This window comes from Methanomicrobium sp. W14 (assembly GCF_017875315.1).
In the GTDB taxonomy this organism is placed as follows: domain Archaea; phylum Halobacteriota; class Methanomicrobia; order Methanomicrobiales; family Methanomicrobiaceae; genus Methanomicrobium.
This window is the reverse complement of record NZ_JAGGMM010000003.1, coordinates 115,343-172,769: the sequence shown is the minus strand read 5'-3', so window position 1 is coordinate 172,769 and position 57,427 is coordinate 115,343. Positions and strand designations below refer to the sequence as shown.

57 protein-coding genes and 1 pseudogene are annotated in these 57,427 nt (G+C 46.4%); 23 read left to right on the top strand and 35 right to left on the bottom strand.

Annotated features, from left to right (window positions below; genetic code table 11):
• Window positions 1-103: 103 nt before the first annotated feature.
• Window positions 104-457 (bottom strand): helix-turn-helix domain-containing protein, encoded by a 354-nt coding sequence (locus J2128_RS10115; protein WP_209691205.1) that lies wholly within the window; start codon window positions 455-457, stop codon window positions 104-106.
• Between the two features lie 97 nt (window positions 458-554).
• On the opposite strand from J2128_RS10115, the gene J2128_RS10110 reads away from it, so the two are divergent.
• Window positions 555-1,205 (top strand): DUF1847 domain-containing protein, encoded by a 651-nt coding sequence (locus J2128_RS10110; RefSeq protein WP_209691203.1) that lies wholly within the window; start codon window positions 555-557, stop codon window positions 1,203-1,205.
• 62 nt (window positions 1,206-1,267) lie between these two features.
• Here J2128_RS10110 and pheT read toward each other — a convergent pair whose 3' ends face one another.
• The 5 genes from pheT to J2128_RS10085 form a co-directional block, all read right to left on the bottom strand.
• Window positions 1,268-2,905 carry a phenylalanine--tRNA ligase subunit beta gene (gene pheT / locus J2128_RS10105; protein WP_209691201.1) on the bottom strand — a complete coding sequence of 546 codons (1,638 nt, stop codon included), beginning with the start codon at window positions 2,903-2,905 and terminating at the stop codon, window positions 1,268-1,270.
• Window position 2,906: 1 nt separating this feature from the next.
• Complete coding sequence (locus J2128_RS10100; protein WP_209691708.1) at window positions 2,907-4,553, bottom strand: phenylalanine--tRNA ligase subunit alpha; 1,647 nt, start codon at window positions 4,551-4,553, stop codon at window positions 2,907-2,909.
• A gap of 5 nt (window positions 4,554-4,558) precedes the next feature.
• Window positions 4,559-5,821 (bottom strand): tryptophan--tRNA ligase, encoded by a 1,263-nt coding sequence (locus tag J2128_RS10095; protein ID WP_209691199.1) that lies wholly within the window; start codon window positions 5,819-5,821, stop codon window positions 4,559-4,561.
• Window positions 5,822-5,853: 32 nt separating this feature from the next.
• The gene (endA, locus tag J2128_RS10090) at window positions 5,854-6,858 is read right to left on the bottom strand and encodes a tRNA-intron lyase (protein ID WP_209691197.1); all 1,005 of its coding nucleotides are present in this window, start codon (window positions 6,856-6,858) and stop codon (window positions 5,854-5,856) included.
• 286 nt (window positions 6,859-7,144) lie between these two features.
• A complete protein-coding gene (locus J2128_RS10085) occupies window positions 7,145-7,930 on the bottom strand; it encodes a DUF2202 domain-containing protein (protein WP_209691194.1) in 786 nt (261 codons plus the stop codon).
• A 294-nt stretch (window positions 7,931-8,224) separates the two neighbouring features.
• Here J2128_RS10085 and J2128_RS10080 point away from each other — a divergent pair, with 294 nt between their 5' ends.
• A complete protein-coding gene (locus J2128_RS10080; RefSeq protein WP_209691193.1) occupies window positions 8,225-9,586 on the top strand; it encodes an ammonium transporter in 1,362 nt (453 codons plus the stop codon).
• Between the two features lies 1 nt (window position 9,587).
• Complete coding sequence (locus tag J2128_RS10075) at window positions 9,588-9,926, top strand: P-II family nitrogen regulator (RefSeq protein ID WP_209691190.1); 339 nt, start codon at window positions 9,588-9,590, stop codon at window positions 9,924-9,926.
• A 44-nt stretch (window positions 9,927-9,970) separates the two neighbouring features.
• Here the strand turns inward: J2128_RS10075 and J2128_RS10070 are convergent, their stop codons facing one another.
• From J2128_RS10070 to fhcD, 14 genes are all read right to left on the bottom strand, one after another.
• A complete protein-coding gene (locus tag J2128_RS10070) occupies window positions 9,971-10,114 on the bottom strand; it encodes a hypothetical protein (RefSeq protein WP_209691189.1) in 144 nt (47 codons plus the stop codon).
• A gap of 435 nt (window positions 10,115-10,549) precedes the next feature.
• Window positions 10,550-11,398, bottom strand: a complete 849-nt coding sequence (locus J2128_RS10065; protein ID WP_245323608.1) for a deoxyribonuclease IV — start codon at window positions 11,396-11,398, stop codon at window positions 10,550-10,552.
• A gap of 17 nt (window positions 11,399-11,415) precedes the next feature.
• Window positions 11,416-12,129, bottom strand: coding sequence for an epoxyqueuosine reductase (locus J2128_RS10060; RefSeq protein ID WP_209691187.1), 714 nt, complete (start codon window positions 12,127-12,129; stop codon window positions 11,416-11,418).
• A 60-nt stretch (window positions 12,130-12,189) separates the two neighbouring features.
• Complete coding sequence (locus tag J2128_RS10055; RefSeq protein WP_209691185.1) at window positions 12,190-13,590, bottom strand: aldehyde dehydrogenase; 1,401 nt, start codon at window positions 13,588-13,590, stop codon at window positions 12,190-12,192.
• Between the two features lie 56 nt (window positions 13,591-13,646).
• Window positions 13,647-14,648 carry an isocitrate/isopropylmalate dehydrogenase family protein gene (locus J2128_RS10050; protein ID WP_209691183.1) on the bottom strand — a complete coding sequence of 334 codons (1,002 nt, stop codon included), beginning with the start codon at window positions 14,646-14,648 and terminating at the stop codon, window positions 13,647-13,649.
• 6 nt (window positions 14,649-14,654) lie between these two features.
• Window positions 14,655-15,485: a hypothetical protein gene (locus tag J2128_RS10045; RefSeq protein WP_209691180.1), complete on the bottom strand. Its 831-nt coding sequence runs from the start codon at window positions 15,483-15,485 to the stop codon at window positions 14,655-14,657.
• The gene (locus J2128_RS10040) at window positions 15,482-15,958 is read right to left on the bottom strand and encodes a 3-isopropylmalate dehydratase (RefSeq protein WP_209691178.1); all 477 of its coding nucleotides are present in this window, start codon (window positions 15,956-15,958) and stop codon (window positions 15,482-15,484) included. Before J2128_RS10040 ends, J2128_RS10045 begins: the two co-directional genes overlap by 4 nt.
• A complete protein-coding gene (locus J2128_RS10035) occupies window positions 15,955-17,181 on the bottom strand; it encodes an aconitase/3-isopropylmalate dehydratase large subunit family protein (protein WP_209691706.1) in 1,227 nt (408 codons plus the stop codon). The genes J2128_RS10040 and J2128_RS10035 overlap by 4 nt, the downstream gene beginning before the upstream one ends.
• 5 nt (window positions 17,182-17,186) lie before the next feature.
• Window positions 17,187-18,323, bottom strand: coding sequence for a homocitrate synthase family protein (locus tag J2128_RS10030; protein ID WP_209691176.1), 1,137 nt, complete (start codon window positions 18,321-18,323; stop codon window positions 17,187-17,189).
• Window positions 18,304-19,551, bottom strand: coding sequence for a thiamine pyrophosphate-dependent enzyme (locus tag J2128_RS10025; RefSeq protein WP_209691174.1), 1,248 nt, complete (start codon window positions 19,549-19,551; stop codon window positions 18,304-18,306). Before J2128_RS10025 ends, J2128_RS10030 begins: the two co-directional genes overlap by 20 nt.
• Window positions 19,551-20,585 (bottom strand): radical SAM protein, encoded by a 1,035-nt coding sequence (locus tag J2128_RS10020; RefSeq protein ID WP_209691172.1) that lies wholly within the window; start codon window positions 20,583-20,585, stop codon window positions 19,551-19,553. The genes J2128_RS10025 and J2128_RS10020 overlap by 1 nt, the downstream gene beginning before the upstream one ends.
• Window positions 20,582-21,475 carry a methanogenesis marker protein 11 gene (gene mmp11 / locus J2128_RS10015; protein ID WP_209691705.1) on the bottom strand — a complete coding sequence of 298 codons (894 nt, stop codon included), beginning with the start codon at window positions 21,473-21,475 and terminating at the stop codon, window positions 20,582-20,584. Before mmp11 ends, J2128_RS10020 begins: the two co-directional genes overlap by 4 nt.
• Window positions 21,476-21,512: 37 nt before the next feature.
• On the bottom strand, window positions 21,513-22,466 hold the full coding sequence (locus tag J2128_RS10010) for a tRNA(Ile2) 2-agmatinylcytidine synthetase (RefSeq protein WP_209691170.1): 954 nt from the start codon (window positions 22,464-22,466) through the stop codon (window positions 21,513-21,515).
• 165 nt (window positions 22,467-22,631) lie between these two features.
• Window positions 22,632-23,519 carry a formylmethanofuran--tetrahydromethanopterin N-formyltransferase gene (gene fhcD, locus J2128_RS10005; protein WP_209691168.1) on the bottom strand — a complete coding sequence of 296 codons (888 nt, stop codon included), beginning with the start codon at window positions 23,517-23,519 and terminating at the stop codon, window positions 22,632-22,634.
• Window positions 23,520-24,152: 633 nt separating this feature from the next.
• Between fhcD and J2128_RS12740 the strand changes: the two are divergent.
• The 10 genes and pseudogenes from J2128_RS12740 to J2128_RS09955 all read left to right on the top strand — a co-directional run.
• Window positions 24,153-24,392 (top strand): annotated as a pseudogene (locus J2128_RS12740) (4Fe-4S binding protein); the annotation flags it as partial.
• A gap of 207 nt (window positions 24,393-24,599) precedes the next feature.
• Entirely contained in the window at window positions 24,600-25,769 is a 1,170-nt protein-coding gene (locus J2128_RS09995; protein WP_209691166.1) for a 4Fe-4S binding protein, read from the top strand.
• A gap of 16 nt (window positions 25,770-25,785) precedes the next feature.
• Complete coding sequence (gene hdrC / locus J2128_RS09990; protein WP_209691164.1) at window positions 25,786-26,364, top strand: CoB--CoM heterodisulfide reductase subunit C; 579 nt, start codon at window positions 25,786-25,788, stop codon at window positions 26,362-26,364.
• Between the two features lie 8 nt (window positions 26,365-26,372).
• The gene (hdrB, locus tag J2128_RS09985) at window positions 26,373-27,278 is read left to right on the top strand and encodes a CoB--CoM heterodisulfide reductase subunit B (protein ID WP_209691162.1); all 906 of its coding nucleotides are present in this window, start codon (window positions 26,373-26,375) and stop codon (window positions 27,276-27,278) included.
• 12 nt (window positions 27,279-27,290) lie between these two features.
• The gene (locus J2128_RS09980; protein WP_209691160.1) at window positions 27,291-29,321 is read left to right on the top strand and encodes a CoB--CoM heterodisulfide reductase iron-sulfur subunit A family protein; all 2,031 of its coding nucleotides are present in this window, start codon (window positions 27,291-27,293) and stop codon (window positions 29,319-29,321) included.
• On the top strand, window positions 29,322-29,738 hold the full coding sequence (locus J2128_RS09975; RefSeq protein ID WP_209691158.1) for a hydrogenase iron-sulfur subunit: 417 nt from the start codon (window positions 29,322-29,324) through the stop codon (window positions 29,736-29,738).
• A gap of 7 nt (window positions 29,739-29,745) precedes the next feature.
• Window positions 29,746-30,159, top strand: a complete 414-nt coding sequence (locus tag J2128_RS09970; protein WP_209691137.1) for a molybdopterin dinucleotide binding domain-containing protein — start codon at window positions 29,746-29,748, stop codon at window positions 30,157-30,159.
• Window positions 30,160-31,494, top strand: a complete 1,335-nt coding sequence (locus tag J2128_RS09965) for a formylmethanofuran dehydrogenase subunit B (RefSeq protein ID WP_209691135.1) — start codon at window positions 30,160-30,162, stop codon at window positions 31,492-31,494. It begins immediately after the preceding gene.
• Window positions 31,491-33,200, top strand: coding sequence for a formylmethanofuran dehydrogenase subunit A (locus tag J2128_RS09960; RefSeq protein WP_209691133.1), 1,710 nt, complete (start codon window positions 31,491-31,493; stop codon window positions 33,198-33,200). Before J2128_RS09965 ends, J2128_RS09960 begins: the two co-directional genes overlap by 4 nt.
• A gap of 13 nt (window positions 33,201-33,213) precedes the next feature.
• Window positions 33,214-34,014 carry a formylmethanofuran dehydrogenase subunit C gene (locus tag J2128_RS09955; RefSeq protein ID WP_209691131.1) on the top strand — a complete coding sequence of 267 codons (801 nt, stop codon included), beginning with the start codon at window positions 33,214-33,216 and terminating at the stop codon, window positions 34,012-34,014.
• Between the two features lie 207 nt (window positions 34,015-34,221).
• Here J2128_RS09955 and J2128_RS09950 read toward each other — a convergent pair whose 3' ends face one another.
• The 14 genes from J2128_RS09950 to J2128_RS09885 form a co-directional block, all read right to left on the bottom strand.
• Window positions 34,222-35,334, bottom strand: coding sequence for a cytochrome c biogenesis protein (locus J2128_RS09950; RefSeq protein WP_209691130.1), 1,113 nt, complete (start codon window positions 35,332-35,334; stop codon window positions 34,222-34,224).
• A 310-nt stretch (window positions 35,335-35,644) separates the two neighbouring features.
• A complete protein-coding gene (locus J2128_RS09945) occupies window positions 35,645-36,265 on the bottom strand; it encodes a type IV pilin N-terminal domain-containing protein (RefSeq protein ID WP_209691127.1) in 621 nt (206 codons plus the stop codon).
• Window positions 36,262-37,212 (bottom strand): type IV pilin N-terminal domain-containing protein, encoded by a 951-nt coding sequence (locus J2128_RS09940; protein ID WP_209691126.1) that lies wholly within the window; start codon window positions 37,210-37,212, stop codon window positions 36,262-36,264. Before J2128_RS09940 ends, J2128_RS09945 begins: the two co-directional genes overlap by 4 nt.
• 17 nt (window positions 37,213-37,229) lie before the next feature.
• Complete coding sequence (locus tag J2128_RS09935) at window positions 37,230-37,841, bottom strand: type IV pilin N-terminal domain-containing protein (protein WP_209691124.1); 612 nt, start codon at window positions 37,839-37,841, stop codon at window positions 37,230-37,232.
• A 2-nt stretch (window positions 37,842-37,843) separates the two neighbouring features.
• Window positions 37,844-38,587 carry a type IV pilin gene (locus J2128_RS09930; RefSeq protein ID WP_209691122.1) on the bottom strand — a complete coding sequence of 248 codons (744 nt, stop codon included), beginning with the start codon at window positions 38,585-38,587 and terminating at the stop codon, window positions 37,844-37,846.
• Between the two features lie 17 nt (window positions 38,588-38,604).
• Entirely contained in the window at window positions 38,605-39,219 is a 615-nt protein-coding gene (locus J2128_RS09925; RefSeq protein WP_209691120.1) for a type IV pilin, read from the bottom strand.
• 2 nt (window positions 39,220-39,221) lie between these two features.
• Window positions 39,222-39,977, bottom strand: coding sequence for a type IV pilin (locus J2128_RS09920; RefSeq protein WP_209691118.1), 756 nt, complete (start codon window positions 39,975-39,977; stop codon window positions 39,222-39,224).
• A 325-nt stretch (window positions 39,978-40,302) separates the two neighbouring features.
• On the bottom strand, window positions 40,303-41,460 hold the full coding sequence (locus J2128_RS09915; RefSeq protein WP_209691116.1) for a cytochrome c biogenesis protein: 1,158 nt from the start codon (window positions 41,458-41,460) through the stop codon (window positions 40,303-40,305).
• A gap of 251 nt (window positions 41,461-41,711) precedes the next feature.
• A complete protein-coding gene (locus tag J2128_RS09910; protein ID WP_245323606.1) occupies window positions 41,712-42,350 on the bottom strand; it encodes a type IV pilin in 639 nt (212 codons plus the stop codon).
• An 11-nt stretch (window positions 42,351-42,361) separates the two neighbouring features.
• Window positions 42,362-43,369: a type IV pilin gene (locus tag J2128_RS09905; RefSeq protein WP_245323603.1), complete on the bottom strand. Its 1,008-nt coding sequence runs from the start codon at window positions 43,367-43,369 to the stop codon at window positions 42,362-42,364.
• A gap of 27 nt (window positions 43,370-43,396) precedes the next feature.
• Window positions 43,397-44,017 carry a type IV pilin N-terminal domain-containing protein gene (locus tag J2128_RS09900; RefSeq protein WP_209691112.1) on the bottom strand — a complete coding sequence of 207 codons (621 nt, stop codon included), beginning with the start codon at window positions 44,015-44,017 and terminating at the stop codon, window positions 43,397-43,399.
• 2 nt (window positions 44,018-44,019) lie between these two features.
• Window positions 44,020-44,805, bottom strand: a complete 786-nt coding sequence (locus J2128_RS09895; protein ID WP_209691110.1) for a type IV pilin N-terminal domain-containing protein — start codon at window positions 44,803-44,805, stop codon at window positions 44,020-44,022.
• Between the two features lie 18 nt (window positions 44,806-44,823).
• A complete protein-coding gene (locus tag J2128_RS09890) occupies window positions 44,824-45,426 on the bottom strand; it encodes a type IV pilin N-terminal domain-containing protein (protein WP_209691109.1) in 603 nt (200 codons plus the stop codon).
• Between the two features lie 4 nt (window positions 45,427-45,430).
• Window positions 45,431-46,216, bottom strand: a complete 786-nt coding sequence (locus J2128_RS09885) for a type IV pilin (RefSeq protein ID WP_209691107.1) — start codon at window positions 46,214-46,216, stop codon at window positions 45,431-45,433.
• A gap of 425 nt (window positions 46,217-46,641) precedes the next feature.
• Between J2128_RS09885 and J2128_RS09880 the strand changes: the two genes are divergently transcribed.
• The 6 genes from J2128_RS09880 (at window position 46,642) to J2128_RS09855 (ending at window position 52,015) form a co-directional block, all read left to right on the top strand.
• On the top strand, window positions 46,642-47,259 hold the full coding sequence (locus tag J2128_RS09880) for a hypothetical protein (RefSeq protein WP_209691105.1): 618 nt from the start codon (window positions 46,642-46,644) through the stop codon (window positions 47,257-47,259).
• A 94-nt stretch (window positions 47,260-47,353) separates the two neighbouring features.
• Complete coding sequence (locus J2128_RS09875) at window positions 47,354-48,406, top strand: iron ABC transporter permease (RefSeq protein ID WP_209691104.1); 1,053 nt, start codon at window positions 47,354-47,356, stop codon at window positions 48,404-48,406.
• Window positions 48,403-49,188: an ABC transporter ATP-binding protein gene (locus J2128_RS09870; RefSeq protein WP_209691102.1), complete on the top strand. Its 786-nt coding sequence runs from the start codon at window positions 48,403-48,405 to the stop codon at window positions 49,186-49,188. The genes J2128_RS09875 and J2128_RS09870 overlap by 4 nt, the downstream gene beginning before the upstream one ends.
• Before the next feature lie 219 nt (window positions 49,189-49,407).
• Complete coding sequence (locus J2128_RS09865) at window positions 49,408-50,097, top strand: GTP-binding protein (protein WP_209691100.1); 690 nt, start codon at window positions 49,408-49,410, stop codon at window positions 50,095-50,097.
• The gene (locus tag J2128_RS09860; RefSeq protein WP_209691099.1) at window positions 50,094-51,131 is read left to right on the top strand and encodes an ATP-binding cassette domain-containing protein; all 1,038 of its coding nucleotides are present in this window, start codon (window positions 50,094-50,096) and stop codon (window positions 51,129-51,131) included. The genes J2128_RS09865 and J2128_RS09860 overlap by 4 nt, the downstream gene beginning before the upstream one ends.
• Window positions 51,132-51,244: 113 nt before the next feature.
• Entirely contained in the window at window positions 51,245-52,015 is a 771-nt protein-coding gene (locus J2128_RS09855; protein ID WP_209691097.1) for a DUF364 domain-containing protein, read from the top strand.
• Window positions 52,016-52,066: 51 nt separating this feature from the next.
• Here the strand turns inward: J2128_RS09855 and J2128_RS09850 are convergent, their stop codons facing one another.
• On the bottom strand, window positions 52,067-52,624 hold the full coding sequence (locus J2128_RS09850) for a hypothetical protein (protein WP_209691095.1): 558 nt from the start codon (window positions 52,622-52,624) through the stop codon (window positions 52,067-52,069).
• 323 nt (window positions 52,625-52,947) lie between these two features.
• Here J2128_RS09850 and J2128_RS09845 point away from each other — a divergent pair, with 323 nt between their 5' ends.
• From J2128_RS09845 to J2128_RS09830, 4 genes are all read left to right on the top strand, one after another.
• On the top strand, window positions 52,948-54,186 hold the full coding sequence (locus J2128_RS09845; protein WP_209691093.1) for an ABC transporter substrate-binding protein: 1,239 nt from the start codon (window positions 52,948-52,950) through the stop codon (window positions 54,184-54,186).
• A 24-nt stretch (window positions 54,187-54,210) separates the two neighbouring features.
• Window positions 54,211-55,071, top strand: a complete 861-nt coding sequence (locus J2128_RS09840) for a class I SAM-dependent methyltransferase (RefSeq protein ID WP_209691091.1) — start codon at window positions 54,211-54,213, stop codon at window positions 55,069-55,071.
• A 283-nt stretch (window positions 55,072-55,354) separates the two neighbouring features.
• On the top strand, window positions 55,355-56,059 hold the full coding sequence (locus J2128_RS09835; RefSeq protein WP_209691089.1) for a MarC family protein: 705 nt from the start codon (window positions 55,355-55,357) through the stop codon (window positions 56,057-56,059).
• A gap of 182 nt (window positions 56,060-56,241) precedes the next feature.
• Window positions 56,242-57,426 carry an ABC transporter substrate-binding protein gene (locus J2128_RS09830; RefSeq protein ID WP_209691088.1) on the top strand — a complete coding sequence of 395 codons (1,185 nt, stop codon included), beginning with the start codon at window positions 56,242-56,244 and terminating at the stop codon, window positions 57,424-57,426.
• Window position 57,427 lies beyond the last annotated feature (1 nt).

Here is a 57,427-nt window from a genome sequence, read left to right as displayed (position 1 = left end):
GTTGCCGGTTGAAAATATTCTCATTCCCCGGTTGCGGTCTGCAGGTTTATTTATACCGAAAAATTTCCGGGAGATATATCTTCATTTAACTTAATTATATGAATCAGCAGACGTCCATTTTCATGCCCTCGGATTCCAGGTAATGTGTTCCCCAGATCCTGAGTGCATCAAATACGGGGAAAAGTGCTTTTCCATTTTCAGTCAGTGAATATTCAACGCGGGGCGGAATTTCAGGAAACATTACCCTGGATATTATCTTTTGATCTTCAAGTTCACGGAGATGAGATGTAAGGGTATTTGAATTTACTCCATGCATTTTTTTCTGCAGGTCCGTAAATCGTAGTGCATGATTACGCAGGTGCCAGATTATGAGAATATTCCATTTGTTTCCCAGAATTTCAATAAATAAATCTATGAGGCATTTGGATTTTATATCGGATTTTAACGGAGAATCCATAATAGTTATTTTTTTATAACTATATTAGTTTTGTATTCCTGATTTGTATAAATAACTATAGGGGTAATCATGAATATGTAAAAAACGGAGCATAATTATGGAGAAATTTAGCCCGCATTGTGTAAAATGTAATGTTCTAAGGTGCAGTACCATAGAAAAGAAAGGCAGAGTGCCGTCATCCTGTCCTACAGTTAAGTATAAGGATTTAATTGAGGAAACAAAAGAAAAGTATAATCTGCCTGAAAACCAGGCAGTGATTCAGGGCTGGCAGATTCTGATGAGCAGGATTCTTGATCCTGAAAAGCCGCGGGAAAAATATTCCTGGACAAGGGTTGATGAAATAATTGAGTATGCAAAGATACGTGGAATGAAGAAACTGGGAATTGCCACGTGCTATGCGTTATTGTTTGAATCAAAGTTATTATCCGGGATTCTTGAAGAAAACGGCTTTGAAGTTGTCTCGGTTTGCTGCCTTTGCGGCGAAATCTGCCCGCAGGATGTGGGACTGAAAGGGAATATCTTTTGCAATCCGATACTCCAGGCAGAGGTGCTTAACCGCGAAAAAACAGAGTTAAACATAATGGCAGGACTTTGTGTCGGTCATGATATCCTTTTCCTTCGCCATTGTAAGGGAGAAACAACACCTCTTATAGTCAAAGACCGGGCCCTTGGCCATAATCCTGTTGCAGCGTTGTATATCAGCCAGAATAATTTTTATAAAGACAGGTTCACCGGAAAATCCGCATGAATAATAACCGGTTTTCCTGAAAAAAAGCCAAAAAATATTGATAATGTTCTGAAAAGGATTCTTCACTCTGTGTTCCGGCTGCACTGCCCGTTAAGAATCCTTAAGTCCAGTTCGAATCCCGATACCGGCTGGTCCATTTCGAAGTTTTGTATAACCTGGGGGTGAATTTCCCCGAAAACACCCGCAAGCCTGTCTTTTACAAAGACATCCGCACGTCTTCCGTCAATAAATGCCTGGTCCTCGGATTCCCTGACAGTGTACTCGACACCGAGTTCGTGCATAAAAGCATCGAATATGGCGTAAATCTCCGAAAAATCGGCGTCTGTGTGCATTGTTACACCTGCAACCTTCTGGAATGTCTCCCTTCCGTGGACGACGTCTCCGGTTGCAAACAGCTTCTGGGGAAGCTCCCTGTGCTGGTTTATCTTGAGAGTCTCCATTAAAAGCGGGAGTATGTCTGTCCTTACGAGGGTCTGCTCCTCCGATATGGGGTGGAGGACGAACAGTGCGTAGTCGGGAATGCTTCTCTGCATGTTCTCATACATGATTCTCTCGTTTGAAAGAGTAAAAGGCATCATCTCGATAAAGCCCAGGCCTGCCATGATAGTCCTTGCCGTGCCCATATTTTTCTGGAGAACATGCTCCTTTCCGATTGTGAAAGTGTCGGGCAGCTCTGCTTTTAAGTTGTCGAACCCGTAGGCTATCGCGACGTCCTCGAATATATCCCAGTCATGCATAATGTCGGCACGGTAGCACGGTATAAGGACCCTGACGTTCTCTTCGTCAAGCGGCTCTGCGCCGAAACGCATCTTCTCAAGCATTTCTGTCATGCTTTCGACAGAGAGGTTAAAGCCTATGAGACGGTTGCATTCCGAAACTTTTACGGTTCTTTCCGCCGGCTCAAGAGACGGCATTATCTCTCCGGAAACGTCCACGCTCTCAACCTTTCCGCCTGCCTCGGCAAGGGCGGTGCATATGATGTTTGCCGCAATCATCACCGCTTTTTTGTCGGTCCCGGTGCAGTCGAGGAGGATGTTTCCGGTCTCTGTAGTGACCTTTGTCAGTTCGCCGTTTATTATCGGCGGAAATGACAGGACATTGTCTTCCGAGTCGACTATAAGAGGGAACCTGTCGAATTTGTTGACGAGGTGTGCATAGTCTTTTCCTTTCGGGTGCTCCTTTAGTATCTCGTCCATCGTCATGGAACGGTCGAAGTCGAGGGGGACGAATTTTCTGCTTCTTTCTGAAGCGATATATGAAAATGGTGGCTTCACCCTGTCGAGGTCATGGACTCCTATTGCAACCTTGGCCCTTCCGCGGCCGACAGCCCAGTGCAGCGCTTCCTGGAGTCCCATGAGGCTCTGTATTGATTCTTCGGTGAAGTTCAGCCCTCTTATGACGGCGGATGCTATATAGGGCCTTATCTCTTTGAGGCCTTCGTCCACTGAGAAACTTATTCCAGACGGTCTGACATCGTATTTCTCGAGACCTGTCTCTATTTCCAGGAACCCTCTCATCGCACGGGCCACACCTTCCGTAGAGAACATGTCAGGTCTGTCAGGGAAGAATTCCACGTCGAAGTGGTCGTCCTCGTACCTTTCGATGTCGGCCGCAATCATCGGAAGCCTGTCTATGATGATATCCTTTGAGACACCTGTGAGGCTCTCGAGATATTTGTATGGAAGAGTTATAATCGCCATTTTAGTCCTCCAGTTTTTTGTTGACAGGGCTCTCTCTTATCCATTCGATATCACTCCTGTAGAGCTGCCTTAAGTCCTTCAGGCCCATTTTGAGCATCGCGACACGTGATACCCCAAGCCCCCATGCAAGGACCGGGTATTTTACTCCCCAGGGTGCTGTTACCTCCTCGCGGAATATTCCGGCCCCGCCGAGTTCAACCCACCCGAGGCCGTCGACGTACACCTCGGGTTCCACGGAAGGCTCTGTGTAAGGGAAATACGCCGGGCGGAACCTGACGTTTTCGAATCCCATCCTGTGGTAAAGCTCTTTCAAAAATCCCATAAGGTGCCTGAACGAGACGTTGTCGTCCATGACTATTCCTTCAAGCTGTTCGAACTCCGGCGTATGCGTCGGGTCAATCGCTTCGCGCCTGTATACACGGCCAATGCAGAAGGCCTTCGACGGGCCCTGCGGGTGGTCTTTGAGGTACTGGATTGAAAGGCCTGTCGTGTGCGTCCTTAATACGCACTGCTTTGCCTTTTCCTCTTTCCAGACGCCTCCCCAGCCTGTCGACGAGGTGTCTCCGCCGAATTCGTGGATATCTCTTATCACTTCGTAGTTTTCCGGAAGCTCCTGGTTCATGTCCAAAAAGAACGTGTCCTGCATCTCACGTGCCGGGTGGTCCTGGGGCTGGAAGAGAGCATCGAAATTCCAGAATGAGCCCTGCACAATTCCGCCGTATATTTCGGTGAAACCCATGCTTATCAGGATTTTCCTCATCTCATCTATAAGGCTCTGGTAAGGGTGTTTTTTTCCGGCAAAGATACGTTTTGGAGGAGTTTTTACACTGTACCTGCGGAGTTTGAGATTTGACCATTCCCCGGTTCTTATCTGCTCCGAAGTAAGTGTTCCTGCTTCGATTCTCAGGTCAAGGCCGGTCTCTACAAGTATCTCTCCTTCTGTCGTAAGAGATACCCGAAACTCCGGTGTCTCCTTTTCTTCTACAAGTTTTCTCTTCAGGAGGTCTTTTATCCCGGGGCTTTCGGCGGTGGGGTTTTTAAGTGCAATCTCATCGTCTCCGAACGGGGCATCCGACATCTTCGTTACGATGCCGTCCTTTATCGAGACCCATCTTTTCTTTCTGAGCCACCCGATTCCAAGCTTTGCCTGCGGGTGGGACTGGAGGTCTGTTACCGGTATACTGTCCACGAATGAGTCAAAAAGAACTCTTTCAGGCAGGCCTTCGGCTGCGTATTTTCTGCCTTCTTCCGTGAGGGTGTATTTTACCGATACTTTCTTCCGGAGGTCCACGAGGCCTTTTGTCTGGAGAAGGCCTGCGTACTGGACGACCGCCTCTTCCGTCGTGTCCATTATCTTTGCAAGATAGGCTGCCTCAGGACGGTCAAGGTCTGATACGGGGCCAAGTTTTTCTTCGGCGGCATCCTCAAAGAGTTCAAGGGCCTTTTTTATGGGGTTTATTGCAATGTTTCTGGTCTCTTCCAGAATGTTCAGGACGTCACGCAGGGGGTTTAATTCCGATTTTCTTATATCAGTAACATCCTTTACCGTATCATTAATCGTTCTCTGGGTCTTTTTTCTCGCCTCTTCCGCGTCTTTAAGAGGTTTTAATACGGCAAGCAGCCTTTTTTCGTTGTATGTAAGCTCCACCAAGTCTATTCCTCCACCATATGTGAGACTTCGTCCATCTTTTCATTGAAGTCCTTCAAAAATGTTTTGACCCTTTCAAATGTCTCTTTTTTGCAGGTTCCGCACATAAGTCTTCCCTCCCTGCATGCACACCGCATATCCTTCAGCTCTTCGTCGTCCTCCTGCATATGGAACAGGTTTAAGAGGTACACCGAGCATTTTTCAGGTTCTCCCCCTAGTCTTTTCTGCTCTTCAAGGGTCATTCTTCCCCCGGTGAGAGCGTTCATTATTTTTTTCCTGATATCCTTTTCAGGCTCGTCGAACCTGAAAAGACTCTCGGGAACACTTGACGACATTTTTCCACCCATCAGCCCCTGGAGGAAGGTGTGGTATGTTGCTGAAGGAAGGTAGAATCCGTATCCGCCGCAGTCCAGCTCTGTCTCTCTTACCGTTTTTTCAACTAAGTCCCTGTCTGCACCGTATACGTCAATGTGACCTTCGTATCTTTTGCATCCAGGAAATGCTTTTTCCAGTTTGTCCATCGCTTTAACAGGGGCATTTTTTGAGCGTATGCTTACACCGGGAGATCCGGATTCAAGGTCGATTACGGTAAACATCCTGAGTTTTCCGGCAACGTCCCTTGTAAGTCTTATATGAGGGTCCTGGTCGATTCCTACAGGAACGACTGTCGGTGCAGGCCCTTCTCTCGTCTGCGGGTAGAGGATGTCCGCGACCTGAGTTGCAACGCTCATTGCGTGTGCAAGGGAAGTCTCCTGGGTAAAGCCGTATATTGCCGAAAGCTCCGAGAAATTTATTTTTGTGGCACTTTCGAAGGCAAGGTCCTTTAAGGGGTTGTTTTCGCTCTGGAAGTATGTGTTTCCCCTGTATCCGAGAGCATATATGCATTTGAGATACTCTTTTCCGAATTCCTTACATTTATCCCAGGATATCCCGCGTACCGCGTGTGCCTCCCTGTCTGCAACCGAGATATAGCCTGTACCTCCCATCAGTGTATGCCAGACCACTTCCTTCATGACCATCAGGTGTCCCAGATGGGGGTGCCCCGACGGCATAAAGCCTGTCATAACATAGAATTTTTTGTGGTTTTCTATTGCGTCTGCAACAGCGGCATAGTCTCTCTGGCCTGCAACGATTCCTCTCCTGAAAAAGACAGGGGGATTTTTCAGATCTTTTATAGCCTGTCCTGCGGGTTTTATACCAAAATCACGGAATAGTTTTTCCGTGTCAATATTCTGCCTGCTTGACCACGGATTTATCTCGGACTGCATGTTTTTTCCAACTGCTGGTTCTGTAAATATATTTATAGTTTGATTCTTGCGAATTCGATGTACTCTATATTGTCTTTTTTTACACAGGCAAAAAGCATCTTCTTGCGAACACTGTGAGCAAGTCTTACTGAGCGTGATATAACGCTCATGGGCATTGACTCATTCTCTGGAAGTGAGTGTACCAAAAGTTCCGAGTGCTGCTTTTTTCCGGAATAAACCCTGAAATGGTGGCCGAATTTATATGCCGTCCTCGGGATGTTCTTAAGGTCGCGGAGGTTTGTGTACGTGATGGTCTTCTGGCTGAGTTCGTGATCGTTTTCCTCGGCGCGCCTGTAATATTCATCGTATGTCATTCCTCCGTTCAGCTCCAGAATACCCTTTTTCAGGAGGTACAGGGCCTCAACCGATGACAGCATAATTCTTTCCTGGTCAAATTTTGTCCCAAGCATTGTCTCCTCGAATTCCGAGTCTTCCGGATTTGCAGGGATTATAACCGCGTTTTCGTATGCATTTCCTGTTATGTGACTGCATATGGGCTTTGCAGTGCCTTCCATAGGGCTGCTTATCTTTACCTCGTAGTATGTTATCTCTTCTTCGTCATCTACTACAGCAAGGAGAAACTGTTTGCGCATGTTGTGAGCACTTTTTACCTCTTCTGCAACTTTTGAGAATTCTATGAGATCACGCTCGGAGAGTACACGCATCAGGTAATATGACGAACCTGTTCCCGGTTTCTGTCCTCTCTTAAAAACCCTGAAGTCCTGCGGCCCTGCCTGTATTACAAATCCTCTTTCGCGGATATCGCGGTAGACCAGAAACTTTCGCAGAAAATAGGACTTTTCCATAAATTGTCCGAGAAGCTGTTCAAAACTGTAGCAGCCGACACAGATTCTGCCCCTTGCAGCAAGATATAGAGCTTCTTCAGCAGAGAGAGCAAGTTTATCCCCACCGGGTCTTCCGTATCCGCCCTGTTCATAGAGTGAAAGTCCGTCTTCCCCGAGGACTACCCCGTCACCTTTAAGTTCGCCTTTAATCATAACTATCCACTTTTGCCTGATGCCAGTTCTGGTTTTTTGTCTTTCCTCAATTTCGCGATGAAAATAGGTATTTCTGCGATTTTTTGCATTGTACCCGGTAAAATCCTTCAGGAATCCGGGCAATGTAAGGAGAATAAAGCGGCTTGTCTCGTACCGATATTTATAATTATATGTTCTCTCTCCATTAGCTTATGCTATTTTGCTTTTGACAAAACCGTTTTTTCCATGTATTTGGCAGTTGCCTGTCCGTTTGTCGGGGACGTTTCAGTGAAAAAGAAGTATATTTTTATGTCTGTGTTGTGTTTTGCGGCCCGGTAAGATTTTCTATTTCATCCGGAGGGAGTATAACGGGTCCCGGGCCCATCATGGACTTTAGCCTTAAAAGTTCCAGGTTCTCTTTGAAAGAATCAAGATGCCTTTGCGACCCGTTCAGGAGGTTTCTGTATACAAGCCTGAGGTCCTGTTTGTCAGTACCTGCTATTGCCTCTTCAAGGTCGCTTATGTCAGTTTCCTCTATGTATATTGAGTTGTTCAGGGCCTTTTCCACGGATTCGGAGCCTGAGGATACGAATTTGTCATACATGTTCTGGATGTTTTCATTTGTGAAAACTCCTCTCCTCTCGTTTACAGGGTCTGTAAGACCATACCTGTCTATCAGCATCTCCATTGCATCCATATGGGACTGCTCTGATCCGGCGATGTTCTGGAACACGTTTCTTCCCCAGATATCGAAGTACATAAGGTAAGTGTCACGTGCAAGCTTTTCTTCTTCAGTGATGTACAATATCAATGATTTTTCGTTTTCCGTCAGTTCTCCTGCCGGGAGTGATAAAATCTCGTTTGTAAGATTTTCAGAGAAGTTGTTTCTGTAATAACCCTGCGAGAATGAAGGTCCGGCACCTGCCCCGGGTCCAGGGTTTGTATCATTGTTCATGCCGTTTCCTGCGCTTATGTTTCCTCCGCCGTTGTTGTTCACACCTGATGTTTTGCCTGAATTTTGCATGCATCCGGCAGCAAGAGTTATTGCAAATATCATTAGGAGCAACAGGACTATTTTCTGATATTTTTTCATTAGTCCCACCTGTTCTGATAATTGGCGTAAGGGCTGATATTGGTTACGGGTAATTTTCCCGTATATTAAATGTTATAACTAACAGCGCATGTGAAAGAGGTGGAAATAATATTCCTGCCACTTCCTGTTCAGATACTTTTGTGCACGACTCCTGTTTTGAGTGTTTATACTGGAAATTTTAAATTTTAAAGTCTGTTAATGCCGTATTTATGCGCTGTTCCTCAATTTGTCTAAAAGAAAACATTTAATATCAATAGAAAGAAACTTCCTTCTTGTTGAGGAGGTTATAATCTGATGATAAACAAAGTCAGAGTAATGCAGATCATTTTCTTGATCTTTATTCTTGCGATGATCTCACCTGTAATGGGTGCTGATCCGTCAGGAGCAGACACATACAGTTCCGATCCGGACACAGCAATAAACTTCACCTGGGTTCTTATCTGTGGATTTCTGGTGATGCTTATGCAGGCAGGTTTTGCACTGCTTGAAGCCGGTCTTACAAGAGCTAAAAATTCAGCAAACATCATGATGAAGAACATGGTGGACTTCTGTATCGGTGCTCTTGGGTACTGGGGTATCGGTTTTGCCCTTATGATGGGGACAGCAACCGGAATTACCGGAATGTTCGTAGGTCTCAACGGGTTCTTCCTTATCGGGGACTCTTATGATGTTTCGGTTATAGAACTGTGGTTCTGGCAGATGGTCTTCTGTGCAACGGCTGCAACAATTGTATCCGGGGCAATGGCAGAAAGGACAAAATTCAGTACATACTGTATTGCAAGTCTTCTGGTCACGACAATAATCTACCCGATATACGGGCACTGGATGTGGGGCGGAGGGTGGCTTTCCCAGCTCGGTGCACTTGACTTTGCAGGTTCAGGAGTAGTTCATGCAGTAGGCGGTTTCGTTGCACTTGCAGGTGCCTGGCTTGTCGGTCCCCGTATCGGCAAATTCAAAAAGGACGGGACACCTGTGGGTATTCCGGGACACAGCATTACCCTTGCAATACTCGGTGTCTTTATCCTCTGGTTTGGATGGTTCGGCTTCAACCCGGGCAGCACACTTGCAGCAACTGATCTCAGGATTTCAATAATCGCCGCAAACACTGTGCTTGCCGCAGCTGCCGGCGGAATAATGGCAATGATAGTTACATGGCTTAAATACGGAAAACCTGATGTTCCGATGACAGGAAACGGTGTCGTTGCAGGTCTTGTTGCAATAACTGCCCCCTGTGCATGGGTTAACCCTGTTGCAGCAGTTGTAATCGGTCTTATTGCAGGTGCCCTTGTAATAGGAAGCGTCTGGTTCATCGAGTGGAAACTTAAAATAGACGACCCTGTAGGAGCAATATCGGTTCATGGTGTATGCGGTTTATGGGGTATCCTGTCGTTAGGTCTCCTTGCAGACGGAACCTACGGAGACGTATCCGGTCTCTTATACGGAAACGCCGGATTTATGGTTTCGCAGATCATAAGTGCAGTGACTGTATTCGTCTGGGCATTCGGTGTGGGAACAATAATGTTCTATATACTGAAGAAGACCGTCGGACTGCGTGTATCCGAGCGTGAGGAAATAGAAGGCCTTGATATCGGTGAACATGGAATGAGTGGATATCCGGACTTTATGCAGACAGAGCCTGTTGTAAAGGGTGAGTGATATGATAAAAATTGAAGCGATAATACGTGCACAGAAAGTGGACAGTGTAAAAGAAGCCCTGGACTCGGTTGGTGCAGGTTCAATGACCGTTTCAGAGGTTCGCGGAAGAGGTCAGCAGAAAGGTATAACCCAGAACTGGAGAGGTGCTGAGTATGTAGTCGATTTTATCCCGAAGATTAAGGTTGAAGTCGTCGTTTCAGACGATCTGGCTGAGAAAGTCGTGGATTTGATCTGCGATGCGGCGAATACCGGCAACATTGGTGACGGGAAAATTTTCATGAGCCCGGTATCCGATGCTATCCGCGTAAGGACAAAGGAGCGTGGCGATAAGGTACTGTAAGGGCTCATATTAAAACGGTTACACACCAATCATTGCGCCCGGTATCAGCCGGTGAGAGCTGAATTTTTCAGGAAAGACAGCAGTTTTTTCTGATAAATTCTTCTCTCATTTGTCTGTTCTGCCGGGTCGTGCGAGAGATATGAAAAGGCTTCATCTCGAACTGAAGGCTTTTCATTAAAGATCTTCACTTCATTAAAAATAATCCGTCTATCAGAAATCTCTGTGATCTAACATAGACCACCATGTGATAGGTTAGATGAAAAAAGAAGGGAAAAAGTGATTCAGGACTTTAGTTTAAGAGAAGAGCTGTCAGGGATGTGTTCCACGATGCATCTGCAGATCTGCAAATTCAAATCTCCATTACGAATTTGCAGGTAATCTCCTTCTTACCCTCTCTCAAAAGCCTGGATGATTTTCCCTCTATTTTTTATAGCGTTTAACACGTATTTAATGTTTAGATCTTATTTTGAATAGTTCCGAAATGAAAAGTGCCGTGATAGCATGCATTCATTTATTAAAAATGTGGATTTTTATGTATTTACTCCGGTGTGCAAAAAAACACTGTAACCGGTTAGTACACGCATAATGTAGATGCTCATACTGCAAATCCCTTAAAAAGTCCTTTATTCGTCAAAGAGTTCTCTTGCATGTGATACGTTTTCAATGTCCCCCCGTTTTTTGTCAACGGGTGTTTCAAGGATAAACGCAAGTTCTCTTAACTTCGGGTGGTTTACTACTCTTTTTAAGCCTTCGTCGCCTATTTTTCCAAGCCCTATATGCTCGTGTCTGTCCAGCCTGCTGTTGCACTCGCCTTTTGCGTCGTTTAAGTGGACAACTTTGAGCCTGTCAAGACCTATACAGGTGTCGTATCCTGAAATGGTTTCATTAAAGCCTTTTTCTGTAGACAGGTCGTAGCCTGCGGCAAAGGCATGGCATGTGTCAAAGCATGTTCCAATCCTCTTTGTTTTTCCGGCAGTGTCCAGTATTTCACCAATATCCTCTAAAGTTCCGCCGATGGAGTTTTTTGTCCCTGCTGTGTTTTCAAGAAGAATCATGACGTCGCTTTTCACGGATTCCACCGCACCTGAAAGGGCTTCCACGGTTCTCTGGACACCTTCATCCCTTCCTTTTCCAAGGTGACTCCCGAGGTGCGTTACAAGGTACGGGACTTTGAGAAGACTGCACCTTTCAATCTCTCTTATCAGTACATCGCATGATTTTTTGTAGAGATCGGGCTTCGGGGTCGCAAGGTTAGGAAGGTAGGGCATATGTGCGACGACTGGTGAAATGTGCGAGTTTTCAAGTTTTCCGGTAAAATCACCTACATCTTTTTCGGAAATATCTTTTGCATTCCACCCGCGTGGGTTTCCGGTGAATATCTGGAATGTCGTGCAGCCTATGTTTTCGGCCCTTTCCACAGATTTTTCAAGAGATCCTGCTATCGATACATGACATCCTACTTTAAAAATCATTTTACCCCGACGAAATTTCAGATAATTTCTTCTCTTTTAATATATTTTTTTGTCCATGGGCATGCAGCTATGCATAAGCCGCATACGGGGTGCTCCGAACCTGCTGCACCGCCTTTATTCCTGCTGTATTCAAAACAAAGTCCGGCGTTCCAGAACTCGTCCCTGTAAAGTTCCGGTGACCACTCTTTTCCCGATACAGCGCCTGCCGGGCAGATGTCCATGCACTCCGTGCACCTGCCACAGTATGACTTTGATACCGGTTCTGCGAAGGGAAGGGGTGCATTCGTGAAGACGGTCGTAATCCTGAGAGCAGAACCAAACTTTTTTGTTATGAGAAGTGCACATTTCCCAATCCATCCGAGTCCTGATGCTGTCGCCGCTGTTTTGTGCGGGAATTCCGCATAGAGGACTTTAGGGTCGTCTACCTGTTTTGTAGGCGGAATGAATGAGGCATCATACCCGTTTTCCTTTAAAAATTCTGCAATAATTTCCGATGACCTGTAAAGCCTTTTGTTGACTGACGCATATTCGGCGACGTATCTGTCGTCAGGACCCTTTTCAAGGTTTTTCACGATTTCCGGGTTCAGGGATATTCCGATTGATATACCGTTTTTAAGGTTGGGAAAGGGGAGAGGTGAGACCTTGGAGAGGTCGCAGTAACCGAATATATCAACGTCTTTTTTTGTAAGAAGGTCCGAGAGGCCTTCTGAAATATCGCTGTCTGGTTTCATACTATCGCCTGTTTATATCTTTTCAGCCATTATCATGTTTGTCAGCATAAATTGTGAAAATTACGGAGAAATAATTACTGTCTTTTCACGCATGTACCTGTCAAGTGCGGACAGTCCGTTCTCTCTTCCGGTCCCGCTTGCCTTTTCGCCGCCGAACGGGACTTCGGGAGGGATTTTGAGGTGTTTGTTTACCCAGACAATTCCGGCGTCGACACTGTCGGAGAAGGAATACGCGTTTTTCAGGCTTTTTGTCCATACAGATGCACCAAGCCCGAATTTTGTTTTATTTGCATATTCAACGGCTTCGTCCATCCCGCCGACTACAACAACAGGGAGTACAGGCCCGAATATCTCTTCGTTTAAGAGGTTGCTCTTTTCGTAGGGATTTTTTATAATCGTCGGCTCAAAGAAGTTTCCTGATTCAAACTCCGCTCCCGTTAATCTGTTTCCGCCCGAAAGGATTTCATCTCCTCCTCTTTTAGATTCGTCAATTATTCTTTCTATATCAGAAAGCCCTTTTTGGCTGTTCATGGGCCCCATTCTGACTCCCTTTAAATGGCCGTTTCCAACACGTATGGCAGCTGTTTTTGTCTTTAGCTTCTCAATGAATTCATCCGCTATATCCTCGAACAAAAAAAGTCTTTTAACTGCTGTACAGGTCTGGCCGCAGTTGTAAAAACGCCCTGATGCAGCACCTGAAACGGCCATGTCAATGTCAGCGTCGCTGCATACGACCATCGGGTCGCTTCCCCCTAGTTCAAGGGTGAGCCTCTTTTTAGTCCCGCAGGACTTCTTTTCAATCTCATCTCCGGTCCTGACGGAGCCCGTAAACGAAAGGGCTGAAATCTTTCTGTTTTCTGCAACGGCTCTTCCTGTTGTCTCCCCTCTTCCGGTGACAATTTCAAGGACACCTTCAGGAAGTCCGGCTTTCTTCATTATTTTAGAAATTTCGATTGCAGTAAGGGGTGTTTTCCCGGAAGGTTTCAGGACAAGCGAGTTTCCTGCGGCAAGAGCGGGACCCACTTTCCAGGCCATAATCAGGACCGGCATATTCCAGGGGATTATCGCGCCGCAGACCCCCAAAGGCTCTTTTTTTGTAAAGGCGTAGCCGTAGTCCGACTTTGGAAACGCGTCTCCCGCAACTGTTCCCGATATGGAGGCGTAGTATTCGAGGACATTTGCAAATCCCTGCACTTCGTTTTTTGCTTCAGGCAGAATTTTTCCCTGCTCGGATGTAAGAAGCTCTGAAAGTCTTCCCTGCTCTTCTCTTACAAGTTCTGCGGCCCGAAACAAAACAACGCTTCTAAAACGTACACTTTTTTCGGACCACTCAAAAAATCCTCCCTCGGCCCTGTCGACAGCACCGCTGACATCTTCTGTAGTGTATTCAGGGACACTTCCGACAGTCTCTCCTGTTGCAGGATTTATGACATCCAGGTACCTTTTTTCGCCTTCAGTCATCTTTTCGGTTCACCTTTATTGTTTATTTCATTATATTTTTTCATTAAACGGTCTTTTCAGCGGTTATATGGTTTAATGCTGTCGGATGAAATCTTTTCTTTTATACATTCGTAAATTTTGTCTGCAAACTGCCGGGTATTTGCGTTTCCGCCGAGGTCAGGCGTACATACCCCTGAAATGATGACTTTTTTTATGCACTTTTCTGTTATCAAAGCCTCTTTTTTCATCCCGAAATGTTCAAGCATCATTGCAGCACTCCTGATTGTCGCAACGGGGTTTGCAACCCCTTTTCCTGCAATATCAGGAGCGCTCCCGTGGACCGGCTCAAACAAAGCGTATTTCTCACCGATGTTTGCACTGGGAAGCATGCCGAGACCTCCCGTAAGATACCCGCAGGCATCACTTAAAATATCCCCAAACATATTCGTCGTGACTATAACGCCGTAGTTTTCAGGGTGCATGAGAACATCAAGCGTCAATGCATCGATATACGCTGTTCTGTACGGGACTGAAAGTGATTCTGCAACGTTTATGCAGGTGTCCCTGAATAGAACGTCGGATTTGAGTACATTGGCCTTGTTTCCTATGACAAGGGGTTTTTTGTCTCCCCTTTCAGCGAAAATAGTGCATGCCGCCTTTGCAATCCTTTCGCTCCCATTCCTCGTGATAACTCTCAGGGTTGTTGCCCTCTCTGCGACTGCCTCTTCGATTCCCGAATAGAGCCCTTCGGTGTTTTCCCTTACAATCATTATGTCAAACGAATCTCCAATGACCGGGCGGAGGTTTGCGTAGAGGTCAAGTTCATGCCTGACCGTTAAAAGAACGCTTCTGTAATTTTGGTTAGGGGGTGTTGTGACTGCACCGAAAAGTATTGCGTCCGATGATTTGAGAAGGCCGATATCCTCATCACTGCATGAACACCCGGTATCCTTCCATTTGTCATAACCCAGTGAAACGTCAAAATAGTCGGCGTCAGGCAGGAACAGCTCAAGGACTTTTGCCGCCTCCGGTATAACCTCGTGTCCTATCCCGTCGCCTTCACATACTGCAATCTTCATGATACTTTATTTCCCACAACCTTCCCTGCAAAGCCTGCAAAGTTCAAATACGGCGTCTGCTATCGTCTTCGGTGATGCACCCCAGTGGACGACGTAACCGGTTCCGTTTTCATCAGTCTTCGGCCCACACCTTTCGATGCGGCAGCACCTGGCTATATACGGACTTTTTTTCTCTTCCAGGGCCCTGTCCGCGGGGCAGATGTTTTCTATATCAAACTCTTTGCCACTGTAGCACTCCGAAAGAAACTGCCGGGCCGTAAGGCAGCCTGCAATCCTTTCCCCGCCGGAAAGCCTGTCCTCGTCAAGCGTTATGCCGAATCCGGATGCCCTGCACGGGTAGACATCGGCGTTGGCGTCATGGATATCGCGGATAAGGTGGACGAATTCCACTTCAAGCTCCCCGAAAAGACCCGTATTTTCAAGTTTTTTGATGGTCTTTGAAAGGTTGGGCCACGGGGGCTGTGCATCATATACGTAAATTTTCAGGAGCAAGTCAGGGCCGGGGTCGGCGACAAAGTTCATGTGCTCGTCAAATCCCTTGAAAATAGTGCACCTCTTTTTTGTTCTGTCGAAAACATCCTTTGAGAGCCGGATGAGGTTTGCCCTGTCCTGGAGAATTACCGGTTTTTCGTAGAAATATGTTTCTGAGTCGTCTGCAACTGTCTTTACCGACCTGATTTTCCTTAAAAGACCTGTTCCTTCCTCGGTCTCTATTTCAAGCACCTCATACCCTGATTCCGTCTTTTTAACAAGGTACCTGCTCAGAAAATAGACGAGGTCCCCGAAAGGTTTTTGGTCGGCAAAACCGACCTCCTTGCACTGGAGAGGAAAGATCATTTCTGTTTTTCCCCCAGATATTCCGCAAGTCCTCCTGCGTTTAGAATGTCGTTCATTCTTTTGGAAAGCGGTTTTGCCCCATAAAAGACGCCGTTTACCTCTGCACAGGGGACACCTGTGTCAAGAGTTACGAAATCACCGTCTTTGCAGTTCCTGACTTCTGTTTCAAATACATAAAGCCCGAGATTGACGCAGTTCCTGAAAAAAATTCTTGCAAATGACGGTGAAACTATGGCAACGACGCCTGCCTCTTTTAAGGCCGCCGCCGCCTGTTCACGCGAAGAACCGCACCCGACGTTTTTTCCTGCTATGATTACAGAGCCTTTTAGTTTTCCTGCAATCGTTTTGTCATAGTCCTCGAAAGCATGCTCAGCCCAGACCGACCTGTCCTTTGTCCTGAGGTAGCGTCCTGCTATTATCATGTCGGTGTCGACGTCTTCGCCTATTACAACGGCGTGGCCGGAAAGCTTCATGATATATCCTCCGGTGAAGTTATCTCGCCTTTAAGGGCGCTTGCGGCAGCTGTCGAGGGTGAACACAGGAAATATTCTGCGCCCACTCCCATCCTGTTCCTGAAGTTTCTGTTTGCCGTGGAAAGTCCTACCTCTCCTTCACCGAGGACGCCCATATGTGCACCAAGGCATGGTCCGCACCCCGGGGGGCAGACCGTGCATCCCGCTTTAACAATGTCTTCTATAAGTCCGCCGGAGAGCGCTTTTAATAGGACGTTTCTTGAAGCGGGGACTACGATTGTCCTGACACTGACCTTTTTTCCTTTGACGATTCCGGCAAACCTTCTGAGGTCTTCATACCTGCCGTTTGTGCATGTCCCTACAAAAACCTCGTCAAGATTTGTTCCGGAATATTTTGTTACCGGAACGGCGTTGTCGACCCTGTCCGGAACCGCGAGGAGGGGTTCGATGCCTGACAGGTCAATTTCCACCGAGGACTCGTATGTACAGTCCTGTTTTGCCTGGCGGCCAGCCTCTTTTCCGAACCCCGAGAGGTATTCCTGCGTTTTTTTATCCGAATAGAAAAGTCCCGCCTTGGCCCCGGTCTCGACCGCCATATTTGAAAGCGTGAGCCTTCCTTCGACAGGCATGTTTTCTGCACCTTCTCCGGTGAACTCAAGGGCCTTGTAGGTCCCCCCGTCCATGCCGAGTTTTTTTACGTATAAGAGGGCTGCGTCTTTAGGGTCGGAAAAGCCTCCCAGTTCGCCTGAAAGGTTTATTTCTATCGTCTCTGGGACCTTAAACCAGGTTTCTCCTGTCGCCCATATGCCTGCCATGTCGGTCGCACCTACTCCTGTGGCAAACGCCCCGAGGGCGCCCATAGTGCATGAATGCGAGTCTGCACCGACGACGATTTCTCCGGGAAGGCATAAGCCTTCGCTCATTACCTGGTGGCATATCCCGCACCCGACGTCATAAAACGAAAAGCCCTCGCTGCAGGAGAAGTCCCTGAGTTCATGCTGGAGATTTGCGGCTGTTGTGTTGTTTGCAGGTGCGATGTGGTCATAGATTATGGAAATCATGCCAGGGTCTTTTATTTTTTGGTTTTTGAAGCCTTTCAGCGCGATTAAAGCCTGTATGCCGGTGCCGTCGTGCGCAAAAGCCCTGTCAACCTTTTTGTCGACATATTCACCTGCAGGCGCCCCGAGAATTCTCTCCGAAAGGGTAGAGTTTTCAGCCGTTATTCCAATCAGTCCTCCTTTTTATGCATAAGTTCAGCCTGCTGTATTACGGACATAAGGACTTCTTTGGTTATGCTGCATTTCCCCTCGCTGATGGTCTTTACCCTGTTCAGAACCCACATAACCTCGTCGGGTGAAAAGTCGTATCCCAGTGACAGGAGGACGTGTTCAAGGCCTTTTCTTCCGGTATGCTTTCCGAGGACGAATTTCTGTTCTCCGCCGACCATTTCCGGCGGGAAATATTCGTATGTGTTTCTGTCTTCGAGAAGTGCCGCTATGTGAATTCCGCTTTCATGCGAAAATGCATTTCTCCCGACTACCGCCTTTGTTTTTGAAACTTTGACTCCTGAGTATTTCTCGACGGTTTTCGAGAGTTCGGTGAGGCCTGAAAGGTTGTACCTGTCAACGCCTCCTTTCATCCTGAGTGCGACCAAAACCTCCTCAAGGCTTGCGTTTCCGGCACGCTCGCCTATTGCGTTGACTGTCGTATGCAGCTGAAAGGCACCTGCCTGGGCCGCAACGAAGGTGTTTGCCGATGCAAAGCCCATATCATTGTGGCAGTGGACGCAGAGGGGATTTTTCAGGTCTTTTTTCAGATCCTTTACTGTATTGTACATCTCGAGGGGTGTCATGCATCCCACGGTGTCTGCAAAGCTGCTGTAGGCGGCACCTCTTTCAGCACCTTTGCTGTACATCTCCTTTAGGAATTCTATATCTGTCCTTGACGCCTCTTCTGCCGAAAAGCGGACCTTTATACCATGGTCGTTTGCGTAGTCTATCATATCAAGCGCAAGGTCAAGCATCTCCTCGCGGGTCTTTTTGTATTTGATTTTTATATGGAGATCCGATGTCGCAAAAAAAATGCTTACGAGGTCGACTCCGCAGTCAATCGCCGCATCAAGGTCGGATTTTACGCACCTTGACAGGCAGCATGTCTTTGCGCAAAGGCCCATTTCAACGATTGACCTTACAGTTTTCTTCTCGTTTTCGGAGACACTCGGAAAACCGGCCTCTATGACCTCCACTCCGACGGCGTCAAGCTTCTGTGCGATATCCTTTTTTTCGTCGCATGCGAATGTAACGCCGGGCGTCTGTTCGCCGTCCCTTAGCGTGACATCGCATATCTCAACATTTAACGGTTTCATGTTCTTCACCTTCCGGGCAGGTCCCCTCGACAACGACTACTTTGAGTGAATCTGGAATCTCCATAAGGTTCTCTTTAAGTGCATCTTTTGAGGACGCATCAATTGTCACGGGGTTTAAAAAACTGATATAAGGCGTTATGTCAGGGCAGACCTGCCCCCCGGTCATCGCCATCCTGCGGTTCTTCAGGACTATGCACAAAAGAGAGTTCCCTTTTTCGCGTATATCTATTAGAGAGTTAATCCCCGAGTGCAGGAGTGCAAAGTCCCCCGTAACTGCAATTTTTGTGCTCTTTGCCGCGACAGCAGGCGCGGACCCGAGGCCGTAGTTTGCAACCCCAAACCCGTATGGAGGATTTTTTGACAGAAGAGAGCACCCGGTGTCGCAGATTGCTGTTACCCCGGCACCTGTCAGGACTTCAAAAAGAGTTTTATAAGGGCAGTTTTTGCAGAGTGTCTTAAACCCGCCCCGTGCTTCGTATGTTTCAGGGCTGAGTGTTTTTTTCGGTCCGCATGAATTTTCGTGTTCGTGTGGAAAATTTCTGCTTATTTGGTAAAGTCCTTCTTTCCGGGAAATTTTCTCTCCGGTGATTTTGCCGCCCGCCGTCTGGGGCGGCCATGCGAGCGGGTAGTCAGACTGTTCAAACATCTCAGCTGTTATGTTGTCGGCGTTCTCGCACCTGCCTTTCATCGTAAGGTCGGGAGGTGCGGGATTTCCGTAGCGGTATTCCCCTGGAGAATTTTTTTTCACGCAGTTGCAGCCTTCAATGCAGCTTTCAAGGACGTCCTGCGTCATTCTTATAAGGCAGACCCTTGAAAACCTTTCCGAGACCTGCATTGCAGTCCAGACTGACGAGGGTACATCTTCAGGCCCGGGTTCCAAGAGCGGGACTTTCGCAGCCTCTGCAAAATACCTTGAGTTCTGCCTGTTCTGTGACCCTTTTGCCTCTGTGTCGTCTCCTGCGATTAGAACAACTCCTCCTCTGAGTCCCTGTGTCACCGACTGTACAAGAGGGTCGCACAGGGCGTTCATCCCGGCGTTTTTGACTATGACAACGGATCTCAGACCTGAAAGGGAGTCGCCGAGGGCATACTCGAGGGCGGTTTTTTCATTGATTACATATTCACTGCGGCACATCTCCGCAAGTTCTGTTACAGGATAGCCCGGTACGCAGTAGCAGGTGTCCGCCCCTTTAATCACGGCCTCTGCAAGAACCGCGGAGGTCTTCATTATAAATCCCTTCCCGGAACAAGGTCGCACCCTGTGCATTTTGTGCACATCGTGTGTGCCTTTGTCGTGTCAAGGCCGTATTTTTCAAGCTCATTTTTGAGAAATTCCGAGGTCTGTCTGATTCTCTCTTCAGAGGGGCGCCTGTAGCCTGATAGTTCTCCTGAAGGCGTAAGAGGTCTTATGACCGGGATAACGCCTTCCATGCACAGACCTGATATGCACTCCTTCATTTCCACATCGGTTTCACCGAGACCTAAGATGACGTTTGAAAAGACCCTGTTCTTTCCGAATAACCTGACGGACTCTGACAGTGCCTTCTTTATTGCATCTCTGTCGGTCCCTTTGCAGATCTCGCGAAACAGTCTGTCGGTTGCGGTTTCGAGGTTGAACTTGACCTCGCGTACTCCTGCGTCATGAAGTCTTGCGGGAGTGTCGGGGGCCGGGTATATTGAAACACCAATAGGGAGGCCAAATTTATCCAGTCTTTTTAAAATCTCTATAATCTGCTCTTCGTCCTCTTCAGGGCTTTCTGCGACCCCGCTTGTTATAGATATGCATTCTATCCAATCTTTTACCGAACCGACCATTTCTTCGATTTCACCGGCGGTTTTGACTCTCATATCCTGTTTAGGGACTGCACAGAACCTGCACCCGAATATGCACCCTTCGCTTACCGTGATATATGCCTGCTTAGGGCAGTGCCACGCCGCAGGCTCAAGAAATCCTGTTATTGTGCGCCCGTTTACGTGCATTTCCGCATTCTTCCCGAAGTTTTTAATCTCAACAGGGCTTTTGTCGTCCAATGAAAGCCTGACTCTTGTACAGCCGTCAGAAAAAAAGACTGACCCCCTTTTTCCTGCGCCAGGACCTGCGTGTGACTCTGCGTTTTTTTCTGGTTCTTCTCCGGTAATCCTTGCAGTCCCGTTTGACAACAGGTATGCCTTGACCTCTTTAAGGGTGGTCGTCTCCGGCAGGTCATGTTTTTCCCGGGATGCCGGGTGGCAGTTCTTCGGGCTGCAGGAAGGGCTGTTCATATCGTCAGGGCCTCATCGTAGTTCGTGTAAAACGGTATCGAGGCGGCGGCCCCTATTATGCCCTGACCTTCCATTCTTATCTCAAGGAATTTCCTGATTTTGTCAAAACTTTCCTTTTTCACTTCCCCTTTCTTGACTGAACATGCGTACTCGGAAAGAGGCGACGGGTCGAATCCTATATATGCGCAGAGACCTGTGCTGTCTGAAAGTGTGTATTTCCTGACGTAATCTTCAAACCTGTCGATAAGCCTCTCCGGCTCTGTTGTTGCGAACTCGCATGCGACTGCAACACAGTTTTTAGTCCTGTAGGGGACCGGGAAGAGCTGGGTTATGGTGTGGGAGAGATATCTTGAGTTTTCGTCTTCGACTGCCTTTGATATATTGTGTGCAAGAGTCCATGTTGCACCATTTTCCGGTGTGTCAGTGTCGTCAAGTCCTATTATGACCCTTGTGTATTTCGGAAGCCAGATTGTTGAGCCTGCAATCTTTCCTCCCCCGCAGGGGTCGGTCCTGTGCCTGAGAACACCACCGGCAGAAGACCTGCATACGCTTGCGCCTACGCCTCCACCGCCCATTCCAAGATATGTGACTGATATCTCCTCGTCTTCTACCTTTGCTCCGCAGATGCCTGCGGGAAAGTATGACCCTTTAAGGTCAAGGCTGACAATTCCGGCGTCAAGCATAAACCTCTGGGTATTCCCGACGATTTTTGAAGACTTTACAAGAGGGCTTTTGACGTAGTGCTGTCTGACCCACATGGCGCCGCCTATGCAGTCGAATCTTTCGATAAGCTCTATTCTTTTTTTGTCTTCGGATGCGACCGCAAGGATTTCCGGGTATATTACGGAGTAAGGATTTCCGGGGAGAAAAGGCTCATTATATGCCGACATGCCCCTTTCCCCTGCACCTTTTTCCACGATGTCCGCTTCAGAGATGCTCACCATAAAGACCTGCCGCCTCTATATTTCTGTTGGCCCACAAAACGGCGCCAAGAGCACCTATTCTTCCCTTTCCGCAAGCAGAATCTATGTACTCTATACCGAGCCTTTCCGCCTCCCTTTCGCATTCCTCCTGCGTCAGGATTTCGGTTTTGATCTTTTCAAGGTATGGCGATTCGGGAACTGAAAGCCCCCTTAAAACGGCGATACCGGTGCTGTTGCTTACAGCCCTTTCTTCAATGTAATCCCTGACGAAATCAAGAAGCTCTTTCTCCTTTTCGGGAAGGACCGCAAAGTTGAGAGCTGAACCTACGCAGTTTGTGGTCTTGTTCGGGACTTTAGGGTTGAGCTGGATAAGTCTCATGTTAAGGTATTCGACACCTTCAATGCTGCACGCTTCGGCGCATTTTGATGCAAGGACCCAGGTGGCACCGGACTCCTTTGTATCAGTGTCGTCAATTCCTATAGAGACCCTGACATATTTGGGAGAGACAATGCTAGTCCTGCAAGTCCTCGCACCGCCTGCATTCAGGTCGTCATCTGTGGGGTATTCTGTTTTGATGACGCCTGGCGCCTGTGGGAGGCACACCGCAATCCCCACGCCTGCTCCTGCAATTCCGGCCCACTTTGTTGTTACAAGGTTTCTGCTGACTGTTACACCTTCAAGTGCCTGTCCTCCTATATGCTCTCCTGCGGCACCGAAGTTTATGGGGTATGTCCCAAGTTTTGCCGAAATAGTCATTGAAGCGCCTTCAACGCTTATTGACTCAACTGCGCCGCCTGCTCTTTTGCGGTTCATGACGTCCCATTCTATTGCCCCCCTGTGACGACAGTTTTCAATAATTTCAGCTTTTCCTGCCTTTTCATCAACTATAACAAGAAACTTTTTGCAGAACATCTGCCCGTATTTTTCCCTTACTTCGGAAGGTGTAAGCGTAACCATGTTAAGTTTGTCACCGAAAATTTCGTTAACAGAATTTTCGGCGGCATATTATATAATCTGTTTGATTGCATTCGGGGCAGAAATAAGATGCCCGGCAGGAAATATCTCGGTTAAAAACATGCCGGAAAAGTTTTCCGAACAGATTTAACATGCAAAAAAGGTGGTTTATTCTTTGAGGATCTCGTGGAGGTCGAACCTGAACGGTCCGAGGTTTCCTCCGAAGTTTCCTGCAGAGATAAGCTTTACTCCCGGAACAAGTGTAGCAGCCTCGATTCCGGCTTTTGTAGCTTCCCTGATTGAATCCTCGTCGACACCGTCGATTACTATTTCATAGACTGCACTGACGCCCTCGGGGACCTTGGAGTCCTCTACCTTGTCGCGGATTGTCGGGCAGTATTTCTCGTTTGTTGTTGCGGCCATGAACTTGTACTTCTTTGAGCCGACCTTTGAACCTGATGCAACGACAGGGAATGAACACATGCACCCCTCTACTTCATATATTGCGTCGATTGCCGCATCTGCCGCCATTAAGGCCGCAGGCTGGTTCTCGCCCATGATGAAGAAGTTTCCGCCTGCGACACCTTTTACAATGCCGAAGTTCTCTTCACCGATGTACTCACCGTTCATGATGGGAATCGCCCAGCACTTTCTGCCGCCGACTTCCTTTTCGTATTCGTATCCGTCGCCGAAGAAGTGGAGCTTTACGTCAATTCTCTCTTCAGCTTCAGGCATCCCGTCAAATACTGCTGCTGTGGGCTGGGTAAGAACGCATTCAGCAAGGCGTTCCACGACCTGTGCCTTTAATTTCTTTTTGCCTCCTGCAAAGAAGAGTACGGCAACTCCGGGTCTTTTGTCGGGTGTCTCGGTTGCCGAGACGAACATCTCTATTCCTGCCTCGCACGGGCAGCCGATTGCAGATGTTGCAAAGCCTGTAGCCTCTGTTGCCGCCTGGTAAGCCCACTTTTCGTTTATTGCGGTTATTATAACCCTGCATGCCCAGTTCGGGAATGCTTCTGCGTATTCGTTTTCGATTGTAACGCCATTCAATTCCATAGAATAACCTCATATCAGGATGAAAATTGCAGCCTGATTTTTATCAAACATTGAATAATACAATTAATGTTTATTCAAAGTTTTCTAACAGTCTTATTTCATTCTTGTAAGGTAAAATATTATTTCTTTGATATCATTGCCTGCAGTATGAAAATCACAGGGTTGTAAAACACACAAATAATATATGGGGCACGGGGGCACCGGCGTGCCGGTAAGGTTTAAGCAAAATGCGTGTGGAGAAATCTGAAAAAAAGTGCATAATGTTAATTTAATCTATTTTGTCAATTAAAAATGACTTTCCGCGTCAGTCTGCGCTGTTTGTAATGTCTCTATATGTCCGGTATTTCGGGCATTAAAAAGTGTATATAGCTTATTTAAGGGTTTGTTCTTCCAAAAAATTAATTCAATGCCGTTTAACGCGGATATAATGCTTTCTGTTTGATTCTTTTGACGCAGCCCTTATATTGCGGGATATCAAATTATAAGCATTAACAAAGCTTATTTGTCAAATATATATCTATAAATTTCCTTTTTTTTTTCATTTAAAAGGTTGCACAACTTCAGAACCTTTATCTATTTTTTTTTCCAACTTTTAGCGATCGATTAACGATCGATATAGCGGTGCGTGATATAATGGCATTTGCAGTTCATGTAAACATGACTAATTGTACTGGTTGTAACAATTGTGTGGTTGCATGCCCGGTTGATGCACTGGAACTCAACACTGTAGATCCTGTAACAACAGACAAGATCTACGTTGTCATTAATGGAAAGGCTACAATCCTTGACATTAATCATGAGCTCTGTGCAGGATGCGGTGTTTGCATTGAGGCATGTCCATACGATGTTATAACCCTGAAGGGTCGCTGGGAACAGCTTCGAAACGAAGACAGGTTTACCCACCCCCTGATGGAAGGACTCGAGGACGTAAGGGACTACAAAGAGGAATGCGAAGCTCTTGCCGAGAGGCAGGCGAAGCTTAAGAAATTCCCGGAGTTCTGGGAGCTCAGAAAAGAGTTTTCAAAGTCCCGTACAGAGGAACAAAAAGCATAAGATATTGATTTAGGAGTGCTGAAATTAATGAAATCGCTTTTTCCAAAATACTCCAAGAGGCAGGAGGGCTGCTTCACCATAATGGAGCAGAAGCTTCTGAAACAGGTGAACAACCTTATTCTGGATAATTCACGCTGCACGGGCTGCGGGATATGCGCAGATTCCTGCCCTGAAGAGGCCATAAGTGTAGGCCCTGTAGGAGCATTCCGCAGGGGTGCTATAGAATACGGCTCAGCAGTTCAGGTGGACGAGGAGAAGTGCTCATACTGTGGTGTATGTACAGTAATGTGCCCGTTCAATGCAATGAAGCTTGAAATTGACGGAGAGCCGTCTCTTCCGATAGTAGAAAAGGAAGGTTTCCCTGTTTATGACAAGCTTGCCGAGATTGACCAGGAGAAATGCGTTCAGTGTACAAAGTGCGAGAACGTGTGCCCGCGTGAGGCAATTGTACGTGAAGTCCCTGTCTTTGAGGGGACTGACAGGTGCGGTCTGAAGAAGGCTGAGGCTCTCAGGTCCGAGAATGAATTCGTATACAACGAAGACAAGTGCACGTTCTGCGGACTGTGCGGTGAAATCTGTGCGGCAATTGATGTAACAAGAAAGCCAATCAGCGCCGAGACCGGAGAAGTCACAGGTGAGGTCAAGTGGAACCCGAAGCTCTGCGACGGATGTCTTCTCTGCGCCGAAATCTGCCCGTCCGAGGCTATTGAAGTCAAGAAAGGAAAGATAAGCAAGAGGAAGAAAAACAAAGGCAAGGTACACATCGACAAGGAAGAGTGCTGCACCTGCCGGTGGTGTGCAATAAGCTGTCCGACGCAGGCAATTACCGTTGAAAAGCTCTTCGAAGGAGAGATTGAGTTCCACGCGGAGAAGTGCCCCGGAGGATGTTCGACATGTGTTGAAGTCTGTCCGGCAAACGCAATCTATGTACCCACACCAAAATCCCCGGCCGATATGCACGGTGAGATTGAGCCTAATATTGCAGTCAACAAGGAATTCTGCATCCTCTGTGGTGCATGCGTTAACGCCTGCCCGGGTGAGGACATTATTGTTCTTAAGCGTACAGGCCTTCGCATGAAAGGCAAGGAGGATTCTGCTCTCTTCAAGTCCGTAAAGGAAAAGCTTCTGACTTCCAGAACATCCAAGGTCAGGGAATCAAAGGACGAATTTGGTGAGGTAGAGGTAAAGGCCCTCTGAGTGATGAGGTATTTACATGGCAACTGAGAAAAACTACAACAACCCGGAGCTTGAGGAAAAACTTAAGGACCGGAATTATTACACTGTTGACTCCAAGAAAGACTTCAGCAAGGAAGTTGAGGAGATCAGCGGAACAATTTCGCATATGTGTTTCCAGTGCGGCACCTGCACGGGTTCATGCCCGTCTGCGCCGCGCAGTTCATACCGCATACGCATTTTCATGAGAAGAGCAGTCCTCGGTCTTGAGGAGGAGGCCTTAACAGACCCTGATCTCTGGCTGTGCACAACATGCTATTCCTGCTCTGACCGTTGCCCGCGTGACATCTTCCCGACTGACGTCATTATGGCAATGAGAAATCTTGCGTTCAGAAAAGGCATAGTTCCGCGCAATTTCCTTAAAACCGTTCAGCTTATCTATTCAACGGGACACGGTGTGCCCAACAACGACGTAAACCGTGCGGCACGTGAGAAGCTCGGTCTTCCAAGAGACCCGCCGACAACGCACTCGTATCCCGAGTATATGGATGGAATAAGAAAGATTATCGACCATTTCCATTTAAAAGAGGAAGCTGACCGCATTCTTTCGGAGGAGTGAGTATATAAATGGCTAATAAGATGGAACACTCATATGCATTTTTCCTTGGCTGTATTGCTCCAAACCGCTACCCCGGTTGTGAGGCGGCTGCAATCAGGACCAGTGAGAAGGTAGGAATTGAGCTTCTTCCCCTGAAGGGAGCAAGCTGCTGTCCGGCACCGGGTGCATTCGGGGCAATAGATATGAATGTCTGGTATGCAATGGCGGCGAGAAACCTCTGCCTTGCAGAAGAGATGAAAAAGGACATAACCCTGATATGCAACGGCTGCTACAAGTCAATCTGGGAAGTAAACCACAAATTAAAGCACAACGACGAGCTTCGTGACAAAGTAAACGAAGTCCTCTCGGAAATTGACATGGAGTACAAGGGTACAATCGATGTCTGGCACCTGGCTGAACTTTATTACGACGAGAAGATCTGCGGTGTAAAAAAGATAGCCGACAGCGTGACAAGGCCTCTTACAGGCACAAAGATTGCAGTCCACTACGGGTGTCACCTGATGAAGCCGCAGAAGGACCGCCACTTTGGAGACACCGAAAACCCTATGTGGATAGACGAACTTGTTGGTGCACTCGGAGCAGAACCTGTCCAGTACCGCAACAAAATGCAGTGCTGCGGAGCGGGCGGCGGTGTGCGTGGATACGATCTAATCCACTCGCTTGATATTACAAACGAGAAGCTCATCAATCTCCGTGAAGCCGGTGCGGATGCACTGACTGAAGTCTGTCCTTTCTGTCAGCTTCAGTATGACCGTGGTCAGGTAGAAATTAAGGAAAACTTCGGACAGGAGTACAACCTGCCGGTTCTTCACTACAATGAACTCCTGGGACTTGCGCAGGGTATGACGCCTGAAGAGCTTGCACTTGATCTGCATGCAATAGACTGCAAGCCGTTTTTGGAGAAGATTCTTTAAGGAGGTTAAAATATGGCAGAAAATCAGAAACCGAGGATTGGCGTATTTATTTGCCACTGCGGTACGAACATTGCAGGTTCACTGTCAATTGACGATGTTGTGGAATATGCAAAAACCCTCCCTGATGTGGTTGTTGCAGATCATTACCAGTACATGTGCTCCACGCCCGGTCAGACCAAGATAGAGGACGCAATAAAGGAATATAACCTGACAGGGGTTGTCGTTGCGGCATGTTCACCGCGTCTTCACGAGCCCACATTCAGGACTGCGACCGAAGAGGGAGGCTTAAACAAGTTCCGCTTCGAGATGGCAAACATACGTGACCAGAACTCATGGGTGCACATGCACGACTGGGAAGGTGCAACAGAAAAGGCAAAGGACCAGGTAAGGATAGCCGTTGCAAAGGCAAGACTCCTTGAAGACCTTCAGCCAAAGAGTGTGCCGGTAGAGCATGCAGCAATGGTCGTCGGCGGAGGTGTCGGTGGTATTCAGGCTTCCCTTGACCTTGCAAACGCAGGAATCAAGACATACCTTGTCGAGCAGCTTCCGACAATCGGCGGAAGGATGTCCCAACTTGATAAAACTTTCCCGACGCTTGACTGTTCGCAGTGTATCCTGACACCAAAGATGGTGGACGCAGGCCGTCACCCGAACATTATACTCAAGACATACACAGAAGTCGAAACCGTGGAGGGCTACATCGGAAACTTTGAGATAACCCTCAGGAGGAAGGCACGCGGAACAAGAGACGCGAAAGAGATGAAGGCGGCAAAAATTGAAGGTTCAGGCTGCAACGGCTGTGGTGACTGTGCCTCAGTCTGTCCTGTCATAAAGCCAAATCCGTTTGAATTCGGAATGGCCCCGAGAAAGGCTATCTACATCTACCACCCCCAGGTTATGCCTCTTCAGTACACAATTGACTTTAACGCCTGTGTAAAGTGCGGACTGTGCAAAGAGATCTGCGGACCTGAGAAGAACGCAATTGACCTTGACATGGTCGACGAGCTTGAGAAGGTAAAAGTCGGATGTGTAATTCTTGCAACAGGATATGACCTTATCCCAATCGAAAACAAGGTCGAATGGGGATACAAGAGATACGAAAATGTCATCACCGGTCTTGAGTTTGAGCGTTTAATCTGTGCATCCGGACCAACCGGAGGTCACCTTATACGCCCGTCTGACGGTGTTACGCCGATGAAAGTCGGATTCGTTCTCTGTGCAGGATCAAGAGACAACACAGGCGGAGTTGCAAAACCCTACTGTTCAAGGTTCTGCTGCATGTATTCGCTTAAGCATGCACACCAGGTAATGGAGAAGATCCCGGGCTGCCAGCCATACATCTTCTACATGGATATCCGTTCTTTCGGTAAAATGTACGAGGAGTTCTACTACCGTATCCAGAACGAAGGCGCCAAGTTCATACGCGGACGTGTCGCAGCGCTACAGGAGGACCCGGTTACAAAGAACGTCTACGTAAAAGCGGAGGACACCCTTCTCGGAAGGCCGGTTTCAGTTGAATGTGACCTTGTAGTCCTTGCAGCTGCAATTCAGCCGAAACCTGATGCAGAGCATATACGCCAGATGTTTGGTATTTCAAAGTCTCAGGACGGATGGTACCTTGAAGCCCACCCAAAGCTGAACCCGTGCGGAACAACAACAGCAGGTATCTTCCTTGCAGGTGTCTGCCAGGGCCCGAAGGATATTCCTGACACAGTAGCACAGGCAGAAGGAGCGGCATCCGCGGCAAGCATTCCTATACACCAGGGAGAAGTTCAGCTTGAGCCTTATTTCGCCCAGTGTGTGGAAGACCTTTGTGCAGGCTGCGGAATGTGTGTTCCCCAGTGTCCGTACGGTGCACTCTCGTTAATCCAGAAAGAAGACGGCAGGCAGGTAATGACTGTAACAGAAGCAAAATGCAAAGGCTGCGGTACGTGCGGAGGTTTCTGCCCAGGCGGTGCTATTCGCATGCAGCACTTTACAAGTCCGCAGATATGCGCCCAGATAGATTCATTCCTCCTTGGCGGACTTGGAGGTGAACAGTAAATGGCAGAAGGAAACTGGAAACCAAAAATTATTGCAATCATCTGCAACTGGTGTTCATATGCAGGAGCAGATCTTGCGGGAGGTTCACGTATTCAGTACCCGCCTGATGTACGTGCAATACGCGTAATGTGTACAGGACGTGTAGACCCGCTTTTTATAATGAAAGCATTCCAGGACGGTGCAGACGGAGTTCTTGTATCCGGATGCCACTTCGGTGACTGCCACTATCTTGAAGGGAACTACAAATGCGCAAAGCGTATGTTCCTTGTTAAAAACGTCCTCAAAAATATCGGAGTCAACGATAAAAGGCTCAGGATGACCTTTGTATCCGCATCAGAAGGTGCAAAATGGGGTATGGTCATGGAAGACGTAGTCAAGACAGTAAAGGAACTGGGTCCAAGCCCGCTGAACAGGTGATATGACAATGGCAGATAAAATTTTGTTGAACATGATTACCCAGCGCTCCATTGAGGAAGGTATCGCAATGGAGATTGGAAAGCCTTCACCCGAATATTTCGATGCCTGTGCGCTCATTGAGATGAACGAGGATGATATCAAGGAGCTTGGTATCACCCCGAACACCAATGTAAAGGTCACAAGCGAAAGCGGTGAAGTAGTAGTTAAAGCGATTGTAGCCCGCCAGTCGTGTTACAGGGGTCTGTGCCATATACGCCAGAGTGTATGGGCAAACCAGGTAGTCCCCCCCAGAACACAGTCAACAGGCGAGCCGCAGTACAGCGGTTTTCCGGTAATTGTTGAACCGGCTCCAAATGAACGCATCAAATCAGCACTCGAGTGTGTCCAGGGAGCAGTCGGCCTTTGGAAAGGTGATGAGTAAATGCCGAAAGTAATCAAAAACGTAGGATGTCCATACTGTGGTACATGCTGTGATGATGTGGAAGTCACAGTGTCCGATGACGGCAAGAGAGTTCTTGAAGTAAAGAACGTCTGTGCAATCGGAACCCAGATATTCATGCACGGTGGCGACCATGAAGGCCGTATAAAACTCCCGCGTATGCGCCAGCCTGACGGCTCAATGAAGGATGTCAGCTTTGAAGAAGCTATTGACTATACAGCGAAAGTCCTCCTTAAGGCAAAAAAACCCCTTATGTACGGCTTTGGTTCAACCAACTGTGAAGGCCATGCGGCGGCTGCACGTGTTATGGAGAGGTCAGGAGGCTGCCTCGACAACTGTGCATCAATCTGTCACGGAAGTTCATTCCTGGCAATATTTGACAACGGCTACCCGTCATGCACACTCGGAGAGGTCAAGAACCGTGCAGATGTGGTAGTGTTCTGGGGTTCAAACCCTGCGCATGCACACCCGCGCCACATGTCAAGGTATTCTATCTTCCCGCGTGGATTCTTCACCGGTAAAGGCCACAACTCGAGGACGGTCATTGTAATCGACCCGAGGTATACAGACACGGCACGTGTTGCAGACCATTACCTCCAGGTGAGGCAGGGGCACGACTACGAACTGTTCGATGCATTCCGTATGGTCTGCCACGGTCACGAGGATGATATTCCTGATGTCGTTGCAAACATCCCGAAGGAGAAGATCCTTGAAGTTGCAGAAATCATTAAAAATGCACGCTACTGCAATTTCTTCTACGGGATGGGCCTGTGCCACTCCGACGGCCGAAACCACAACATCGATATCGCAATCTCTCTTACCCGTGACTTAAACGAGTTCACAAAGTGTACAATCATGGCTATGCGTGGCCACTACAACATTACAGGTCCCGGAGCGGTCTGGTCGTGGCAGTTCGGATTCCCTTACTGTCTTGACTTAACAAAGAAGACCATGGTTCATATGAATCCGGGTGAGACAAGCTCTGTAGACCTTGCGATGCGCGACGAGGTTGACGCATTCATAAACATCGGTACAGACGCAGGTGCACACTTCCCGATTCCGGCAGTACAGCACCTGAAGAAGCATCCTTTCATTACAGTCGATCCCCACATTAACATGGCAAGTGAAATATCGGACCTTCACGTCCCGGTAAAAATATGCGGTGTAGATGACGGAGGTATCGTTTATCGTATGGACAACGTTCCTATACAGTACAGAAAGGTGGTAGACGCTCCCGAAGGTGTTCCCTCAGATGAGGAATTCCTCGATGCAGTATACAATCGCATGGTAGAACTTGAAGGGGATGGATTCCTATGAGTGAGTACATCATCAAAAACGGGTTTGTATTTGACCCTCTTTTGGGCATCAAAGGTGAAAAAAAGGACATAGGTGTCAAGGACGGAAAAATTGTAGATGCATCTGAAGTCAAAAAAGGAAAAGTGATTGATGCATCCGGTAAGACCGTCATGGCCGGTGGTGTTGATATACACACGCACTGTGTCGGGCCAAAGGTCAACATCGGCCGCCTGATGCGTCCTGAGGACAAGCTTTTCAGAAGCCGCGTAAAAGAAGGCAATACAAGGGTTCAGATGGGATTTGCAGTACCGAGCACATTCGCAACAGGATACGAATATGCACGTATGGGGTATGTATATGCAAACGAAGCTGCAATGCCGCCTCTTGACTCCCCGCATATTCACGAGGAAATCCGTGATACGCCTATCATAGATATCTCAGCCATGCCTGTTCTCGGAAACAACTGGTTCCAGCTTGAATACCTGAAGAACAAGGAATTTGACAATAATGCCGCATATACTGCCTGGCTTTTGAACGCAACCAAGGGATTCGGTATAAAGTGCGTGAACCCCGGCGGAAGTGAGGCCTGGGGCTGGGGTATGAACTGTACAACAATTCATGACCCTGTTCCATACTTTGACATAACACCTGCAGAGATTATAAAGGGCCAGATGCAGACAAATGAGGAGCTTGGCCTTCCGCATTCCCTGCATATTCACCCGAACAACATCGGAAATCCAGGCAACTACGAGACGACACTTGATACGTTAAAGCTTGCAGAGGGCGTAAAGACCAACAACAAGTTCGGCCGTGACCAGGTCCTTCATAACACCCATCTCCAGTTCCACTCCTACGACGGAACAGGCTGGGGTGACTTCTGCTCGGCATCACAGCAGGTTATGGACTACGTGAACAAGCAGAAAAACATCTCGTTTGATCTTGGGTGCGTTACGTTTGACGAAACTACTACGATGACCGCAGACGGCCCGTTCGAGTATCACCTTCAGATGCTTAACCACCTTAAGTGGGCAAACAGCGATGTGGAGCTTGAGACGTCTTCAGGTATTGTACCTTACGTATACGACCCGAAGATCAAGGTCTGCGACATCCAGTGGGCTATCGGTCTTGAGCTTGCACTTCTTGCAAAGGATCACATGAGATGCCACCTGACGACAGACCACCCGAATGCGGGCCCGTTCTTCCGCTACCCGCGTATCATAAAGTGGCTCATGTCAAAGAAATCACGTGACAGTCTTCTGCACTCGTTCAAGTGGGCTGACAAGGTTATCGATGCAACGATTCTCGAGTCTCTGGACCGCGAGCTGAATCTCTACGAGATAGCACAGATGACACGTGCCGGAACGGCAAAGTGTCTCGGTATTTCGGACATGTACGGTTCACTCAGGGAAGGTACAAACGCAAACATTGCTATATACAACATCAACCCGGAGGATATGCCGTCTGATCCCGAGCTTATCGAGAAGGCATTCGCTGAAACCGCATACACCATTAAGGACGGTGTCATCGTTGTTGAGAACGGTAAAGTTGTTGCAACTACACCTAACTACACGGTCTGGACCCACGTCAGGGTACCTGACAATCCAATCGTTGACCACGACATTCGCGAGAAATTTGCCAAGTACTACACGGTAGGCCTTGAGAATTACATGGTGTTTGATGAACACGTCCACAACCCACGCGCTATTGAGGTTGATACTACAGCATGAGGTGAACAAGGTTATGAGTACAGTTACAATTACAGCTAAAGGAACTCACGAGCTTTACCTTGAGGCGTACAATGTCACACCGGATGCATTTGCCGGGAAGACAGCTGTGGAAATTGCCGAAATAGAGTGCCACGAGGGAAACCTCAAATCAAAACTCGGCGAGTATTTTGATATTGAAGGCAACGGCGGTGCAACAGCTGCAGAGACAACTATTGTTGTCAGGGGCGACTGCAAAAAGATAAAGCGTATCGGTCAGCAGATGACCGCTGGCGAAGTTATAGTCGAGAGCGACTGCGATATGTACACAGCCGGCTGGATGAAAGGCGGCAAAGTGCATGTAAAAGGAAACGTCGACTCGTTCTGCGGTATTGGTATGGAAGGCGGGGAGTTCATCGTCGACGGCGATGCACAGAACCATGTGGGAAGTGCCTACCGTGGTGACTGGCGCGGTATGAAAGGCGGACTTATCCACGTAAAGGGAAATGCCGGCAGTGATATCGCAACCTTCATGAGAGGCGGAAAAATCATCATCGACGGCGATGCATTTATCCACGTCGCGACCCACGCCGAAGGCGGAACGGTTATAATCAAAGGCAGCGTTGAGTCCCGTGTCGGCGGTCAGATGGTCAAGGGAGACGTATATGTCTACAAAGGCATCAAATACATGATGCCCGGATTCAAGTACGTTGATGATGTTGACGCTGAAGTTGAAGGGGAAACTGCAAAATTCGCACACTATATCGGTGACCTGGGCGAACGCCACCCCAAGAGAAAGGGTGAGATCGTCTACGGTAATATATACCTTAAAAAATAATTTTTTTTGTTTTTATCAAGAATTGTTTTATACTGCCAAAATCCGGATTTTCAGGGTTTTTATTGCATTTGATTATACTGTTGTCCCGGAATCATTATTTTATCAGGAGTATATTCCTGTTTTTGTCATAAAAAAGGTTAAAGCTTGATTTTTCATGTTTCTTGGGGTTAGAATAGTAAGCTTCCGGAATATTTAAAAAAAATTATCTCATATCTGCCACCAGACTACAAATATTCCTATTAATATCAGGGCGATTCCCATTGCAAATCTTATTTTGTTCCTGTACCTGAGTCTTGCAGAGTCCACGAATTTCGGTGAAAGTCCGAATCCTACTGCAAAGGTTATCATGAGCAGAGGCATAACGAAGAATAGATTGTATAAAAGAAGATAAGGGACACCTTCAGTAAAGGTCATTTCCGATGACAAAAGGCTGATTATTGCAAGGTATATGCCGCCCGTACACGGGAGTTCAAACATTCCGACAATTATTCCCAGTAAAAAAGATGAAGGTAATGTTGCCTTATTAATGAACTTCCCTATGATCCCTTTTGAAGATGCGGGTATCGATAAAGATGCCCGTGTGTCTTTTTTCAGTGAATCGAGGATGTTTATAAGTCCGGCCGTGATTGCGACAATTCCCGCAAACAGTGAAAATATGTAGGAGTAGCCTGTAAACCTGACAAAGTTCATTATTCCAAGTCCTGCAAAAAAATAGAAGACAAATACCGCCAGTGTGTAGAAAAGTCCTGAGAAAAGAACTTTTTTTCCATGACCTGATGATAGAAGGGATATAATCAGGAAGACAAGGACTGCAAATGCACACGGATTTATTCCGTCAATAAGTCCTGCAGATGCGACAAGAATAATTCCCGCCGGGATGTCACTTCTAAGATCAGTTGAATTTTCGTATTTGTCTTCTTCTATCCACCTTTTTTCATATTCAATGTCCGGAATAAGTCCTTTGTCAAGTGCTTCAAATACGGATTCCGAGTTTTCAGTTATGGGAGCCATTCCGGACAAAACTACCGTGTCACCTGTAAAAAGAATCGGGTAAGAGACATAGTGCATGTGATATTGCGCCCCGAACTCATAAAGAAGGGTCAGGTTTTCGGTCGAGTTGTAAAGGTCGTAATACCGGACCTTAATTTCAGGGTATCTGTCCGAAAGGTTCTCCAGGCCGGGAAGAACTCTTACGCATGAACTGCACCGGCTGCTGTAAAATACTGTCACTGTAGTGTTTGCATCTGGTATGAGGTCTTTGAAGAGGTCTTCTGGTGTGACGTTTGAACCGGCAAAGACCGCCGGGCCGGAAAAATTCATTGCGACGTTTTTGTCTTCTGCGCATACAGGAAAAACCAGGTATGAAAAAAACAGTATAAATAGGCAAAATCTGCAAAAAAAAGTATATTCTTTTTTTATTTTGGAGAGCATCTTAAATAATTCTAATTGTTGTCTTAACGGATTGGATTTTGATCATTTTTGGCAGAAACATATGAATAAAACGGGTACAGGCTTTGAATTATCAAAGCTGTATAAAAAAGGAAATCCTGGCAATTTTCTGTCGGATTCTTTTTATGCAGCAGATAGTTTTAGCCTTTTCCTGTTTTTTTTGACTTTACATCTTATTTTTCTATGACGTAATCTTCACCCCGCACGTCGAGATTGTGTTTCCCGACCTGTCACCGGTCTGGAGGATAAAGGTCTTGCCAACATTATTCGGGTTGCGGTAGCAGAGAGACCAAAGAGATGCATAGCAGGTATAGCCGCCGCCTTTACACTTGTAATAAGTAGGCTTTTTCTTCCAGTCCCAGCCACGTATTGATAATCCCACGTCAGGCTGAAGAATCGGGGCCGTGCAGTTATAGGCTGAAATGTAGAGGGTGTCTCCGGGGTTAAACGAGGACTTTCCGCCGGAATTGTTCAGGAACACCAGGTCCCCGTTTTTGTCGGAGATTATGCTCCTGTTGATTTCCTCTGTGGTAAGCGATTCTGTGTTCGGCCCGAAGCCGTCTCCGTTCTGGGTTGTGAAGACGAGACTGTCAAGAGGTATCGCCTCCCCTCCGCAATGGGTGATTGTCATGCCCTGCGAGACGCTGAATGTTGCACTTATTGTTGCCTGCGGGGCCTTTGACTGGGTATGCGCCAGACCTCCGGCAAATGCCGAGACTACAGCAGCTATTATTATCGTAACCACAAGCATGAGCATCACACCGACAACTGGTGAGACCGCATCGATTTTTGCTCCTTTCATGCGCTCACCGTCACGTCCTTGTCAAAGATTGTCTTCCCGCTCGGGATATAGATAACCTTAACGTTTACAGTATCCCCTGTCCGCAGGTTCTCCCACCCGCATCCAAGCACTGCCTGGGTATTGTCGACCTGTCCGCCGTCGGCAATGATGTCAGCGGGAGTGGTCTTGTCCCCGGTATATACATTATACACGTACCTGCTCCAGGGGTCGTTGATTTTACCATCCGACTGGTAGTGGAATAAACTGGTAATTAACTGCCTGTCTTCAGACATTACATTTGTGCCATAACCGCCATAAAAAAATGCACCTCCAATTTTTCCTTTACCCGGATAACCCCCGACCACAGGATCGTTTGCCTTACATTCACCGATAGGCTCGGCTGTCAGGACAGTCCCCTGTTCCAGGGCATAGTTCCCGAAATATGCTGTTTTTTGATAGGAACTCCACTTTGTGACAGGAACCGACCCCTCAACGCCGGTACCCGATCCGAATGGTGCAACACCACCTCCGTTCGTGTAGGTTCTGTCAGTGCGGGTGTTGGAGACACCCGGAAGTACTTCAGCACCGCCGTGATAGATTGTGCCGAGCGGCAGCCCGAGGACGCAGCCGGCACCATCGACTTCCTCCCATTGCGTTGCGTCGTCCTTATGCAGCACGTCAATATACGTATTTGTTTTTACGGTGGTCGTCCACGAGGTGATAATTTTCAGGTCACTTGTCGGAATAGGCTCGCTGACCCCTGTTACTTTTGCGTGGAATCCGCTGTCCCTGTAAGTGCCGGAATTCGTTATACTTACATCCATACTAAGAGAAGGGGCCTTCTGGCTGTCGCTCTCTATTAGTCCTCCTGCGAACCCGCTTACAATAGCCGCGATGATAATCGTTACGACAAGCATCAGCATGACGCCTACAACAGGAGAGACTGCAGAATAATTCTCATTTTTCATAATAAATCCTCCATAGGTCATGCCGTTACCAGTACGTCGCTCTTTGAGATCAGGTGACCTTCCGTATCACTCACTTCCAGGATGAAGCTCTTGCCAATGCTGTCCTGGTTTCTTATGCAGTGCGCCCAGGCTACGGTCTGTGTCCCGTTGTATGTGTAGCCGTCCTCCCCGATATTGTCCTCAAAGTCCGTCGGGGCGACATTGGGCTGGGAAACGTTGCATGTGCAGTACTTCGGTTCAACGGTTATTATGTTCCCGGGGTTGAAGGAGACCATAAAGTATGTCCCCTGTTTTGTCACTACAGGGCCTTTGCCTCTATCGGTACTTACGTAGGTTTTGGAGAGATCAAGTGCCTCTGCTGTTGTAGATTCGAGATTCGGGCCGAATGTGGGGCCGTCCCTGATTGTGAATATAAGGTTCTTTGTAGGAAGGGAATCCCCTCCTGCATGGGTGATAGTCATGCCTTCTGATATACTGAAAGTTCCCCTGATGTTTGCCTGCGGGGCCTTACTCTGCCCTTCCATAAGTCCTCCTGAAAAAGCGGAGACGACCGCTGCAATGATGATTGTAACGACGAGCATCAGCATGACGCCTACAACAGGAGAGACCGCATAGTTGTTTTCTCTCATAATCAGCCCTCCAGGACAGTGACGTCCTTTGAGAATATTGTCTTCCCGCTCGGCACGAAAACGACTTTTACGGAAACCGTGTCTCCCGCCCTGAGTTTTTCCCAGCCGCAGCCGAGTACGGCCTGCATCGGGTCTATGTAATTTTCGCTGTCAAAATCCGTGTATAAATAATCTGACACCACACCATAGCCGCACAGGTTACCAAAACTATCGTTATAACAGTCTCCTGTCCCGTCATTTCTGCCGCCGAACGGCTGTGCACTCATACTCACTCCGTTTGAAAGCGTGTAGTTCCCGAATTGTCGTTCAGGTACTTTGCCAGGTGTCAGTGCACTTCCGGAAATTCCCGGTTCTCCCGGGACTGACGCCATTCCAAAACCGTATGGTGCTATACTTGCCACATTCAGGCCGGATGAAGCCACAGACGGCTCAAAAACATTTAAGACGTTTCCTATAGACGCATTTCCGCCTGTAATATCATTTTTCTTCCATGATGTGACGATTTTGAGATCACTTGTCCTGACAGGGTCGCTTACTCCCGTCACAGTTGCGGAAAAACCGCTGTTTACCCATGTGCCTGAATTTGTTATTTTAACGTCCATTGCAAGTGCCGGAGACTTCTGGCAGCCGCCCGCGACAAGGCCGCCGGCAAATCCGCTCACAACGGTTGCAATTATAATCGTCACGACAAGCATCAGCATTACACCGACAACGGGAGATACGGCGTTATCATTAAATTTTCTCATTTGTTTATCACCCGCATTTATGCAGTGATTGTAACCTCACTTCTGCATATGAGGTTCCCGCTCTTGTCGCTTACATCAAGATAAAAGTTGTTTCCGATATTGTCGTTGTTTTTAAAGCATAAAGCCCAGTGGTTCTGGTATTTGCCGTCACTGGTATAGCTGTAGCCGTCACTTCCAAGTTTGTCTGTATAATCGTCAGGTACGACAACAGGCTGGAGCAGGTCGCACCTGATTGAAGAAGCATTAATATACAGGGTATCGCCCGATTTAAACGAAGTAACGTTTGTACTCCCGTCACCGTAATCGAGAAGTCTTCCCTGGCTGTCGGTGATTATTGTTTTGTCAAGTACCTGTGCTGTTGCCTGTTCAAGGTTAGGTCCGAATACCGGGCTGTTCCTTACAGTAAAGACCAAATCGTTTATTGCAAGTGCATCACCGCCCATGTGGGTGATCTCCATTCCCGAGCTTATGCTGAAAGACCCCTGGATTGTTGCCTGGGGAGCTTTCTGGTGACTGTCCATCGAACTGCCTGCAAAAGCTGAAACTACCGCCGCTATGATGATTGTAACTACAAGCATCATCATAACTCCCACGACAGGTGAGACTGCATTGTCATCCGGTTTTAATGACATTATTAGCCCTCCGTTACTGCAACATTTTTTTCAAATATGACTTTTCCTGTAGGAATGTGGATTACCTTGACATTCACGGTATCCCCGACTCTCAGGGCCTCCCACCCTGTTCCGAGAACAGACTGTGCAGCATCAGCATTTCTCCAGTACAAACCACCGTTACTGTACGTATAGCCGGTAACGACACCATAACCGCCGGTGTCGCTCATGCCTACAGATGAACCGATTGCGTCTTCCTGGTAACTGCCGTACGGGTATGCAATGAGACCTGTTCCCTGTACAAGTGAATAGTTTCCAAAGTGCTGGTTAAGGTTTTTGTATGCTTTTGTCAGGTATTGTTCATCAGAAGAGGAAATTACACCCGGGCCATACCCGTATGGAGCACAGCTGTAGTTTAGTCTGGGACATCTTACGTTTGTAACAAGAGGTGTTGTTGTGCTCCCTCCTGGTGTTACATCTCCGGAATCATCGGTAATTTTCCATGATGTCGCTATTTTTATATCCTTTGTCGGAATAGGATCACTGACACTTGTAACGGTCGCCGAAAATCCGCTTCCTATGTAAGAGCCCGTATTTGAAATTTTTACGTCCATTGTAAGAAGCGGTGCGTTCTGGTCGGTCCCGTCTACAAGACCTCCGGCAAATCCGCTTACAACCGCTGCAATTATGATGGTGACGACAAGCATCAGCATCACGCCGACAACCGGCGATACAGCGCTATCGCTATCTTTTAAAGGTTTTATTTTCAGAAGATTCATGTTTTCCCCTCCGGCTTTAGGGCCGGCTGCACAGAAGTGGACCAGACTGTCTGTGAGGAGCCACTCCGCAGGGTAGTTTTTGATAATTATTATACTTAACTATGATCATTTATTTAGTATTTAATATTAACATAACTAATTTAACTATATATACTAAGGTAAAAAAATGACATATGCCCGGGTAGATCCATCAAAAATATTCACGAAAAAGTTCATCTGTTTTTGAGTTAAAAAGTGATTATAAGAAGATTATTGAATTAATAAATCGTTTATCTGATTAGTTATCTAACCGTAATTAACCAGCTTCCTGAAAAAAGCTGTATTTTCAGATCTGCCACCACACTACAAATATTCCTATTGCAATCAGAACAATTCCCATAATAAGTCTTACTTTGCCCCTGTATCTTAGTCTTGCAGAGTCCACGAATTTCGGCGAAAGCCCGAGGAAAACTGCAAAGGTTATCAGCAAAAGCGGCATTACGAAAAATATGTTATACAGAATAAGATAGGGGACTCCTTCAGAAAAGGTCATCTCCGATGACAAAAGACTGATTATGGCGAGGTATATGCCTCCTGTACACGGGAGTTCGAACATCCCGACTATTATTCCTAGGATAAATGAAGAGGGTAATGTTGCCCTTTTAACGAATTTTCCTATAATTCCTTTTGAAGATGCCGGTATCGATAAGGATGACCGGGGGTCATTTCGCAACGAATCGATGATGTTTACAAGACCGGCCGTTATAGCAATAATTCCGGCAAGTATTGAGAAATAAAACGACAGACCTGAAAGATTTACAATACTCATTATCCCGAGTCCTGCCAGGGTGTAAAAAAGGAAAACAGCAAAAGTATAGAAAAGTCCTGAGATAAGAACTTTTTTCCCTGAGTCTGTTGCCATAAGGGAGATCAAAAGAAAAATAAGGACTGCAAATGCACACGGATTTATTCCGTCCAGAAGTCCTGCAGATGCGACAAGAATAATTCCCGCCGGGATGTCACTTCTAAGATCAGCTGAATCTTTGTATTCGTCTTCTTCTATCCACCTTTTTTCATATTCAATGTCCGGAATAAGTCCTTTGTCAAGTGCTTCAAATACGGATTCCGAGTTTTCAGTTATGGGAGCCATTCCGGACAAAACTACCGTGTCACCTGTAAAAAGAATCGGGTAAGAGACATAGTGCATGTGATATTGCGCCCCTAACTCATAAAGAAGGGTCAGGTTTTCGGTCGAGTTGTAAAGGTCGTAATACCGGACCTTAATTTCAGGGTATCTGTCCGAAAGGTTCTCCAGGCCGGGAAGAACTCTTACGCATGAACTGCACCGGCTGCTGTAGAATATCGTTACCGAGGTGTTTGCATCTGATATGAGGTCTTTGAAGAGGTCTTCTGGTGTGACGTTTGAACCGGTTGAAGTTATCGGGTCAGCAGAGAGTGTTGTGCCGCTGTTGTTTTCTGCACATACGGGTAAAACCAGAATCAAAAGAAAAAGTAGAAAAAAACAAAAATAAGTGTATTCTTTTTTTATTTTGAATATCATCACTAATCCTGCGGGTATTTTTGTGAATTAAATTATCCTCATCTTTTGGTTGAACATATGAACAAAACAGGTACGGGCGGAAATTATGAAAACTGCATAAAAATATAATCTGCAATAAATTTTTGTCAGATTGCCTTTATGCAGCAGAATATTCAGCATTTTCCTGTTTTTTTGATTTTTCATCAGATTTCTTTCTATGACGTAATCTTCACATCGCATTTCGAGATTATGTTTCCGTTCCTGTCACTTGCTTTGAATGTAAAGACTTTGCCAACATTGTCCGGGTTCCTGAAGCAGAGCATCCATAAGGCATCACAGTTAGTCCCCTCGTACGTAGTTGGATTATTCTCCCAGTCCCAGGGAGCACCGCATTTTGAACCATGTATATCATCAAACAAAGGTGCGGAAACAGAATACTGCAGAAGGCTGCAGGTACAATTGTATGGAGTGATATAGAGAGTGTCACCGGGGTTAAAGGACGATTTGCCACCTACGCTGTTTGTTGAGAAGACCTGGTTGCCGTCTTTATCGGTAATTAAAGTCAAATCAATTTTTTGTGTTGTGACTTTCTCTGCGTTGGGACCGAAACCGTTCCCATTGCTTGTTATTAACACCAGATCATCAAGAGGTATAGCGTCTCCTCCATCGTGAGTGATTGTCATACCTCCTGAAACACTGAATGTTGCTCCAATCTTTGCCTGCAGAGCCTCTGACTGGCTGTCGGCCATCCCTGAGCCGAACGCCGATACGACCGCGGCGATGATAATCGTTACGACGAGCATCATCATCACACCGACAACAGGTGAAACGGCATTATTGTCTCTGATATTCATAGTGTTCCCCTTCATGAATAGCTCACCACCACATCCTGATCGAAGATCGTTTTCCCGGAAGGAGTATACACAACTTTTACGTTTACGACATCTCCTCCCCGGAGGTTTTCCCATCCGCAGCCAAGAACTGCCTGCATACCGTCGACCTCTCCCCCGTCGGCAATAATATCAACTGGCACCGTTTCATTGCCGGTATATAATGTATAAGTTCTCTTATCACTCTGGTACATATATGGGTGAGTTAACTTGCCTTTAGATAAAGTGCCATAACCGCCCCCTATAAAATCATCAGGATCTCCACCAGTTCTTGGATAATAAATACATCGTCCGGCTGCTTCAGCAAGCATGACAGTTCCCTGCTCGAGACTGTAGTTTCCAAAATGGGTTACTGAAAAAAACTGCCAGTTATACATTGGAATAGTCGGACCGCTTGTATCATAAGCCATACTTGGTGCAATATCAGATGTAGTTGTATTAGTTACCCCGGGGCCAAAGCCATATGGAGCAACGCTCATTGCAGTTTTATGTGTATATGAATTTGAAACACCCGGAATACATTCAGCACCGCCATGATATACAGTCCCAAGCGGCAGGCCGAGGGTACAGCCCTTACCTTTCATTGCACTCCCTTCTGGAATTTTCTTATATATACCATCAACAAGTACGTAGATGGATATGCCATTTCCAAGTATGTAGCTGTTCTTTTTTACCTTCGTTGTCCAGGAAGTGACAATCTTTATATCTGATGTACTGATCGGTTCACTCACCCCGGTAACAGTTGCTGCAAATTCACTTCCTCTGTAATTACCGGAATTTGTTATCTGAACGTCCATTGCAAGTGACGGCGTCTTGTGTCCCCCGTTTTCAATAAGCCCTCCGGCAAACCCGCTGACTACTGCTGCAATGATGATTGTCACGACAAGCATAAGCATAACACCTACGACAGGAGACACAGCAGATTCATCATTTTTGCCAGTTCTGTGCCTGAAAACAGGTTTTCCCTTTGTTGAAATCTTCAATATTTAACCCTCCTTGAAAATTAGCACTCATGCCGTTACCAGAACATCAGTCTTTGAAATCAGGTGGCCACCCGTGTCACTTACTTCAAGGATGAATTTTTTTCCGATACTGTCCTGATTTCTGATACAGTAAGCCCATGAAGCCGTCTGGTTTCCTTTGTAAGTATAGTTGTCTTCACCGACATTTTCTTCAAAATCAGTAGGCGCAACATTAGGCTGCATTATATTGCACGTACAGTCTTCAGGATCAATTGTTACCGTATCACCTGAGTTGAAAGATGTCATATAAAAGGCACCATCTATAGTTCTCATAGGTCCTTCACCCCTGTCAGGCGTATTCACTTTTATCGTGGTCATATCAAGTGTCTGTGCCGTTGATGATTCAAGATTCGGCCCGAATGTAGAGCCATCACGAATCGTGAATATGATGTCTTTTGTCGCAAGAGAATCTCCGCCTGCATGTGAGATGGTCATCCCTTCGGATATGCTGAATGTTCCTTTGATATTTGCCTGAGGAGCCTTTGTCTGTCCGCTGGTAAGTCCGCCTGAAAAAGCGGAGACAACCGCTGCAATGATAATTGTCACGACAAGCATCAGCATAACACCGACAACAGGAGAGACTGCATTGTCATTTGATTTATATGCCATGATTAGCCCTCCGTTACCGGGATGTCCTTTGAAAAGACCGTTTTTCCGGTAGGTACAAAGACTACCTTTACAGAGACTGTATCTCCAGACCTGAGCTCTTCCCACCCGTATCCAAGAACTGCCTGCATGGGGTCGGTATAATCCCTGCTGTCAGAAGTGTATGCAAATGGAGATTTTACCCCGTAGCCGCTTGTATACGCTTTACCTGTACCGTCTTTCAGTTCTCCGTAAGGCTTTGCACTCATGCTTACGCCTGTTGTGAGTGTGTAGTTTCCAAACTGCCACTCCGGTACCTTGTACTGTGTCAGTGCATTTCCTGAAACCGCCGGTTCTCCCGGGACAGTCGCAAGTCCGGAACCGTACGGTGCTATGCTTGCGACATTCAGTCCCGATGAGGCTGAAAGAGGCTCAATCACATTAACATTTGCCACACGACCGGCAGAAGTATTCCCGCCGGTAATGATTGTCCCGTTTTTAATTTGCTCCAGTTCCTCGTTTGCAGTGCCGTAATTGTACTTCATTTTTGTCTTCCAGGACGTTACTATCTTAAGGTCGCTCGTCTGAATCGGCTCACTTACTCCGGTTACAACCGCAGAAAAACCGCTTCCTGTCCATGTACCTGAATTTGTTATCTTAACGTCCATGGAAAGAGCGGGGGACTTCTGGCTGCCTGATGCAACAAGACCCCCTGCAAATCCGCTGACTACTGTTGCAATGATTATTGTGACAACAAGCATCAGCATAACACCCACAACAGGAGAGACCGCAGAATCATTTTTCATTATCATTTCCTTTTCTCCCTGTCATCACGCAGTTATCGTGACCTCGCTTCTGCAGATGAGGTTTCCGCTCTTGTCGCTTACATCAAGGTAGAAGGTGTTTCCTATATTGTCGTTGTTTTTGAAGCACAGCGCCCAACGCTCCTGTTTTTCACCTGAATATGTGTAGCCGTCGCTGCCATGTTTAGATGTATAATCGTCGGGCACAACAATGGGCTGCAAAAGATCGCACTTTATGGAAGATGCGTTGATATACAGGGTATCGCCGGATTTAAACGATGTAGCGTTTGTGCTCCCGTCACCGTAATCAAGAGGACGTCCCCGTCCGTCGTAGATAGTGGTTTTGTCGAGAGTCTGCGCAGTCACCTGTTCAAGATTTGGTCCGAATACCGGGCTGTTTCTTACAGTAAAGACCAAATCGTTTGTTGCAAGTGCATCTCCGCCCATATGCGTAATCTCCATCCCTGAACCTATGCTGAAAGTTCCCTGTATTGTTGCCTGGGAAGCTTTCTGCTGGCTGTTCATGGAACTTCCCGCAAATGCGGAAACAACCGCCGCAATGATAATTGTGACAACAAGCATCATCATGACGCCTACGACAGGTGAGACTGCTGTGTCATTTGTTTTCATAAAATCAGCCCTCCGTAACCGCGACATTCTTTTCGAATATCACTTTTCCGGTCGGTATATGAATGACCTTGACGTTCACAGTGTCACCTGTCCTTAACTTCTCCCATCCGTTACCCAGGACAGCAGTTGCAGCATCAGTAGCACTGTCTTTATAAGAGCCGCCTCTCGTGTAGGTGTAGTCAGTCACTACCCCGTATCCGCCCGTGTCACTATGTTTTGGAGAAGCTCCTACAGCTTTCTCTGAGTTGCTTCCGTAAGCGTATGCAGTAAGACCCGTTCCCTGTACAAGGGAATAATTCCCGAACTGCTGTCCGGGCTTGTCGAATGGATTAACCAAATCCTGTGCACCTGAAGAAGAGTTCACGCCCGGACCAAATCCATAGGGAGCACAACTTTCAATAAGATCAGTTGACTTATCTTCTGATGTTATCTCAGGGCTTTTTACGTTTGAAACAAACGGTGATGCAGTGCTCCCTCCTGCTGTAACACTTCCCGTGTCACCGGTAACTTTCCAGGATGTCGCTATTTTTATATCCTTTGTCCGGATAGGATCGCTTACACTTGTAACGGTCGCCGAAAATCCGCTCCCTATATAAGTGCCCGTGTTCGAAATCTTTACATCCATTGTAAGAAGCGGCGCCTTCTGGTCAGTCCCCCCGACAAGACCTCCGGCAAACCCGCTTACAACCGCTGCAATAATGATGGTGACGACAAGCATCAGCATCACGCCGACAACCGGCGATACAGCGCTATCGCTATTGTTTAAAGGCTTTTTTTCCAGAAAATTCATGTTTTCCCCTCCGGCTTTAAGGCCGGCTGCACAGAAGTGGACCAGGCTGTCAGTGAGGAGCCACTTCGCAGGATCTCTTTTTGATAATTCTTTTACTTAATTATGATCATTTATTTAAAATTAAACATTAACATTATTTGATTAACAGGATCCGTTATAGCAAGAAAAAGGCATTTTACGGATTTGCAGATCAAATTCCAATGAATTACATGTACTAAAAAAATCTGTCTCTAAAAATCGTTATAATAGTTAAGCCGGTTATTATTAAAAAAAGAATATCCCTGAAAAAATATACATCCGGTAACTGCAATACCCGGAAATGAATTATTTGATATGGAATCGATTATAGATCAATCACCTGTTTAAGGGGGCGACAAAATTAGTGAAACTGTCCAGGTCTGGCCGGGTATAGAGGGGTGAATCCCGTGCAAAAAAAGAATTCCGGAACAGCTCAGAATGGCGCCATTACAAAAAAACGCCATACAACATCATTCTTCTTAGGATCAGAACTTCCTGTCGATCTTAGTGAAATGCTCCTATATATAGAAGAAAGGCCGCATAATCCGGTAAAAGTTCCCTTTCCACAGGCAAACGACCTGGATAAAATACTTGACATGGTGGTCTCTTTTGATGAAAAGTGGAAAACAAGTGAACAGATCTCAGAACAGTTCAAATTTAACGGGCGGCAGGGTGAGTATTATGCAAATGCTGCAATTTACCTGGACTTTTTGGAGAGGGACCCTCATTATAAAAGTTTTTTCCTTTTAACAAGGCTTGGAAACGAGGTTAAAAATTACCCTTTGAGGAGGTACCGCAACAAAATATTACTGGTACAGCTGATGAGAAAACCGGTTTTTCGTTCTGCTGCAATGCTTCTGAAAGAGTGCGGCTATGATTTAAAGAAAGTTACAAGAGAATCCGTGGCGCAAATAATCAAAGATAATTACAGTAATTACAGCATGGTGACATGCAGGAGAAGGGCTTCTACTGTAATAAGCTGGATAAAATGGGTCTGTCTTAATTTCAAATTCAAATCTGAGTAATCCAAAGTGTGGTATGGAAATTCAGCGTGTGTTAGCAACATTTAGTTAACATATTGAGTTATTTAATCCACAATACAATTTTTTATGGCATTTTATGAATATTCCTGAAGCAACCGAAAGGACACTTCCTGATTACAGGTTGAGATTTGTAATTCTTTTTGTCGCTGTTTTTGCCTGTGCCCTTATTTCTCTTTGCATAGGGCGTTTTTCGATATGTATAGACGACGTTGTAAAGATTCTTTCGTCAAACATCCTTTCTTTAGTAAATATATCCCCTTTTGAGCACACGTGGGACTACGCGATGAACAGCGTTGTGTGCGGTATCCGGCTCCCGAGAATTCTTGCCGCAATCCTTGTTGGTGCTGCACTTTCAACGGCAGGTGCAGCCTATCAGGGAATGTTCCAAAACCCCCTGGTATCTCCTGATATACTGGGAGCTTCGGCCGGTGCAGGTTTCGGGGCGGCCCTTGCAATATATCTTTACCTTGGAAGCAGTGCCGTAACTCTCTTTGCCTTTGTGGGCGGAATGACAGCCGTTGGTGTTGCATACTGCGTGAGCAGGCTTGCAAGAGGATCGCCCACATTGAGCATGGTACTTGCGGGAATTCTTGTCGGAAGTCTGTTTTCAGCGTCCCTTTCCTACATAAAGCTTACGGCGGACACCACCGACCAGCTCCCCGCGATAACCTACTGGCTCATGGGAAGCCTTTCAGCGGTCACGATGAACGACATATTTTATGCAGGACCTATAATAATTGCAGGGCTTATACCCCTGATTCTTCTCCGGTGGAGGCTCAACGTCCTTACAGTCGGCGAGGACGAGGCGAAGAGCATGGGAATTAACACGACCCTCCTGCGAATTGTCGTTATTGCCTGTGCGACACTTATAACAGCTGTCTCTGTGTCCATTTCCGGGATTATCGGGTGGGTAGGACTTGTAATACCGCATTTCTGCAGAATGGTCTTCGGTTACGACTACAGGAGGATTATTCCTGCCGCAATTTTTATGGGGGGGGGTTTTCTTCTTCTGGTTGACGACTTTGCAAGAACTATGGCTTCAATCGAGGTTCCGCTCGGAATTCTTACTTCCTTTATCGGAGGACCTATATTCGCGTATCTTCTGATTACGGGAGGCAGGCGTTCATGACGCTTGAGGTGAAAGACCTGACGTTTTCGTACCGGAAAAAGTCCAGGAAGGTCTTGTCCGACGTTTCATTTTCCGCAAAGGAGGGCGATCTCCTCGCAGTTCTCGGCCCGAACGGTGTCGGCAAAAGCACGATGTTTCGGTGCATCCTCGGTTTTTTGAAAGACTATTCGGGTTCTGTTTACCTGGATGATGCAGACATAAAGACTCTTGATCACAGGCAGATAGCGAAAAAGGTGGCTTACATACCGCAGTCGACATATCCTGTGTTTAATTTCACTGTCCTTGACGTCGTCCTGATGGGGCTTACGAACCAGATAAGTATTATTTCAGAACCAAAACAGGAGCATATAGACAAGGCCTGCGAGGCCATGAAAAGTCTTGGTATAGCTCATCTTAAAAACGCCGGTTACGGTGAAATCTCCGGCGGTGAACGACAGCTTGCGCTTATTGCACGTGCTCTAGTCCAGAATGCAAAAATTCTCATTATGGATGAACCTACAGCAAACCTTGACTACGGAAACCAGTCCAGGGTCATGAAAAGAATCGTCGGCCTTGCAGGGGGAGGATATATTGTGATATTGTCGACTCACAACCCGGATCATGCCTTTTTGTATGCAAACCGCGTCCTGATGATTTACGACGGAAAGGTTATCGCGGACGGCAGGCCTGAAGATGTAATGACTGCCGGCCTGATAAAAAAGGTATATGGTGTGGAAGTAAATATTGAAGATTACGAGAATACCATGCGTCACCATAAGATCTGCATCCCGCGTGACGGTTAGGATGATGTTGCGTTTTAATTTCCTGGAAGTTTTCAGGCGTCAGTTAGGAAAGGGGTTGAAAACGGGAGTATGAACAGTTGCAGTGCTTTTCAGCTTTATCGCAAGACTTCCTGTGCATTTTCCGCGGTCGTTTTTTGTTAAACAGATGTTGTTGATTTAAAAGGAAGATTCAGCAAATATTATGATTTTTAAGACCTCAATTAGATCTTAATATTAAACATGAAGCTAGTAACAGTTGCCGGGCCGCCGTCATCCGGCAAAACATCAGTAATTATAAAGACAATTTCTGCGCTCGGGCTGCCTGAAGGAAAAGTAGGTGTTGTCAAGTTCGATTCCCTGACATCATTTGATCACATAAGATACGGCGAAAATAAAATTCCCGTTCAGACCGGGTTTGCGGGAAAAATCTGTCCTGATCATTTCTTTGTTAGTAATATTGAAGACGCGGTTTCATGGGGGAAGAGAAAAGGACTGTCTCTTATGATAACCGAGAGCGCCGGTCTTTGCAACCGGTGTTCACCTTACATAAAGGGGATTCTTTCAGTGTGCGTAATTGACAACCTCTCGGGAGTCAATACACCGAGAAAAATAGGCCCTATGCTTAAATACGCTGATATTGTCGTAGTTACGAAGGGTGACATCGTCTCTCAGGCCGAGCGTGAGGTGTTCGCATTCAACATCAAGGAGGTAAATTCGCAGGCAAAGATAATCTTCATAAACGGGATAACAGGGCAGGGAACATTTATTCTTGCAAAGCATTTCGGCGAGGCTACCGATATCAACACGTTAAAGGACAGGACTTTGAGGTTTACAATGCCTGCTGCCATCTGCTCGTACTGCACGGGTGAAACCCGTATCGGCGACTATTACCAGATGGGGATGCTGAAAAGAATGGAGTTTGACGAATGAGTGCCTACGGTTTTTCTGATGAAGTCACAGGGATGACCCTCAAAGCCCTTATAGAGAAGTATCCTCTTGTATCAGACTACCTTGCAAACCACAGGCTCAATGAAATTGACCTTTCAAAGGCATTTTCTGACGCTCTTTTGGATGTAGACCCTGATATGCTTGAGGAGTTCGGGCTTGACAGCGAGAGTATTGTGCTGAACTTATGCACATTTCTCGATTCTTTCAGTCCTGATTCGAAATCGGGAGCATTTGTTATATCATCCATTACAATAATCGGCGGTCAGAACAAGTCCGGGGAAGCCGAAAATTTAAGCCTTACGATAAAGCCCGGTGAGATAATAAGTATCGTCGGGCCTACAGGCTCCGGAAAAAGCAGGCTTCTGGAAGACATCGAGTGCATGGCCCAGGAGGATACGCCGACAAAAAGAAAGATTCTCATCAACGGAAACGTCCCTGACGAAAGCCAAAGGTTTGATACGGGTGTAAAACTTGTCGCACAGCTTTCCCAGACCATGAACTTTGTAATGGACTTAACAGTCAGGGAATTTTTGGAGATGCATGCAAAAAGCCGCCTCGTGACTGATGTTGATGGTGTCGTAAAAAAGTGTTTTGAGTGCGCAAACTCTCTTGCCGGCGAAAAGTTCACTCCTGACACGAAAGTCACCCAGCTTTCCGGAGGCCAGTCACGTGCACTTATGATTGCCGATACCGCTCTTATGAGTGCATCGCCGGTAATTCTTATCGACGAGATTGAAAACGCAGGAATTGACCGCCGTGAGGCCATAAAACTTCTTTCCGGAAACGAAAAGGTGATTTTGATGTCGACCCACGACCCTCTTCTGGCGCTTTTTGCCGACAAAAGAATTGTTATCAGAAACGGTGGCATAGCAAAGGTTATTGTTACGACTGATGATGAGAGAAAAAATCTTATTCAAATCGAAAAACTGGACAACATTCTATTGTCCCTGAGAAACAGCCTGCGCCACGGTGATATAATCTCCTCAGGGATGATTGACTCGATGATAAACAGGTGAGGCTGAAAAAGCCTCTTGTTATTCAAAATCAGTTTCCTGCGAAATATCCTGGCCGGGTTGAAAAAAGAAAAATCTTGCTGAATTGGAATTTAAAATATATGAGGGTGTAAAATTTGAGTACATGGGAAGTTTATGATGCGATGATAGAGGGAATTCCTGACGACGTCTTTGTTGACGACATTATGATAGGGACCGAGCATGCGTTTGTAAGAAGTGGTAAGGGTGCCGGGATTTCGCCTTACAGGGCTTACTGGCAGCGTGCGCCGCAGTCTACCGAAGACAAGGAGGGAAAACCCTTAAATGAAGTTGCAAAACTTGTGAAGTCCTGGAATTTCATAGAGGCCTCGGCCGGGGGCGCCGCTATTACGGCATGGTACAACAGTCCTGAAAACGCAGAAAAAAACGGTGTTGAAATTCTGCCGCAGAAGCGTGTCGAAGGAAGACTGAAAGACCCTTTCATCAACTCGCAGAACGACGTTAAAGGAAAAAAGGTCTGTGTAGTTGGTCATTTCCCGTTCCTGGAAGGCCTTTTCGAGCCGATATGTGATTTGAGCATTGTCGAGTGGGACCCCGGCGTAGGCGATTACCCGTATACTGCATGCGAGTATCTTCTTCCCGGGTGCGACTTTGCGTTTCTTACCTGTGCAAGCATAAACGACAAGAGCTTCCCGCACCTGCTTGAACTGTCCGAAAACGCACAGAAAGTCACGGTTGTGGGACCCGGGACTCCCCTTGCACCACAGCTTTTCGACTACGGTGTCAACGACCTCTCCGGATTTGTTATAACCGATATCCCCAAGGCCAGAAAAATTATGACCGGTGCCCAGTTCCAGAGAATTTATTCTACCGGTGCAAAGGTGAATTTCATTTCCCCGAAAATATAGTATTTTTTTATTTTTAACATATTTTGCAGTCTTTGAAATTTTGTTATACGATTATGCATTCTCATGGTCGTGGTATATAATGTCATACCCTTCAACTGAATTTTCAGATATTCCTATAATGTCACCATATTTGTAAACCGTGTTGTCTGATGATGCAATTGTCGTATCCCAGACTATGTTATTGGCGGCGTCAGTTTTTTCAGTCACGATTTTTTGCCCGCCGTCAGGAAGTGAGCGATATTTTCCAAGTAGAAAACCTATGTCATCAGTATAAAGGATTTTATCTGTACCTGAGATATCAGGATGGTTATTTACTTCTTCCATGAGTAAATTCCATTTTTGCGGGAGTTCTGCAATTATTACAGGCTGCTGCATAGTGTTGTAACTGCCTTCTGTCAGAACTGCGGTGATATTTCCGTCAGGTGATTCGGATGCAGAACCAAGATACATTTCCCTGGGTATTTTCTCTTCTTTTGTCTGCAGCTCCTGTAAAATATTTATGGACTTTTCCGCGTTTCCTGGTGCATCCAAGTGGTCTGCATTTGCGTCCAGTTTCATCAGTACAGTGTCTGTGGATTCAAAATAACCCTGGGTGCAGCCGGAACACATCACCAGCAGTGCTATAAGAGAGAATGTTGTGTAGAAAATGATGATTTTTTCATTTAATGATTAACGCCTCCCATTCAAAATATAAAAAAGACTTCTGTATATTTCATAATCAGCTTTTTGTATAAGGGACAGGTATTCTGTATATTTAAGGTTGTTAGAATAATGTCCTGAAATGCGGCATTGAATAATGAAATCCTGTAGAATTTTCGATTTTTAGTCATCATATTATGATAGAAGAACCATATATCTGTGTTAATGTAATAATCTTAACAAAAATCTAAAAATGATCGCTTATATATTACAAAAAAGAAAACATCTCTTATATGAGCTTTGAGTTTTCCAGACGGATGCTTCTTCTCGTGTTTATTCTTGCTTCGCTTTTCTGCGGAATATGTGCGGCTGAAGAGACGCGGACATTCGTTGACGACGCCGGAAGAGAGGTTATCCTTCCGGTAAACATTACCGCCGTATCGCCGTCAGGACCGCTGGCACAGATTGTCCTGTATTCGGTTGATCCTGACCTCTTTGTAAGTATTTCGGGGAAGTTTTCAGATTCACAGCTGAAATATATAGATCCGCGTGTTGCGGCCCTTCCGGTTACAGGTCAGTTCTACGGTGCGAAGTCCACGATGAACCCCGAAGAGATAATGGAGATGAACAAAGACCTGGGTATAGACGTAGTTCTGGATCTTGGTCAGTCAAAGAATGGCATAAAAGAGGATCTTGACAAAATCCAGGGTCAGACAGGTGTTACTTTTGCATTTGTAACGCAGAACAACCTTTCCGATATCCCAAGGTCGTATAAGGTTTTAGGAGAACTTCTTTCAAGGGAAGAGCAGGGGGAGAAGCTTTCCAACTATACGGCAGACCTCCTCGAAGAGTTCGACAAAGGAATGAACAAGGTCGGCGACAACAGGAAGAGCATTATCTATGTAACCAAAGTTGACGGAAATTCTGTAAATCTCATCGGCAAAGGCTCCTATCATTCCGAAGTAATAGACTATCTGTCAGATAATCTTGGGCCTGAATCCGTCGCTTCAAGCGGATATGGAGACGAATATACCCTGGAAGACATTTTTAAGACCGATCCTGACTATGTTATCGTTTCCTACAGCCAGGATCATGAGTATTACAACACTATCATAAATAGTTCCGACTGGCAGTCACTGAGGGCTGTGCGTGACGGGGACGTATATGAAGCGCCATACGGCCCTTACAGCTGGATGGGAGGACCACCTTCTGTTAACCGCCTTTTGTCGATGATATGGCTTGGCAATATGTTCTATCCGGATGTTTTCGACTACGATGTGGGTGAACGCGTAAAAGAATATTATTCGTTGTTCTACCATTACGACCTGACTGACGATGAGCTTTCTGACCTTATGATTTATGCAGAGCCTTTCGGCTCTGGTGCAAATTCATCAGTTGCACAGACTGCCGTTTCAACTTCTCCTGCACCTGAGAGCACGGAACAGACTTCACCTACGAAATCTCCTGCTCCTGTGTTCGGAATCATAGCAGGCATATTCGTGGCTTTTGCGGTATTCAGGCACAACAGGTAGGTTTTAATTAAAAACAGCGAAATTATGACTGATATTTATAGCATAGACTGGAATTATGCATGGAACAACCCCGGGCCTGACAACAAAAAAGACCCTTCAGGTTGTTCCGACAGGTGGACTAACCCCGACAAATGCAGAAAATTCGACAGCTTTGTAAAAAAGGATAATTACAAGGGTTCAGCAGCAAGAATTAAGGCGATGGACATAAACCCTCATTCAAGGGTTTTGGATATCGGTGCAGGACCTGGAAGCCTGGCAGTCCCTCTCAGCAGTCTTGTCGAACATGTAACAGCGGTTGAGCCGTCACCGGGTATGACAGACTGCCTGTACGGAAACATAAAAAGCCGGGGTATAAAAAACATAGACGTGGTAATGAAAAAATGGGAGGACGTCGTGCCCCTAAAAGACCTATCCGGCCCGTATGACATCGTCTTTGCGTCATATTCACTGGGTGTTCCTGATTTAAGGGAAGCACTTTCAAAGATGAACGAAGTCTCTTCAAAATATGTCTATATTTTCTGGTTTTCTGATATGCTCTCTTCATGGAGGCGCAACTACAGGGAGATATGGGGTTCTCTTTTTAACGAAAAGATTCCGTGTAAAAGGTGCCCCAACATAATCTACAACCTTTTAGGTCAGATGGGAATTTATGCAAACGTCGAGGTTACAAAAGAAGAGCATGTAACCAGATACAAAAGCGTTGACGAAGCCGTTTCGGATGTAGGTTACAGTCTTATGCTAAAGGAGAGTTTTCAGTTTGATATTCTAAAAAATTATCTTGAAATGAGGCTGGTGTACGAAAACGGGGTTTACCTGTTAAAAAACACCTCCTTTCAGGACAAAATATGGTGGCAGAAGGATTTTCAGGAAAACCCGCGCATTTAGTCCGGCGAAAATACGGATTCAAAGCTGTTATTTTATGCGGCACCTCTTTGTTCTGTAGCCCTATAATTTTTTCAGGCTGAAAAAAAGCTTAAATGAATAAGAATATACCTTTTTTGAATTCATGCCCTGCGATGGCTATAGGAAATTTCTCTCTATTTCTTCCTTTTCGGATTTCTTTTTCTTCCTGTGAATGCAACGTTGGCAAGTTAGAAGTATTATAAATGATCTATTCTTATACTGCAAATCCATGTTGTAGAAAGAGACTCTTTCAGGCGATATCAGAATGAACGAACTTATCCTCTCCTCCGCACCTGCCGGGACATACCTGACATTTTTCTTTGCCCTTATGGCTCTTGTAAATCCTTTCAACAAGATACCTGAATTTCTTAAGGATACATCAGAATGCTCTTCAAGGGTAAGGCGCGGAGTTGCAATCGTATTATCCGAGGCTGTATTCGGAATAATTGTGGTCGCCTTTTTTATAGGCAAGTATATCCTTGAGATATTCTCAATTTCAATTCCTGCTTTCAGAATTGCAGGTGGTCTGATAGTTGCGTTTTACGGCTTCAAGATGGTAGCCGAAAAAACCGATATTCCGGTATGCTGTACCACCCGCGACTCTGACAGCAACTGGAGAAGCTACGATATTAAAAGCGCCAAGTCCAAAATCTCGGATGTTATCGTGCCGCTGGGTGTCCCTTTAATTGTCGGACCGGGAACTCTTACGACTGTAATTCTTTACGGAAATATGGTTAAGACACCTGAGACGCTCTTTATTATGATAGGTCTCATACTTGTTGCAGTTGTCATTATGGGGATTGTGTTTTATTTCTCAGACCAGATCCGAAAATTTGTAGGCGACAACGGGCTTAAAATTATTGCACGTGTTATGGGCCTTTTGCTCGTGGCGCTTGGGGTGCAGTTTTTTATAACCGGGACAGGGGAAGTGATTGAATACTGGCTTGAAGACGGCTTTGTTTCAGGGTAATTTCTCGTTTAAAAGAGATAAAAATCCTGATTTTTTTTAAACATTTTATTTTTGAATTTGTTTGTCTCAAAATGAATTTCGAAAGGCTTTTTTTCAAATGTTTTCAATAAGAATGTATTGAATTGCACTACTTTGTTAAGTAAAAAACATTGATTTAAAGTGGTTTGTTCTGGTGTTACTCTATGAAAGAAAGAAGTACTTACTTAATCCTCCTTGCGGTTTTCGGGGTGGGAATAATCTGTTGCGGTGCAGCATGGTTGGGAGATTCCGGTTCTTCGGATCTTTTTTCCACCGGCAATTCGCAAACTGAAGTTGATGGACTGGACTATTCAGGCACCGGAGTTACCGGGTCCAACGGAACTGTTTACAGTTCTTATGGCAATAATCTGGCAAATGAAACTTCGTTGACAAGAACAATTACCGATCTGGCCGGAAGGGAAGTTACAATTCCTGTAAACATTTCCAAGGTTTTGTGTACTTCTCCTCCGCCTTCCACGTATGTCTACATGCTTGCGCCTGACAAACTCTGCGGCTGGCAGTTGTCTCTCTCTGACGAGGGTATGAAATATATTCCTGAGGAATACAGGGACATCCCTCTTGTAGGGTGGAAGGATTCGATGAACTATGAACAGTACATCATGATGGACCCGGATATAGTGTTCGTGATGTATGTTGAAGGAAGTGACATTTCCTCTGTTGAAAATGTACAGGAGAAACTAGGGACAATTCCTGTCGTAAGTATGCCTGATGCACGCAATGCCACGGAGTATGACAAAGGTCTCAGGTTTATGGGTGATGTTTTGGGTGTGCCTGAAGTGGCCGATACAGAGATTGCCTACTACAAAAAAGTGCTTGGTGAAGTCCGGGAAAAAGTTGCCGGTATTCCGGACGGTGACAGGGTGCGTGTTTACTACGCAGAGGGTTCCAACGGACTGCAAACAGACCCCGGCGGTTCATTTCATTCACAGCTTATAGATATTGGGGGAGGAGTGAACGTTGCCGACTGCGAGATAGAGTCGGGGCGGGGAATGACCGAAGTAACAAAGGAGTCAGTTTTGAAATGGAACCCGTCGGTCATAATTACTACGAGTTCTGAATTCTACGAAAACGTATTCGGGGATGTTGCGTGGAATGATACGGATGCTGTCAAGTCGGGAAGAGTTTATCTGACCCCGCGTTATCCGTACAACTGGTTTGACCGCCCGCCGGGTGTAAACCGTATTGTCGGTATTCCGTGGACGGCACATATTATGTACCCTGAAATATTTACTGATGAATGGTTTGAAAGCCGTGCAAAGGAGTTCTACTCGGTTTTTTATCATTATAACCTTACTGACGATGAACTTTCATCCCTTATTGAACCCTGAT

What these genes read in the sequence shown, in the direction of transcription:
- endA (WP_209691197.1), bottom strand. Translation starts at nt 6,858, where the DNA reads ATGATTAAAGGCGAACTTAAAGGTGACGGGGTAGTCCTCGGGGAAGAC.
- mmp11 (WP_209691705.1), bottom strand. Translation starts at nt 21,475, where the DNA reads ATGTCGGCATATAATGAGCCTTTTCTCCCCGGAAATCCTTACTCCGTA.
- J2128_RS10025 (WP_209691174.1), bottom strand. Translation starts at nt 19,551, where the DNA reads ATGAAGACCTCCGCGGTTCTTGCAGAGGCCGTGATTAAAGGGGCGGAC.
- J2128_RS10075 (WP_209691190.1), top strand. Translation starts at nt 9,588, where the DNA reads ATGATAAAAATTGAAGCGATAATACGTGCACAGAAAGTGGACAGTGTA.
- J2128_RS10110 (WP_209691203.1), top strand. Translation starts at nt 555, where the DNA reads ATGGAGAAATTTAGCCCGCATTGTGTAAAATGTAATGTTCTAAGGTGC.
- J2128_RS09845 (WP_209691093.1), top strand. Translation starts at nt 52,948, where the DNA reads ATGAGCTTTGAGTTTTCCAGACGGATGCTTCTTCTCGTGTTTATTCTT.
- J2128_RS10095 (WP_209691199.1), bottom strand. Translation starts at nt 5,821, where the DNA reads ATGCAGTCCGAGATAAATCCGTGGTCAAGCAGGCAGAATATTGACACG.
- J2128_RS10065 (WP_245323608.1), bottom strand. Translation starts at nt 11,398, where the DNA reads ATGATTTTTAAAGTAGGATGTCATGTATCGATAGCAGGATCTCTTGAA.
- J2128_RS09975 (WP_209691158.1), top strand. Translation starts at nt 29,322, where the DNA reads ATGGCAGAAGGAAACTGGAAACCAAAAATTATTGCAATCATCTGCAAC.
- J2128_RS09945 (WP_209691127.1), bottom strand. Translation starts at nt 36,265, where the DNA reads ATGAAAGGAGCAAAAATCGATGCGGTCTCACCAGTTGTCGGTGTGATG.
- J2128_RS10045 (WP_209691180.1), bottom strand. Translation starts at nt 15,485, where the DNA reads ATGATCTTTCCTCTCCAGTGCAAGGAGGTCGGTTTTGCCGACCAAAAA.
- J2128_RS09890 (WP_209691109.1), bottom strand. Translation starts at nt 45,426, where the DNA reads ATGAAAACAAATGACACAGCAGTCTCACCTGTCGTAGGCGTCATGATG.
- J2128_RS09950 (WP_209691130.1), bottom strand. Translation starts at nt 35,334, where the DNA reads ATGAATTTTTCCGGCCCGGCGGTCTTTGCCGGTTCAAACGTCACACCA.
- J2128_RS09935 (WP_209691124.1), bottom strand. Translation starts at nt 37,841, where the DNA reads ATGAGAGAAAACAACTATGCGGTCTCTCCTGTTGTAGGCGTCATGCTG.
- J2128_RS10060 (WP_209691187.1), bottom strand. Translation starts at nt 12,129, where the DNA reads ATGAAACCAGACAGCGATATTTCAGAAGGCCTCTCGGACCTTCTTACA.
- J2128_RS09910 (WP_245323606.1), bottom strand. Translation starts at nt 42,350, where the DNA reads ATGAATATCAGAGACAATAATGCCGTTTCACCTGTTGTCGGTGTGATG.
- J2128_RS10055 (WP_209691185.1), bottom strand. Translation starts at nt 13,590, where the DNA reads ATGACTGAAGGCGAAAAAAGGTACCTGGATGTCATAAATCCTGCAACA.
- J2128_RS09955 (WP_209691131.1), top strand. Translation starts at nt 33,214, where the DNA reads ATGAGTACAGTTACAATTACAGCTAAAGGAACTCACGAGCTTTACCTT.
- J2128_RS09870 (WP_209691102.1), top strand. Translation starts at nt 48,403, where the DNA reads ATGACGCTTGAGGTGAAAGACCTGACGTTTTCGTACCGGAAAAAGTCC.
- hdrC (WP_209691164.1), top strand. Translation starts at nt 25,786, where the DNA reads ATGGCAACTGAGAAAAACTACAACAACCCGGAGCTTGAGGAAAAACTT.
- J2128_RS10040 (WP_209691178.1), bottom strand. Translation starts at nt 15,958, where the DNA reads ATGAAGCTTTCCGGCCACGCCGTTGTAATAGGCGAAGACGTCGACACC.
- J2128_RS09980 (WP_209691160.1), top strand. Translation starts at nt 27,291, where the DNA reads ATGGCAGAAAATCAGAAACCGAGGATTGGCGTATTTATTTGCCACTGC.
- J2128_RS10080 (WP_209691193.1), top strand. Translation starts at nt 8,225, where the DNA reads ATGATAAACAAAGTCAGAGTAATGCAGATCATTTTCTTGATCTTTATT.
- J2128_RS09840 (WP_209691091.1), top strand. Translation starts at nt 54,211, where the DNA reads ATGACTGATATTTATAGCATAGACTGGAATTATGCATGGAACAACCCC.
- J2128_RS09920 (WP_209691118.1), bottom strand. Translation starts at nt 39,977, where the DNA reads ATGAATCTTCTGAAAATAAAACCTTTAAAAGATAGCGATAGCGCTGTA.
- J2128_RS09960 (WP_209691133.1), top strand. Translation starts at nt 31,491, where the DNA reads ATGAGTGAGTACATCATCAAAAACGGGTTTGTATTTGACCCTCTTTTG.
- J2128_RS09865 (WP_209691100.1), top strand. Translation starts at nt 49,408, where the DNA reads ATGAAGCTAGTAACAGTTGCCGGGCCGCCGTCATCCGGCAAAACATCA.
- J2128_RS09970 (WP_209691137.1), top strand. Translation starts at nt 29,746, where the DNA reads ATGGCAGATAAAATTTTGTTGAACATGATTACCCAGCGCTCCATTGAG.
- J2128_RS10050 (WP_209691183.1), bottom strand. Translation starts at nt 14,648, where the DNA reads ATGAAGATTGCAGTATGTGAAGGCGACGGGATAGGACACGAGGTTATA.
- J2128_RS10030 (WP_209691176.1), bottom strand. Translation starts at nt 18,323, where the DNA reads ATGAAACCGTTAAATGTTGAGATATGCGATGTCACGCTAAGGGACGGC.
- J2128_RS10020 (WP_209691172.1), bottom strand. Translation starts at nt 20,585, where the DNA reads ATGAACAGCCCTTCCTGCAGCCCGAAGAACTGCCACCCGGCATCCCGG.
- J2128_RS09995 (WP_209691166.1), top strand. Translation starts at nt 24,600, where the DNA reads ATGAAATCGCTTTTTCCAAAATACTCCAAGAGGCAGGAGGGCTGCTTC.
- J2128_RS09885 (WP_209691107.1), bottom strand. Translation starts at nt 46,216, where the DNA reads ATGAATTTTCTGGAAAAAAAGCCTTTAAACAATAGCGATAGCGCTGTA.
- J2128_RS10115 (WP_209691205.1), bottom strand. Translation starts at nt 457, where the DNA reads ATGGATTCTCCGTTAAAATCCGATATAAAATCCAAATGCCTCATAGAT.
- J2128_RS09850 (WP_209691095.1), bottom strand. Translation starts at nt 52,624, where the DNA reads ATGTGTTCCGGCTGCACCCAGGGTTATTTTGAATCCACAGACACTGTA.
- pheT (WP_209691201.1), bottom strand. Translation starts at nt 2,905, where the DNA reads ATGGCGATTATAACTCTTCCATACAAATATCTCGAGAGCCTCACAGGT.
- J2128_RS10085 (WP_209691194.1), bottom strand. Translation starts at nt 7,930, where the DNA reads ATGAAAAAATATCAGAAAATAGTCCTGTTGCTCCTAATGATATTTGCA.
- J2128_RS10010 (WP_209691170.1), bottom strand. Translation starts at nt 22,466, where the DNA reads ATGGTTACGCTTACACCTTCCGAAGTAAGGGAAAAATACGGGCAGATG.
- J2128_RS09835 (WP_209691089.1), top strand. Translation starts at nt 55,355, where the DNA reads ATGAACGAACTTATCCTCTCCTCCGCACCTGCCGGGACATACCTGACA.
- J2128_RS09830 (WP_209691088.1), top strand. Translation starts at nt 56,242, where the DNA reads ATGAAAGAAAGAAGTACTTACTTAATCCTCCTTGCGGTTTTCGGGGTG.
- J2128_RS09900 (WP_209691112.1), bottom strand. Translation starts at nt 44,017, where the DNA reads ATGGCATATAAATCAAATGACAATGCAGTCTCTCCTGTTGTCGGTGTT.
- J2128_RS09875 (WP_209691104.1), top strand. Translation starts at nt 47,354, where the DNA reads ATGAATATTCCTGAAGCAACCGAAAGGACACTTCCTGATTACAGGTTG.
- fhcD (WP_209691168.1), bottom strand. Translation starts at nt 23,519, where the DNA reads ATGGAATTGAATGGCGTTACAATCGAAAACGAATACGCAGAAGCATTC.
- J2128_RS09925 (WP_209691120.1), bottom strand. Translation starts at nt 39,219, where the DNA reads ATGTCATTAAAACCGGATGACAATGCAGTCTCACCTGTCGTGGGAGTT.
- J2128_RS09895 (WP_209691110.1), bottom strand. Translation starts at nt 44,805, where the DNA reads ATGATAATGAAAAATGATTCTGCGGTCTCTCCTGTTGTGGGTGTTATG.
- J2128_RS09860 (WP_209691099.1), top strand. Translation starts at nt 50,094, where the DNA reads ATGAGTGCCTACGGTTTTTCTGATGAAGTCACAGGGATGACCCTCAAA.
- J2128_RS09965 (WP_209691135.1), top strand. Translation starts at nt 30,160, where the DNA reads ATGCCGAAAGTAATCAAAAACGTAGGATGTCCATACTGTGGTACATGC.
- J2128_RS09930 (WP_209691122.1), bottom strand. Translation starts at nt 38,587, where the DNA reads ATGAGAAAATTTAATGATAACGCCGTATCTCCCGTTGTCGGTGTAATG.
- hdrB (WP_209691162.1), top strand. Translation starts at nt 26,373, where the DNA reads ATGGCTAATAAGATGGAACACTCATATGCATTTTTCCTTGGCTGTATT.
- J2128_RS09940 (WP_209691126.1), bottom strand. Translation starts at nt 37,212, where the DNA reads ATGAAAAATGAGAATTATTCTGCAGTCTCTCCTGTTGTAGGCGTCATG.